The sequence below is a fragment of the Bacteroides ndongoniae genome, from assembly GCF_900108345.1.
GTDB lineage: Bacteria > Bacteroidota > Bacteroidia > Bacteroidales > Bacteroidaceae > Bacteroides > Bacteroides ndongoniae.
In genome coordinates this window covers 519,044-576,714 of sequence record NZ_FNVV01000012.1, presented here as the reverse complement: position 1 = coordinate 576,714, position 57,671 = coordinate 519,044, and the positions used below count along the sequence as shown (strand labels likewise).

Here is a 57,671-nt window from a genome sequence, read left to right as displayed (position 1 = left end):
GTGGCGAAATGCGTAATCTCGCCATTGAGAAACGTTATGCAGAAGTACTCGAAGCACATCGCCAACTATTAAAAGAATGGATGGAGATACATCAACTGAAACAGCCATACAACGGACACTATGTCCCAGAAAGAAACAAGTAAAACAGGAAACTCTAAAAATCAATATGATGAAAACGTTAATTTTACTATGTAGTCTGATACTGTCGGTAGGGCAGACGATAGCACAAAACCCTACTCCGACAGAACTGAACGACCTGAACAAACTGCGTGCGGCCTATCCGCTGGCACAACCCAAAGCCACTGCGGCCGAAGTAGAAGCCGCCCTAAGCGAAGACCTGTTTACTCCGCTGCCAACCATCAGCAAGGAACAAACCCCTCATATAGCTGCCACCGTGCGCGCACTGGCATACGCCAAACTGAGTGGTAAATCCGGAGCTGCGGAGCGTCTGGACGCTTATCTGGACTATTTAAGCAAAGATTCCGTCATCGAACAGATGCCGAAACTTGTCTACAGCGCTTATGGCAGCGTACGCCAACTACCCGCCGATCTGCTCAGCGCCCTACCCGCATGCGACTCACTGCGCCGCACACGCCTCATTGCGGGAGTCAAGGAACTGATAGAGTTTGACCGTACCTACCTGACAGACAGCGAGCTGAGACGACAGATAAACTCGGACTACCTGTACAACGTATTGCAACATCTCTTCGTATGCGCCATCCACAATCCCGACAATCAGCAAGCAGTAGCCGACCTCAAAGCCTTCTCGCATTTCCTATCAGGCTGCGCACAATACGTTCCGGGCGGAGGCGATGTTCTGAAACCTGACGGAACAGGCTTCCACCACAATACCCACTACAACGGCTACATGTACTCCTACCGCACATGGGTGCAATACATGGGCCGCCTGAAAGGTACCACATACCGCATTACGGAAACAGCATACAACCATGTGGCTCAGGCCGTAGTCGCTACCTACCTCATGGCAACCCGCTCTACATCGGATGACAACCGCCACTTTGCCGCGTCTTTGGGCGGACGCCATCCTTATACAGGCACACAAGTCAGCTTCACCCAAGCTTTGTTCGACGAACTCATCGCCATCGGAGGCGACATTCTGGGGACAGGCATCGACCACGAACTTGCCGCCTGCTACAACTACTTCTTCAAGACCGACAAGTACAAAGAGGCCGGAGTCTGCAATCTCGACGGCTTCTACTCGTTCAACTACAGCCCCGCTGGAGTCTATCGCTACGGCGACTGGGTGGCAACCATGCGTTGCCCTACTACCCGCTTCTGGGGCGGTGAGCTTTACTCCCGTCAGAATCGTTTCGGACGCTATCAGTCGCATGGTACCCTGGAAATCGTCTACGAAGGCAACCTAGCCCGATCGGGTTACCCCTCCGACCCGTCACAACTGGCAGCCGGATGGGACTGGAACATGCCTTGCGGCAGTACCACCGTCCACTATCCTACATGGAAAGACCTTCTTCCCAATGGGAATGACACCGACCGCTTCGACCAGTATACCCTGACAACCAACTTCTCGGGCGCCCTTTCGTGGGGCGACTGCGGCATGTTCGCCGCCGCCTTCGACCAGGGAGATTCGTGGGGAAACCGTCGTTACACCCCCACCAACCTGACTTTCTGTAAATCTGTATTCGCATTCGACGGTATATTGGTAAGCCTCGGTACAGGTATTTCCGCCGTAGGCGATTACCCCGACACCTGGCAGACTGCCACCAACCTGTTCCAACACATCGGCAAAGGCGATCTGCCGTTTATGGTAGACGGCACAGAACCTGCCCAGGGAGACACCCTGCGCCTGGCCGCCAACCGCAAGCACTATCTGCTTACTCCTGCCGGAACCGGCTACTATCTGCCTGCCGCAAACGAAGCTGTAGAAGTGATCTATAACATGCAGTCTACTCCCTCGTTGAAAGGTCTGGAAGCAAACATATTCCGCAACGTATTAGCCGCAAAGGCTTTCATCGACCATGGCGTGAAACCTCAAAACAAACGGTATGCCTTTTATGTAATACCGGGCACAACAGCCGAAGGGCTGAAACAGACTGCACGCCGCATCGATAAAGACCTGTTCCGCATACTGGCACAGGAAGACTCGTTGCATGTGCTCCAACATCGCCCGACGGGTACTGTAGCCTATGCCTTGTTTGCCCCATCCGACAACCTAACTTACGGCAAACTTCGTTCGGCCGACACTGCCCTGTTGGCGATGGAACGTTGCGACGCTTCCGGACAAGAACTCGACCTTGTTTTGTGCTGTCCCGACCTTCGTCCCGTTCCCGACAAAACATACCGTTGGCGGTCCAGTGCCACCTGCGCAACCTTAGTGCTCGACGGACAATGGAAGCAGAAAACAGGTACACATCAAACGGCCATTTTGGAACCTACCGATGGTAAAACCCGCGTCACTGTATGGCTTTCCGAAGGAACTTCCGTACACCTGAAACTGGATGTTCGATAGGATCTAACAGGTAGAATACATGCGTCAGAAGGCCTGTACAGACGTTTTATAGCAGCTTTGGACGAAATGGGTTCTTGTTTTGTACGTTTTTACACATTTTTATGAGATTGAAGATATACTTTCGCATCGTAAAACAATTTTTCAACCATCTAATCTTAATTTTAACAACATGAATGAACTAAAACAAAACAGCAAACGCCTTTGGGCGTTGATGTTTATGATGTGTTCTTTCCTGATTTCGTTCGCACAGCAAGCTGTGGTAACGGGTGAAGTGAAAGACGCATCAAACGAGCCTGTAATCGGGGCAACGGTTCAAGTGAAGAACGCGGGTGGAGGAGCCATCACGGATATAGATGGAAACTTCCGCCTCTCTGTGCCCGACGTGAAAAACGCAATTCTGGTAGTTTCGTTTATCGGTTACGAAACCCAGGAGATTCCCCTGAATGGGAAAAAACAAGTAAAAGTTGTATTGCAAGAACAATTCAACGAGTTGGCCGAAGTAACAGTCGTAGCCTACGGCGTGCAGAAGAAAGAGACACTGACCGGTGCCATTTCTTCAGTAAAGACTGACGAACTGTTGGTTTCGCCTAATGCCAGTGTTGCTAACTCACTTGCCGGTAAAATCACCGGTTTGTCTTCTGTACAAGGTTCCGGACAGCCAGGTGCTGAAGATCCGAAGATCTTCGTTCGTGGTGTCGGTTCATTGACTGAAAGTGGTGCGTCTCCGCTGATCCTGGTGGACGGTGTAGAACGTTCCTTCTTCCAGATGGACCCGAACGAAATCGAAAGTATCTCTGTATTGAAGGATGCTTCTGCTACTGCTGTATTCGGTGTACGTGGTGCTAACGGTGTTATCTTGGTAACAACCCGCCGTGGCGTTGAAGGTAAAACTAAGATTTCTCTCAGTTCTTCTGTAGGTGTTCAACAAATATCCAATTGGGTAGATTATGCTGACTCTTACACCTACGCGACTATGTATAACGAATTTGAACGTAATGCCGGTGCTACAAAAGACGTCTTTGATGCTTATGCTTTGGAACGTTTCCGTCTTGGAGATCAACCCCTCCTTTATCCGGACATGGACTGGTACGACTACATGGTAAAAGATGCAGCTGTACAAACGCAGCACAACTTAAACATCTCCGGAGGGACAGAACGCATGCGTTACTTTATCTCTGTAGGTTACCTCTATCAGGACGGTTTGATGAAAGACTTTGGCCAAGGTTACGGTTATAAATACAGCCGTTACAACTACCGTACTAACCTGGATTACGAAATCAGTAAATCCACTACTCTGAAATTAGGTATCGGTGGTGTAGTAGGCGACCGTCAACAGCCTGCAGATTCCCGCTTCTGGGAAAACTTAGGACTTGCACAGCCCTTTGCTAGCCCAGGATTGGTAGATGGCAAACCGATGGTTACAGCGCCACGTTTTGAAAAAATAATAATGGTAGATCCATTTACAAATATTTATGGTAAGGGGGGCAGCACAGTTCTTAATAATACCATGAATCTAGACATGCACCTAGTACAAAAATTAGATATGTTAACTAAAGGTCTGTCAGTGGAAGTGAAAGCAGCCTACAATACAGGATATACCTTCACAAAGAATCGAACAAGAAGTTCCAGTCAGATCGAAATCTGGACCCCCTATTACGAAGGAGAAGTGAACGGTTCTGGTTTGCTTCCTGGTGACCCAAACTTCAACGACAACGTAGTATATCGCATCAGCGGAGCTAACTCCAAGCCTGGTTATAGCGAAAGTACCGGCCGTAGTCGTGACTGGTATATGGAAGCCAGCATCCGTTATGCACGCAAATTCGGTTCACACAATGTCAGTGCCCTGTTGCTGTACAACCAAAGTAAGAAATACTATCCGTCACAATTACCTTACCTGCCTACAGCCTATGTCGGTTTGGTAGGTCGTGTTACATACGATTACAAATCACGCTATTTGGCCGAGTTCAACATTGGTTACAATGGTTCTGAGAACTTTGCTCCGGACAAACGATTCGGTACTTTCCCCGCTATATCTTTGGGATGGGTTGTCACAGAAGAGCCTTTTATGAAGAACCAACAAGTATTCGACTTCTTGAAAGTACGTGGTAGTATGGGTCTGGTAGGTAACGACAACATGAGCAGTAACCGTTACCTGTACTTACCCGACAGCTATAAAGTGAATTTGCAATACAACGAAGGCGGTAGCTGGAAAGAAGAGCAATGGGGATACAACTTCGGTTACGAAAACAACTCTTGGTGGAAAGGTTCCGTTGAGCAACGTCTGGGCAATAAGGACGTAACATGGGAAACTGCTTTGAAACAGAACTATGGTGTGGACATGAACTTCTTGGATAACCGTCTGAAAGTAACAGCCGAATATTTCCGTGAAGATCGTAAAGACATCTTGATCTCTCGTAAGACCATTCCTTCACTGACAGCCCTTAGCTCCAGTCTGTTGCCTGTAGTCAACATGGGTAAAGTAAAGAACCAAGGTTATGAATTGGAAGTAACATGGGATGACCGTATCGGCAATGACTTCCACTACAACATCAATGCCAACATGTCGTATGCCAAGAATAAGATTGTCTTCCAGGATGAAGTAGAACCGAACGAACCTTATTTGTGGCGTACCGGCCGTGAAGTAGGTGCACAATTTGGCTACGTAGTAGAACGCTTTTATGGATTCGATGACTTCGTAAACGGAAAGGACGGTGAACTGAAAGAAGGACTAGCAAAACCACAAGTTCCAGTCTATCCGGGCGACATCATGTACAAAGATTTAAATGGAGATGGTGTCATTGACCCCGATGACCAATGTCAGGTAGGTTACCCGACACGCCCAAACTACACATTCGGTTTAAATCTGAGCGCCGACTATAAAGGCTTCTTCTTTGCTATGAACTGGACAGGAACTGCTGAACGCTCTATTTCATTAATAGATGCTTTCCGCAGACCCTTCTCTGGCGAAAGCCGCGGTTTGATGCAATTCCAAGTAGACGGGCGTTGGACACCGGAAACAGCCGCTACTGCAAAATATCCACGTTTCTCAAGAACAAGCTCTAATTACAATTCATACAACTCAGATATGTGGATTGTTGACGGCTCATACATCAAGCTGAAAGACGTTTCTATAGGTTACAACTTTAATGATCGCCCCGCACTAAAGAAGCTGGGTATTTCTCAGTTAGGTGTGAAACTAACAGGTTACAACCTCCTTTGCTTCAGTCCGTTCGACCTGATGGACCCGGAATTTGTGATTGGTTGGCAAAACACCAAGTATCCGGTAACCCGTATTTATAACTTAGGTGTAAACATCACTTTCTAAACCTTGTAGAATATGAAACATATAATAAAAGGTCTCGCTTTGGCTTCACTGCTGTGCGTGGGAGCGGGATGCGACGATATCAAGTTCGGAAACGCTTTTCTGGAAAAACCGTTGAGTGACGAGATGAATATAGATTCCGTATTCGGAAATAAAATCTATGCCGAACAGCAATTAGCACAGGTATATCACTCTCTACCCGACCATACCCCTATCAATGGACGTCTTTCATGGGGATCCTTGGAAAGTATCACAGATTTGGGTACATGTCGAAAAAGTGGAGGTACTGAATATCATAAAGGACAAGTGACCGCGTCAAATTATAGCGGTGCCGCTTACCGAATGGATTATGGCCGGGCCGATGGTAAATTTTCGGCTATATATGGAATCCGCCAAGCCCATATTTTCTTGGAGAATGTAGACCGCGTTCCAGACATGACTGAAGAAGAAAAGACCCGTCGCAAAGGAGAAGCAGAAATGATTATAGCTTACCACAACGTGGACATTTTCCGTAACTATGGTGGTATGCCATGGATTGACCATGCCTATAAGCCTTCGGATGATATGAAAATGACCCGTATGACCATTGCTGAAGCGGTAGAAAAAATCAGCACCCTGATTGACGACGCTGCCAAGAAATTACCTTGGGACGTAGAAGCCAACGACGACGGCCGTATGACAAAAGCCGGTGCTTTGGCTCTAAAATCGCGTTTCTTAACTTTTGCTGCAAGTCCGCTTTTTAACAGTGACCAACCTTTCAAAGATGGCGAAGCATCACAGAATCACTACACATGGTGGGGTGATTATCAACAAAGCCGTTGGCAAGATGCTTTGGAAGCTGGACTGGCTTTCTTACGTGAGAATGCTAAAAACAACAATGTATATAAACTGGTAGACAACGGTGATCCGCGTAAAAGCTTCTGCTCCGGTTATTTTGACCGTTACAATCACGAAACCTTAATCAGTAGTCACCGTTATATTAAATGGGATTTGAACTCCTATAACGTAACTCAGACCCGTTATGGAACAGGTGACCCAACCATGTGGTATTGTGACATGTTCCCCATGAAAGATGGTAGCGATTTCAGCTGGGATAACCCCGAACACCGCGCTCATCCGTTCTTTACAGAAGATTTTGAGATGACCCGCGACCCTCGTTTGTATGAGACTCTCATCGTAACAGGTGACAAGTTTTGGGGACGCAAGGCAGAAATCTACAAGGGAGGTCGTGAACAACCCCAAGACATGGGTGGTGGCCAGAACTGGCGTTGGGCAGGTTTAGGATATTTTGGTATAGGTATACGCAAATACTATCAGGATCACCTGAACGAATTGCAGAACAAGTTCTACAATTGCTGTCTGCTCCGCTTGCCGGAAATCTATCTGAACATTGCTGAAGCCATGAACGAACTGGGAAAAGCAGAACAGAAAGACGAATTCGGACGCGATGCTTACGATTATATAAATCTGCTCCGCGACCGTGTACAGATGCCTCACGTTACCAAAGAGACTGCTGCTCCGGGTGTAGCCTTGCGCGAGGCTATCCTTCGCGAACGTGCTTTGGAATTCGGTTGGGAAGAGGTTCGCTATTATGACATCAACCGCTGGAAACACAGCGATTACCTGAAAGCTCGTAAGATTGTCCGTTTGCGTACTTATCCGGAAGGAGAAAAGGTAAATGGCAACTACGTAAACTTCAGATATGAATTTAAAGAGGAATCACCCAATCAACATTTATGGATTGACAATTGGGATGATAAATACTATCTGTGCCCTATTCCTTTGGATGAAATTAACAAGAAATACGGCTTGGTACAAAACCCCGGCTGGGAATAAGGAAAGGATTTAACTAAAGAATTTAGCAAGCATGAAAAAGAAATATATTTCCGTATTAGCGCTCGCCTGCCTATTCTCGGTTTCGGCAATGGCGCAACAAAAAATTACGGGTGTAGTGAAGGATGCCCAAGGCGAACCTGTACTGGGTGCTTTGGTTACTACAGTAGGACATCCTACTGAAAAATCCATCACCGACCAGAAAGGCGTATTTACCCTAAACGCTAACCAAGGTGAATACATTGAAATAGTATATGCCGACAGTCAAAAGAAACGGGTATGGGTTAAAGGCGAATCATTAGAAATTTGCCTGGAAGATCTGGATACTTATACAGAAAACCGCAGCAAATTGCAAAGCGGCCGTGAACAGACACAAGCTGTGTCAACTTTGTCTGGTGAAAAGATTGCCAACAACTCTACCTTCAACGTAGGAAACTCACTGTACGGTATGTTGCCGGGCTTGATTGTAAAGCAAAACACTGGCTGGACTGATGGTGCTACCCTGATGGTACGTGGCGGTGGTTCACAATCATCACAATCTCCACTCATCGTTGTAGATGGTATTCCCCGTACCTTGGACTACCTCAACATGCTCGAAGTAGAAAGCATCTCTGTATTGAAAGACGGTGCTGCTACAGCACTGTGGGGAACACGTGGTGCCAATGGTGTAGTAGTAGTAACCACTAAACGCGGACAGTACAACCGTCGCGATATTGATGTAAACTATACCTATGGTATGGGATTGCCCATCAATCAGCCGGAATTTGTAGATGGTGTTACGTATGCACAAATGCGCAATGAAGCGCTCTACTATGATGGCTTGTCATTAGAATACGACGCTACCGCATTTGATGCTTTCCGCAACGGATCCAACCCTGACGCATTCCCTAATGTAGACTGGATGGGAACCGCCTTGCGTGACTATACCACCAACCATCAGCTGAACTTGACTTTCCGTGGAGGTGGTAAACGAGTACGCTATTATACTGCTATCAACTATAAGAACGACCAAGGTATTTTGGACACAGATCTGGTGAACTCAACCGGTCGTTACGATGCACAATTTAAAAAGTATCGTCTTGATGCCCGTATGAACTTGGATATTGACGTAACCGATTATACACGAGTTGCATTGAATATGTTTGGTCTGTTGCACGAGAACAATCGCCCACGCGAATCAGAAGCCAATATCTTTGGTAATCTGTTCCATGTTCCTTCAGGTGCATTCCCTATCCGTACAACCAACGGCTATTGGGGTAGTAACAATATTTTCAAAATCAATCCTATTGCTGAGATTGCTGAAAATGGTTACTTCCGTACCGATGAACGTATGTTGCAGTCCGATCTTCGTATCTATCAAGACTTGTCACCGGTAACTAAAGGCCTTAAAGCAGAAGTTGGTATTTCGTATGACAACAGTGCCGTTTATCAGGAAACTGGTTCACAGGAATATGAATACGAAGCACTGACTGTTATCCCGGGTGCTGTATTGGGTGAATACGAAATTCTGCGTAATGTAGGTGGTGAAGAAAAAGCCCTTTCTATCTCCAACGGTGGTCTGAACAGCCAGTTCATGCGTTTGGTTATCGACGGACGAGTAGGCTACGACCGTGCTTTCGGTCTCCACGCCGTAAATGGAAACTTGATGTATCGTCAGGAATCTTATACTCCGCTGGGACGTAACAACAGCCGCAAACGCCAGTCGGTCATCTTCACCGGTGGTTACAACTACGACAACCGTTATCTGGTAGACGTAGTAGTAAACTATAGTGGTACAAGTGTGTTAAGCGATGGCGATAAGTTCCGTACTTATCCTGCCATATCAGCTGCATGGGTACTTTCGAACGAATCTTTCTGGAAAAACGCAAGTAACGTAATCGACTATTTCAAGATTCGTGCATCATGGGGACGTTCGGGTAACGATAACATCGCTTACGACCTTGATGAACGTTACTGGGTAAGCTGCGGTGGTGGTCTCTTCAAAGATACTCCAGCCGGTTTCGGTGGTCTTCATGCCGGCAACTTGGCTGTATCCAACTTGGACATCGAATTGGCAGACAAGTATAACTTTGGTATCGACATGCGTTTGTTCAACCGTTTGTCACTGACAGCTGACGCTTTCTATGATAAACGTACGAACACACTGATCTCAGCTTCCAACTTGTATTCAAGCGTTATCGGTACAGGCATTCCTCAGCTGAACATGGGTGAAACCAATTCTAAAGGTCTCGATTTAGGCTTGAATTGGGAAGATAAAGTAGGCGAAAACTTCAAATATTATGTAGGTGGAACCTTCTCGTACCTGCGTACTTGCATTGATGAAAATGGTGAAGGCTACAAACCTTATGACTATCTGTACAAGAAAGGTGACCGTATCGGACAACTTTATGGACTGGAAGCCATCGGTTACTTCCGTGATGAAACAGATATCGCCAACAGCCCCAAACAGATGTTCTCAGCCGTACGTCCGGGAGACATCAAGTACAAGGACCAAAATGGTGATGGTAAGATTGACTCATATGACGAAGTTGCCATTGGTCATTCTTCTTCAATACCGGGCATCTACTACGGTATCAACTTAGGCTTTGAATACAAAGGATTCGGTATAGACGCTGTGTTCCAAGGAGCCGGACAATACAGCCGTATGTTAAATACTCAGTCTGTATACTGGCCGTTGCGTAACAACAACAGTAACTTGAGCAAATGGTATCTGGAAGACCGAGTACGTTGGACTGAGGACACCAAGGGTGTAGCAACTGCACCGCGTCTGACAACGCTGGACAACGCCAACAACTTCCGTAACAGTACAGAATGGCTGGAGAACGGTGCCTTCTTCAAACTGCGTAATCTCAACATCTATTACAACCTGCCGAAAAAGTGGATTAGCAGCATGAAGATGGATCAGTGCCAAGTATATCTCCGTGGCAACAACCTGTTCTCGCTTGACCATGTGAAGTACCTGAACTGTGAAGACCTCTCGATCAACTATCCAGACTTGATGTCGGTGTTTGTAGGTGTGAACATTAACTTCTAAAAACAAGACTAAACGCAATATGAAAAAATTAGCTTTAATTATAGCCGCATCCCTCACTTTGGGGGGATGCGATTTCCTGGACTTCGACGAATCACAGGGTAAGACTCAGGAGGAAGCCTACGGCTATTTCGACAACGTATTGGCTTTGGGTAATGCCGCTTACCGTTCACTTCCCGATGATTTTGGAGATCACATTGGTGGTGCTCTGCGCGAAGCCGCTACTGACAATGCTGTATATACGTGGGAAAGCAACGCCGTATATGACATCTACAACGATGTATGGAGCCCGCTGAACCAGATCGATAATAAGTGGAGCGAATACTATCAGGTAATTTATGACATCAATATGTTCCTGCGTGATTACTCTGAAGAAAATCTGGAACGTCATAAGTGGGATTCTAACTATCCGGATAACATCGAGAAAGCACGGATGTCATTGCGTGAAGTAAGAGTGCTTCGTGCCCTTTATTACTTCGAACTGGTAAAACGTTACGGCGATGTACCCTTGCTTACCGAACCGATGGAGTTGGACGAAATCAACAGCGTAACTAAGACCAAAGCTACAGAAATACTGAATTTCGTAGCAACCGAATGCGCTTCGGTAGCAGACGAACTTCCGTTAAGCCACAATGATTTCTTTGGTGAAACCGGTCGTGTAACCAAAGGAGCAGCTCTTGCTATCCGTGCTCGTGCTTTGCTTTATGCAGCTAGCCCGTTGCTCTGTGACGGCGATGCTTCTGCAGCTTGGAAAGCCGCAGCTGAAGCTGCCCACGATGTCATTGCAATGAATTACTACAGTCTTCCTGCTATAGATGAAGATCCGTTGTACGATCCGAATCTGGGTGACGCTGTATTGAAATCGCCACAATTGATTTTTGAGACTCGTAACAATGCCAGCCTGACATTCGAAACTCGTAACCTGCCCATTGGTTTTGCTAACGGTACAAACAGTGGAAATACTCCGACTCAGAACCTTGTGGATGAATTTGAGATGAAAGACGGAACACCTTTCAGTTGGAACAATGCCACACATGTACAGAATATGTATTATGATAAGGCAGGTAACCCAACTCGTGACCCGCGTTTCTATCGTACAGTGCTTGCCAATGGCATGAAATTTATGAAAACGCAGATTGATACTTACGAAGGTGGTCGTTTCGGAGCCCCTGTAACAGGTGCTACTTTGACAGGCTATTACCTGAAGAAGTTAGTAAATGAAACGGTAGTTTTAACACCACCGAACACTGTAAGTAAGAATCACCACTTCCCAACCTACCGTTATGCAGAAGTATTGCTGAACTACGCTGAAGCATTGAACGAATGGCAAGGTCCTGACTACACAGATGCCAACTGCACAATCTCTGCCCGACAGGCTTTGAACCAAGTACGCCAGGCTGCAGGTATGCCCGACGTTAAAGGTGCCGGTGACCAGAATTCGTTCCGTACAGCTGTACGTCACGAACGTCGCGTCGAACTGGCATTCGAAGACCACCGCTTCTGGGATATCCGCCGTTGGAAGATTGGTAACGTGGTAGAGCAGATCTACGGTGTACACATCCGTAAGAACGGACCTACTTTCGAGTACACTCGCCAACTGGTGCAAAACCGTATCTGGAAAGACAAGATGTACCTGTACCCGATTCCACAGAACGAGACATTTGTTAATCCCAACTTGACTCAGAACCCGGGATGGGAATAACCAATATCTTCAAAATAAAGAAGTTTAACGAATGAATACTACGAAAATGACAAATAAATTAATATTAAATCTGTTGATAGGAGGAGGTTTGCTAGCAGGCCTCGCCTCCTGCGCGGACGAATCAATCTCTCTGAAGGATGTCAACTATCCTTTATACGAGCGCTTGGATACCGCCGGTTACCAAGGTTACGAACTGGTTTGGTCGGAAGAATTCGATCAAGACGGACGTCCAAATTCAGCTTATTGGAATTACGATGAAGGTTACATGCGCAACGAAGAGGCACAAGATTATCTGAAGGATGATCCTCGTACTTCACGCATCGAAGGTGGTGATTTAGTGATAGAAGCATTCAAGGATCCGCACGAAGGTATTAACAAATGGACAGGTGAACCCTATCATTTCGATTATTCATCTGCCGAATTGACTACCAAAGGCAAAGTAGACTTCCAGTATGGTCGTCTGGATATTGCAGCCAAAATACCTACAGGTCGTGGTGTATGGCCGGCTTTCTGGATGAGACCGACAGATGCTCTGGAAGGCAAATATGCTGAGATAGACATTATGGAATACGTATGGGGTAACACCGAAGACCATAACACGTATTATGTAACCCTGCATACGCAAGCTACCAACGACGGATTGGCTGAACGTTGGTCGGGTAATACTAGTTCGCCTACACTTGAATCGAACTATCACCTCTACTCTTTGGTATGGGACGAAGAAATGATTCAGGTATTGTTTGATAACGAAGTAGTTTGTACAGCCGAGAAAGAAGAAGGCATGACACTCGATTACTGGCCGTTCGACCAGCCCTTCTACCTCATCATGAACATTGCCGTTGGCGGTGGATGGGGCGGTCAGTGGGGTATCGATGAAACCATCTTCCCGAAACAAATGAATGTCAAGTACATCCGCTACTATAAACCTATTGAAGTAAGCGTACCTGGTGGTGGTGATGGCAACGTAGACGACGGTGCCGAATATGTAGTTAACGGTGGCTTCGAAACCGATCTTGATGCTTCGATGCAGCCCAAGGTAGGTCCGCGTTCGGATATTGAATACGAAAATGCACTGAACTTTGTAAACCGTTGGTGGGTGCTCAACCACAACACAGCTGCTTTAACTATAGATAAGACTACCGGTGCTGATGAAAGTAATCGTTCGATGAAGTATAGTAACAGTAAATTGGGTAACTGGTATAGCACCGATATGTCAATGTGTATCCAGAATGTACCGGCTGGTAAATATACACTCAGTTTCTGGGCTAAAAGTAATCAGGCTAGTGCCCCCTTGGCTGTAAATCTTGCTTTGTGTGAGACACAAGCCGACATGAAGCTGCTCTATAAAGAATGGAAATCATTAGTAAAGGAAAATGGGAAAACGGTTATCAAGCAAAAAGAAAGTGGTGCCAGTGGTGACTTGTACTGCCTGACTTCAGAAACTGTTGGTACCGAATGGAAACAATATTCCATCACATTGGACATCCCGGAAAACATTTTGCTGAAGCTGGTTCTGAAACCTCATACTTCAGGCACTCCCGGACTGAACTCATACAAGCTCCAGACACCGGCCGACAACTTGGAATTCTGGTTTGATGAATTCTCCTTGAAAGAGAAAAAATAAAAGTTCCTTTTTAGGATAATGAATAGTTCGGGGCTTCTGTCCGATGAGAATTCTGACAGAAGCCCCTTTTTATTCAAACTACAACATCTATAAACGTTAGTGAAACTCTCACAAAGCTTTGTGAGCAGATATTTTTCCCCAGTTAGGAAAAAATATTTTCCCAGTTAGAAAAAAATTATTCCCTAACTAGAGAAAAAAACAGCCTAAACTATAAACTTCTAACCTTTCAAAATACAGATATCATGAACTTAAAGCAATTAATCGGATTATCCGGAATAGCCCTCTCTCTGACAGTATTTCCCGTATTAGCCTCGGCATGCAGTGATAACAGCGTTATCGAAGAACCAACCACACCTCCGGATAGCGGAGATGGAGATGAAGAAACCGATGATGCTTTGCATCAGACATGCCAAACCATTCTTGAAAGAATAAAATCCGGCAATCTGTCTACAAATGCATCTGCCGTAGATAAAAATGCAGCAAAATGGATCGCACAGATCCAAGAAAACGGTTCATTCCCCGATATTGACTATTCAGACCGTTCTTTCAGCTGGACACCAGGCGCCCATTTGACACGAGTGAATCAAATGGCTCAGGCATATATATTGAAAGAAAGCAGTTATTATGGAAACGAAGACTTATACAAACAAATCATACAAGCCCTAACCTATTGGAATACGGTTCATCCGGTTTGCGACAATTGGTATGAGAATCAAATTTCTGCACCACAGGATATGGGCGTTATCCTAATTCTGATGCGCTATGGTAAGACGCTGGTTCCGGAAGAACTGGAAAACAGTATCCTTCTATATATGAAACAAACCGGAGGAGATCCGGAAGATCAGGCAGGTGCCAACAAGACCGACATAGCCTTACACTGGTTGTACCGAGGATGTCTGCAAGAAGATAAAAGCGTAATAGACAAGGCTGTGCTCCATTCATTTATGCCACTGGCATATGTAGCTTCCAACCAAGAAGGCATCCAATACGACTTATCGTATTTCCAACATGGTTCACAATTATATGTCGGCGGCTATGCTCCGGTTATGCTCAGCGGAGTAACCAGAGTTGCAGAATATACTGCAGATACCGAATACAAACTATCGGCCAACCAATTGAATGTACTGTACAGGTTCATCAACGAAACTTATATGAAAAGTATCAGAGGACATGTGCAATTCTATAATGTTGTCGGACGTAGTGTCAGCCGTCCGGGGGCTTTAAATTGCAGTGGTTTTACAGGTACTCTTGACAAAATGAAAAGAATAGACCCAGCCCATAGTGCCGAATACGATAAGCAAATTGCTATCTTAAAAGGCAATGGATACGGATCCATCACAGACAACTTTACTCACTATTATATAGGTGACTGGAGTCTGTTCCAAGGCAAAAACTATTCTGTTGGTGTACGTATGGCTTCCAACCGTACCCGAAAATGCGAAAACGGAAATAAAGAGAATCTGAAAGGCTTCTTCATGAGTGATGGCTCCATGAATCTGGCTTTGGACGGAGAAGAATATTTCGATATATTCCCAACATGGGACTGGAACAGAGTTCCAGGAGTAACCAATCCCCAAATGGCAGAAATTCCGTTGGCTAGCTCATGGGGAGAAGCAGGTGAATCAGAGTTCTGCGGTGGACTTTCAGCTGAAGCAAACGGACTTTCCGGATTCAGATTTACGGCTAATACTCATGGCATCAGCATGTCGGCAAACAAGGCATGGTTCTTCTTAGACGGTAGAATTGTATGTCTGGGTAGTGGTATTACTTCAAGCATGGCAGAGCCTATCAATACGACTGTCAACCAATGCATGTTCAAAGACAATCTTGCATACGCCATAAACGGACAGGAAAATACTGCCTCAATAGGTGCCGAAGTATCAGATCAGTCATTAGACTGGATATGGCATGGCAATGTAGGTTATTTCTTCCCTGAAGAGCAGAAAGTTTCTCTTAAAGCCGAGAACCGTAACGGAAGCTGGTATGAGATTAACAATACCAAAAGTAAAGACCAGGTTGAAAAAGAAGTATGTACCATATGGTTAAATCATGGAACAGCTCCGTCAAATGCGACCTACAGCTATATCATTGTTCCGGGTATAGACAACGTAGGAGCTATGAAGAACTACAATATAAAAGATACTGAAATCATAGCCAATTCCGCAGATGTACAAGCTGTACAAGACGTTGCAAACAATATGATTCAAGCCATGTTCTACCAAAAAGGAAGCATCTCTGCCAATGGAATCAAAGTTTCGGTTGATAAACCATGCGCACTCATGTTGCAAAAGAGTGGCAGCAATTTCGAACTTTATTTCTCAGATCCTTCCCATAAGTTGAGCAGCCTGACTGTTACAGTTGAGTACAACAACAGTCAGAAGTCATATACTTATGACGCATTTGGAGAAGACAGTGCCTACAAAGGAAAGACACACCATACGCAATTGGCATTCTAAGTAATATTATAACGGGGATGTATCAGAATCGATTTACATATCATTTTGATACATCCCCTATCTGTATCAAGTAAAAACCACCATCTTTTCAACCAAACATTCTAATGAATATGAAAAAAATACTCTTCTGCTGCTTATTAGGTATTATATCACTCACTGCAAATGCCGGCAATCCCAAACGAGTAATATTAATAGCCTTGGATGGAATCTCCATAAATGGCTTTACCAAAGCCAATACTCCCCATCTGGATGCTTTGTTAAGCGAAGGAGCCTTATCGCTAAACACACGGGTGGTCATGCCGTCTGTGACACTGCCCAACTGGACAAGTCATCTTACCGGTAGTGGTCCGGAGCAGCACGGAGTTTTCAATAACGACTGGACATTGGCCGATAGCCACTACCCGTTACAGGACAAGGATGCCGACGGTTACTACCCTTCGGTATTTACAGTAATCAAGGAACAAAAACCGGAAATAAAAACAGCATTCTATTATAACTGGATCAACCTGTTCTATCCGTATAACAAGAAATATCTTGATGAAGTCAGCTATCTGGAAAATGACGGATATAAAGAGAACTACGCAAAAGCTCTTGACTTCATGCTGCAACATAAACAAGAACCCGTTTTAGTATTCTTATATTCAGTTCATACAGACCATGCCGGACACAAGCACCAATGGATGTCAGACGAATATATACAGTCAATAGAAGAAGCCGATGCAGAAATAGGTGCACTGATCGAAAAAATGAAAGCCAATGATTTATACAAAGATACCTACTTCCTGTTTGTAAGCGACCATGGAGGTATCAAATACGGTCATGGAGGAACAAGTTCCGATGAGATGATTGTTCCCTGGGGCATAAAAGGTCCTAAAATAAAAAAGGGGTTCATTATGGAGGAACCTAACAATACTGTAAACACCGCTTCGGTCATATTGCATTTGTTTAAAATCAAACAACCGGATGCCTGGATCGGAAAAGTTCCACACAGTATCTTCAAATAACAACTGATTATATAAAAAAACATCTGTTGAATTAGTATTCGCATATGAGAAACATCATTTATTACATAACCTTGTTCTCGGTTGTACTTGCATGTCCCCATTTATCTGCTCAAAATACAAAAGAGAAAAATGACTCAATCCTGCAGGCACTGCTGCCCGAGCCACAATCGGTTACCGTATACCATGAAGAAAAAGGTATTGCTCCTGATGAGATCAAAGGATTTCATCTGGTAAAAAAAGCCCAGATTCCTTTTGGAATAAAGCAGTTCCCCCTAAAAACAGTGGACGAACAACAGCATTGCATCGTTCTCGAACTCAACAAAAGCATTAAGGCGGAAGAAGGTTATGAACTGGCCATAAAGGACAATGTTATCAGGCTCAGTGCCCGTACCTCAAAAGGATTACTGTACGGTATGATAACGTTAGAGCAAATCGCCCGAAATGCCAAAGAGATCAATGCAGAAATGCCGGCGCTCAAAATAGAAGATTATCCTCACAGCAGCTACAGAGCCATTCATCTGGACTTGAAGCACCACATCGATAAAAAAGAATACATGTACAGCATTTTAGATAAAATGGCTTTGTACAAGCTTAATGCGATCATCGTAGAATTTGAGGATAAGATAAAATACGAGACATATCCAGTGATAGGTGCCCCAAACGCCTGGAGCATAGACGAATGGAAAGAGTGGTGCGAATATGCCCATAAGCTGAATATCGAGGTTAGTCCGCTTATTCAGGGCATTGGTCATGCCGATTTCATCCTGAAACACGAAGAAATGAAGCCGCTCCGCGAGGATCCTTCTTCCGACTGGGTATGCTGCCCTTCGAACGAAGAATATTACAAAGTACAGTTCAAGCTATACGAAGACGCCATAAAAGCTACTCCGTATGGAAAATATCTGCACGTAGGAGGAGATGAAGTAGGTACATTGGGAACCTGCCCACGATGCAAAAAGCTGCATAAGAATGCCCTCGCACTACAGATGCAATGGCTAAAACGGGTCAGCGATTACGCCGTAAAGCATGGAAGAACTCCCATCTTCTGGGACGATATGGTGTTTAAGCATGTCGGACTATACGCAGCCATTCTGGATCAGATCCCTCCTCAACAAGTGGACTCGGTTTGGCAAAAACAGCTTCCCGAACTGAACAAGCACATCAAGTCCTTCCCCAAAGAAGTGATTTACATGCGCTGGCAATACGGAAATGCCGACCAACCTGGAAACAAGAAAGCCTTGCAATGGTATCATGACAACAAACTGAAAACAATGGGTGCCACGGCCGTTCAGACCACCTATGCCATGTTGCCGTTGGGAGGATTCATCAATAACATCAAGAGCTTTCAGACGGCCAGACAGGATATTCCCATCGAAGGCGTTTTGTGTACTGCATGGGACGATGCCTCTCCGTTGACTGATACTTTCTGGCAAGGTTTCATTGCTCATGCTCAATACAGCTGGAACATTCAGGACGACATGGATAAGGAAGAGTTCGACCGTCGCTATCGCATTAACGAATTCGGATATCAGGCATCAGGCCTGCCCAACTTCCGACCGCTTCTGGAAAGCACATTTCCACTATGGGAAACAGGACTGCTGGACGAAGGTGTACGCCGTTCATTATACCGTACAAGTGGTAAGTTCAAACTGATGAGTCTGCCAACTGAAACAAAAGGAGAATGGAGCATAAAGTACCAGAAAAGGATAGAAGAAGCTCAGAAGAACATCGCCAAATGCCAGCAACTTAAAGAACTGCTATTGAAATACCGGAAGGAATCGGTGCGTAACGAATATTCGCTGCAAGTATTCGAATGTATCAACGAACTGACCGGATATACCGCAGAATTGCTGTTCGCACTGTCCGAATACGATATAAAAAGAGACTTTGCCAGCTTCAACAATCTGAAGTTATGCGTGAAGAAGTTTGATACAGTCCGTCAGAACATGGAACATGTCTATTCGCAAATACGCGCATTAGGGCAACCCGAAGGGTATTTATTGCCCATGAACCACCATTCGCATCTGGCAATCCAGACAAAGAATTCCGACTGGATGTTCTGGTACGAAACAGCATTCCTCAAGAAACTGACAGAAAACATACCAGACCTCAAGTAATAAAAAACAAACTCTATAGACCATAAATCACAGATCATGAAATCGTTCTATATTATTGCATTATTTTTAGTCTGTGCATTCTCTTCTTTGTTTGCCACCGACTATCCCGCCTTCTCAACCGGCGGTTTTTACGAACTTCCCGGCACCGGACGAAAAGCCTATTCCATGAACATGGCATGGCGGTTTCTCAAAGGAGACTCCGAAGCCCAGGTATGGAACAAAGACTTCGACGATTCAGCCTGGGAAGTCGTTTCCTTGCCTCATGGCATCGAATACCTGCCTATCGAAGCCAGCGGCTGTGCCAACTATCAGGGAGTAGTGTGGTACCGGAAACACTTCACACCCTCGGACGAGTTGAAAGGCAAACGCCTGTTCCTGCACTTCGAAGCCATCATGGGCAAAAGTGAAGTTTATTTAAATGGAAAACTGATTAAGAAGCATTACGGAGGATTCCTGCCCGTCATTGCCGACATCACCGACGGAATAGAATGGGACAGCGAAAATGTGATTGCCGTAAAAGCTGACAATAGTGATGATCCCACTTATCCGGTAGGAAAACCTCAAAGCCTGCTGGACTATACCTATTTCGGAGGTATTTATCGCGACTGCTGGCTGATAGCGCACAACGATGTCTTCATAACCAATGCCAACTACGAAAACGAGGTTGCCGGAGGAGGATTGTTCATTTCCTACGACCGGGTTTCGGAAGAAAGCGCGATTATCAACCTGAAAGCACACATCCGCAACCAGTCGTCCAAACGGCAAAAAATCACCATCGAATTTCAGTTGAAAGAGAAAGAAGGCAATACTGTTCTGACAACTGCAAAATCGCTCACCGTACAACGGGGAAAGGCAAACTATGCGGTAAGCTCCATGAAAGTCGATGCCCCCAAGCTGTGGTCGCCCGAAACACCTTATCTTTATTACCTCGACATCCTGGTGAAAGATGCTTCCGGCCAGACAATCGACGGCTACCGGCAAAGACTGGGCATACGAAGCATCGAATTCAAACAGACCGAAGGTTTGTGGCTGAACGGAAAACCTTACGAAGGAAAAATCATGGGAACAAACCGGCATCAGGATTTTGCCGTACTGGGCAACGCACTCCCCAACTCTCTGCAATGGCGCGATGCCAAAAAGCTGCGCGATGCCGGCCTGAAGGTGATCCGTACACACTACGTCATCGACCCGGCCTTTATGGACGCATGCGACGGACTGGGCCTGTTCGCACTGGTAGAAGTGCCGGGATGGCAATTCTGGAACGACGAACCTATATTTGCCGAACGCATCTATTCGGATATACGCAACATGATACGTATTCATCGCAACCATGCTTCGCTGTTCTTCTGGGAACCTATTCTGAACGAAACAAGATACCCCGAATATTTTGCCAAAAACGCATTGGACATCTGTAACGAAGAGTATCCTTACCCTTACAGCACCGCTGCATGCGACCATGGAGCTGCCGGAGACTCTTATTACAGCCTGTTACTGCGCCCCATCGATTCCAAGCTAAGTCCGGACAAGACTTACTTCATCCGTGAGTGGGGCGACAATGTCGACGACTGGAATGCCCAGAACTCGGACAGTCGCGTAGCCCGCAACTGGGGCGAAGTGCCCATGCTGCTTCAGGCCGCTCACTATGCCAACCCCGATTACCCGGCACTGTGCTACGAAACCATCTGCCAGAAACCACGGCAGATCGTGGGTGCCTGCTTCTGGCACTCGTTCGACCATCAGCGCGGCTACCATGCCGATCCTTTCTACGGAGGCATTATGGACGCATTCCGCCAGCCCAAGTTCTCGTATTACATGTTCATGTCGCAACGCTCACCGAAGAAGAGCGACCTGATAGCCGACAACGGCCCCATGATTTACATTGCCCACGAACTGACCCCCTTCTCACCGAAGGATGTCACCGTATACTCCAACTGCGACGAAGTGCGCCTCACCGTCTTCAAAAACGGAAAGACCTATACTTACAAGAAAGCCACCGACCGGAAAGGAATGCCCTCGCCTGTCATCACATTTGCCGATGTCTACCACTTTATGGAATGGAAAGCCAAAGCACGTGCCGGCAAACAGGACGAAGCCTACCTGCTGGCCGAAGGACTGATAGACGGAAAAGTAGTAGCCACACACAAGCGCTATCCGGCCGGACAACCCGACCACATCGTGCTGCGTCTGGACAACGAAAACGTACCATTAGTGGCCGACGGCTCGGACGTAGCAGTAGTTGTAGCTGAGGTTGTTGATAAGCGAGGAACCGTAAAGCGTCTGAACAATTCCATCATCCGCTTCCAGATCGAAGGTGAAGGCAGATTGCTGGGCGATGCTTCCGTAGGTGTCAACCCAATACCTGTCAGCTGGGGATCGGCTCCTGCACTCGTACAAGCCACCAACCGCGCTGGAAAAATCAACATTACCGCCTCTCTGCTGGTTCCCGGACAGGCACGTCCGCTGGAAGGTACCTTGGAAATAGAATCCGTACCCGACAAACAACGCCAGATATTCTCGGCCAACGAACTGGAACAGATCGGCCGGAACAGACAGGAAGCACAGGAAAGCCCGTCGGATCTGAAAGAACTGATGCGTGAAAACGCAATACTGAAAAAGGAACTGAACCAACTGAAAGTGAAAGAAGTGGAACAACAGCAGACACAATTCGGAAAAGGTATCAACGATTGACCTATTTACTTATAACTTTACAATCTATATTTATATTTAAAAAAATCAAACAAAGTCATGATGTATCGATCTACATTTTTAGGATTTCTGCTGTTTCTGACTACTCTTCTGCAGGCAGCCGACAGCAAAGAAAAAGTCTACAAACTGTGGTACGACCACCCCGCGCCCAACAACGGAGCCGTCTTCGAAGAGAACTGGAGCGACCGCCCGACCGATACCGACTGGGAGCGTTATTCACTACCCATCGGGAACGGCTATATGGGTGCTTCCATCTTCGGGCGGACCGATACCGAACGGATTCTGCTGTCCGACAAGACACTGCACATCAAAGGCCTGTGGGGAACGGAAACCAATACCGCCTTTGCCAACATCTATATGGACTTTTTCCATAATAGCTACGAAAACTACGAACGAAACCTGACGTTGAACAACGGGCTGCACCAGGTACGATACAAGCACCAGGGCACAACCTACCAGCGTACCTGCTTTGCCAGCTATCCGGATAAAGTAACCGTCATCAAACTGACGGCCGACCGTGCTGGAAGCGTCAGCTTCCATCTGCGTGCCCAAATACCCTATCTGGCACCTTTCGGTCCTCTGCAACGTACCGACTCCATCACCAAGGGCTACCTTAGCGGAGCCACGCAAACACGCTTCAGCGGAAACGGACGTACCGGAAAGGTCTCGGCCGAAAGCGACGACATTCTTTCCCTGCGCGGAAACACCGAACACCTGAACATGATCTACGAAGGACGAATCAAAGTTATCCCCTACGGAGGTAACGTCCGCGCCCATCATGCTGCCGACGGAAACGACTGGCTGAGCATTGAGAAGGCCGACTCGGCTATCGTACTGCTGGCCATCGGAACGAACTATGAGCTGAAGAGCAGTGTCTTCGAAGGTGCATCCGAAGACAGACTGAAGGGCAATGCTGACCCGCACGATGCACTGGTCGGTATCATCGAAGACGCTTCGGCAAAAGGATATGACTGTCTGCTGGACAGACACCTGGCCGACTACCGGCACTTCTTCGACCGTGTACACATCGACTTGGGCGAAGAAATACCTTCGATACCCACAGACAAGTTATTGGAAGCGTACAAACAGGGCCAATACAGCAATTATCTGGAAGAACTGATGTTCCAGTACGGACGCTATCTGCTCATCTCCAGTTCGCGGAAAGGAACCCTGCCTCCGCTGCTGCAAGGCGTATGGAACCAATACGAACTGGCTCCGTGGAACAACAACTATACCCACAACATCAACATTCAGATGAATTACTGGCCAGCCTTCAGTACCAACCTGGCCGAGCTGTTCGAGTGTTATGTCGATTATTACAAAGCCTATCTGAACAGAGCCGAACAAGTTGCCTCCAACTACATACGCAAACATCATCCCCAAGCCTACTCGGCACAGAAAGGTGGAAACGGATGGATTGTAGGCGCCGGAGCAGGTCCCTTCTTCATCGGAGAGCCCGGCGGACATTCCGGTCCCGGTACCGGAGGCATGACTGCCAAACTGTTTGCCGACTACTATTACTTCACAGCCGACCCGCAGATTCTGAAAGAAGTTACCTATCCGGCCATTTCCGGAGTGGCACGCTTCTTCAGCAAGGCACTGACAGATACCCTGGGGCACATGCTTGCCTATCCTTCATCTTCGCCCGAACAGTTCAGCAAACTGACTGGCAAACCCTATCCGAGCGTAGGCTGCGCCTTCGACCAGCAGATGATATACGAGACTTTCGGCGATGTGCTGAAGACTGCGGACATCCTGGGCAAAAAAGATCCGCTCGTCCGGGACATCAAAAAGCTGATGCCCCGCCTCGATCCGGTTCTCATCGGAAAGTCTGGGCAGGTGAAAGAATACCGTGAAGAAGAGTACTACGACGACATCGTGCTGGAGAAACACCACCGTCACATCTCTAACCTGATTGGGTTGTACCCCGGCACCGTCATCAACAGCCATACACCGCAGTGGCTTCAGGCCGCCCAAACGACATTAAACTTGCGGGGTGACGCATCTACCGGATGGTCTATGGCCCACAAACTGAACCTGTGGGCACGAACAGCCAACGGCGAACGTGCACACACCGTGCTGCAGACCCTCATCCAGACTGCCGTACTGGACAACCTGTGGACAAACTGCATTGCTGTGTTGCGCTCGCCCTACCAGATTGATGCCAACTTCGGCACAACAGCCGGCATTGCCGAAATGCTTCTGCAAAGCCACGAAGGCTACATCGACCCGCTTCCTGCCCTCCCCCAATGCTGGCATACGGGCAGTTACGAAGGACTTGTGGCAAGGGGCAACTTCGAAGTTTCGGCCCGCTGGGCAAACAAACAACTGCAGCAGCTACACATTCATTCCCGAAGAGGACTGCCTTGCAAAGTCAAAGTGCCTTTTGCACAGGCACTGCGGATAACGGACTCTCACCAAAAGACAGTATCCTACAAGGTTCTGCCGGACGGAACAGTTCAGTTCAAGACAAAACCCGACGAAGTCTATCTGCTGGAAAAGACAGACGAGTAGACAAGTTAACGAGTTAACGAGTTAACAAGTTGACGAGTTGACAAGTAAACAAGTAGACAAACTGACAAGCCTAATAGACTTGTAAACTTGTCAACTCGTCTACTAAAACAATAAACCTACTGATATGAAAAGACAATTTTTAATGCTCCTCCTCATAGGAGTTCTGTTGGCACTGCCTTTGCAGGCACGCCATACCGAGCCTTTCCATGGGCTTAAGTTCGACGCCCTCCCCACCCTGTGGGACGAAGCCATTCCGTTAGGAAACGGCATCATCGGCAACCTTATCTGGGAAAAGGAAGGACGTCTGCGCATAGCACTCGACCGCGCTGACCTTTGGGATCTGCGCCCGGTCAAAGAGTTCGAATCACCCGACTATTCCTACCAGTTCGTCTGCGACCAGGTCATCAACAAGAAAGATGTCAGCAAGGTTCAGGCACTCATTGACGACCGCAGCCGCAAGGACTGCGCTCCCACCAAAATTCCTGTAGGTGCCATTGAGTTCCCCATCAGCCAACTCGGAAAAGTAAAGGCTGTACAGCTTGACGTGCAGACTGCCGTATGCACCATCACATGGGAGTGCGGAGCCACTGCCAGCTTCTTTACCGATGCTGTAAGCGGAATGGGCTATTTCCGCTTTACCAACCTGCCGGAAGCGCTCAGCGTCGAACTGGAGACTCCCCGCTACGAAGACAACGGAAGCGAAGTACAGAAGGTAGTTGCACCACGCACCCATCTGCTGACACGGCTGGGCTACAAAAACGGTAAAATCACCCGCCGAGACAACCAGATTGTCTACCGGCAGAAAGCATACGGCAAAGTAGCTTACGAAGTGGCATTACAATGGGACACCCCTCAGCCTGACGTACTGGAAGGCAAATACTGCATCACCACTCAAGGTACCTGGTACAGCGAAAAGGAGCAGGCCAGCGAACTGCTGAAGACATCGGCAAAAGATTTCGACACGGCACTGGCCGGACACCTGGACTGGTGGAAGGCTTATTGGGAGAAGAGCCGGATTGACCTGCCCGACAAAACACTGGAACACCAGTGGTATATGGAAATGTACAAGTTCGGAGCCGCCTCGCGCAAGAATGCCCCACCCATCTGCCTGCAAGCCGTATGGACTGCCGATAACGGCCAGACCCCGCCCTGGCGTGGCGACTTCCACAGCGACCTGAACACTCAGCTAAGCTACTGGCCCGGATACGTCGCCAACCACCTGGAAGAATCGGAAGTATTCACCGACTGGCTTTGGAAGATCAAAGAAAACGGAGAAGCGTTCACCCGCCGCTTCTTTGGGGTAGAAGGCCTCAACATCCCCTGCATTGCCACCCTAGAAGGAAAAGCCATAGGCGGATGGAGCCCCTACTCGCACCAGCCCACCACCAGCGGATGGCTGGCACAGTCGTTCTACCTGCAATGGAAATACTCGGCCGACCGTACGTTCCTCGAAGAACGCGCCTATCCGTGGGTCAAGGAAGTGGCACGCTACTTCGAAAACGTCTCCGTGAAAGATAAGAACGGAAAACGGAAACTCCCGCTTTCGACCTCGCCGGAAATCAACGACAATACACTGCAAGCCTGGTTCACACAGACAACCAACTACGACCTGGCCAACATCCGCTTCACCTACACAGCTGCTGCAGAAATGGCCGCTGCGTTGGGACTCGCCGAAGAAGCCGACCACTGGAAGCAGCAACTGGAAGAATGGCCTGCCTTCGCCACCGATACTACGGGTCTGACCATCGCTCCGAACTATCCGTTGTCCGAGTCGCACCGTCACTTCTCGCACATGCTTGCCTTCCATCCCTTCGGACTGCTCGACGTGTCGCAGGGAACCGAAACCGAACGACTCATCAAACGTTCCATCCATCATGCCGAAGAGATGGGTACCAGTTTGTGGGTAGGCTACAGCTATGCCTGGCTGGCCAACATGAAAGCCCGTGTGGCTGACGGTGACGGAGCTGCCCGTGCCCTGCACATCTTCATCAAGGCATTCTGTGCGCCCAACAGCTTCCACCTCAACGGCGACCAGCTGAAGAAAGGTTATTCGTCGTTCGACTACCGCCCCTTCACACTCGAAGGCAACTTTGCCTGCGCCTCGGCCATACAGGAAATGTTGCTTCAGAGCCACACCGGTGTGATACGTATTTTCCCCGCTCTGCCCGAAAGTTGGGAGCAGGCATCCTTCCACGGATTGCGCGCACGGGGAGCCTTTATCATCGATGCTGACTACGACGGAGGACGGGTGCAAAAAGTCGTCATCCGCTCGGAAAAAGGCGGAACACTGAAAGTTCTGAACCCATTTACCGGAAAAGTGGAAGAAAGAAGCACCCAGCCGGGCGACATCATCGAACTGAACGGATAATGTGTACAAATTCGCACCTATTACGGACTATTCAAGGCTATGATTCTATCGGCCTTCACGTACTTTTGCAGGTGTAAAGACTAACGATTGGAAAAAACGAGACTGACATACTGCAGAGTTGACAGAAGTCACCGGAACAATAGACGAAACTGCCTCTGCAGATATATGCATGGAGAAAACGCAAATAAACGAAACACAAACTTCTAACCTTAATCATTTTCTATCAGGGAGGAGCCGGGAGGTTCCTCCCTGTTTGTAAGACGGAAACCGAACTTTTGCCAAGATTGTCGGACAAACAGGCTCCGCCCGTACTGCACATAAGCGTGCAGTGCAACTGCAACAGGCTTGCAGCACGACTGCAACAAGCGTGCAGCGCGTCTGCAGCAAGTATGCAACGCATCTGCAGCAAGCCAACAAAAACAACAAGACTAAAAATACTCCTACAGACAGCCCGATGTCCGCGGAGAAAAGACCATTAACCCTATAAAATCATACCTGACATGAAACTCAAAACATTCAGCCTACTTCTGCTTGTCGTCCTGTTGGGCACAACCGGCTTCAACGCCGTAGCGCAGGACACAGACTTCGAGATCATCTATCAACGCATGTACGAGCGATACCTCGACAAAAGCCCTTCGCAGACAGCCGTAGACAAACTGCTGCAGATCATGACGCCCGAAGGAGCGTTCAAAGGCATCAACTACCATGCCACCGACGGCTCGCCACGCAAGCACGTACAGAGCCTCATCACCCTGGCACGCGCCTATCAGCATCCCGAAAGTCCCTACTACCACCAGCCGAAGCTGAGGGACAGCTATCTGAAGTCGCTCAACTTTTGGGTCGACACCAATCATCAGGCCAAAAACTGGTGGTACCGTTACATTCCTTATCCTAAAGAACTCTCTACCGGCATCATCCTCATGAGCCGCGAAATCGAGCAGGACAAAGCACTGTTCAACAAGTGCATCGCCTACCTGCGCTGGAGCTACGAGACCGCCCGTCCGGGACTCATGACCGGGGCCAACGGTGCCGACATCATCATGGGTTCGTTTGCCGCCAGCATACTGACGCGCAACGACGCACAGATGCGCGACTTCCAGCAACGCATGACCCGACTGCTTACCATACAGCCCGTCGAAGGTGTTCAGCCCGACTACCTCTTTGCCCAGCACTGCGGCAGCGGACGCCAGCTCTACTTCACCAACTACGGAAAAGAATTCGTCAACTCCATGCTCAATTATCTGGAGCTCTGCCAGGGCACACGCTACCAGAGTGCCGGCCTCGAACTGCTGGAGAAACTCTTCGTCGAAGGCGTGCAATGGATCTTCTACAACAAGCAATACGATCCCAACAACGCCGGACGCTACATCCACTGCAACCAGTACGCCACCCCCATCAAGCTGTTGGCCGAACGCGTCTGCCGTCTGAGTACCCCCGACATGAAGCCACAGACCGAACAGGCCCTGCGCCGCATCGCAGGCGAAAACTCGCTGGAAGGCAACCGCATGTTCTGGCGGTTCGATTACATGATTCACCGCCGCGCCGGATACATGACCAGTTCGCGCATGACGTCGACCCGCACCGTGGGCAACGAAGCCGGCAACGGTGACGGCAACTTCAACTACTACGCCTCGAACGGTGTCAACTACCTCTTCGTCACCGGACGCGAATACGACCGCAACTTCTTCCGCAAGTTCAACAATCGTCAGTATCCCGGCATCACTGCCGAGCAGGACGATGCTCCCCTTCCCATCCCCGACTGGGGCGAAGGCGGCAACAACGGCAACAGCTATGCCGGTGGTGTGAGCGACAGCATCTACGGTGCCTGCGGCATGCTGCTCGACCGTCGTGGCCTCCAGGCCCATAAAGCCTGGTTCTACTTCGACAAGGAATACATCTGTCTGGGTGCGGGCATCCGCAATCCCGAAGGCAAAGCCGACGTATTCACCACCCTGAACCAGTGTAACAGAGACAGCGAAGTGCTCTATGCCCGCAAAGGCAAGGTATCGACCCTGACCGGAGAAACCGCCCGCGTGCAAGCCGACTGGGTGATTCACGGACAGACAGGCTACTTCAACCTGCAACGCGGCGCCCAATACGTGATAGCCTGCGACACTGCCCTGTTCAGCCTGAACGTCAACCACGGCACACGCCCCCGCAACGGTCAATATGCCTATGCCGTAGTGCCCGGACTGTCCGACGCATCGGCTGCCGCCCGCTATGCCAAGCAACTGCCCGTGAAGATACTGGCCAACAGTGAAACCGTACAAGCCGTCTTCCACCAAACATTAGGCATCACCGAAGCCCTGTTCTACCAACCCGGCGAACTGAAGCTGGACAACGGCGACCTGATACGTACCGACACGCCCTGCACCCTGCTGTGGAACGAAGGAAAGCAGAAACTCAGCGTAGCCAATCCGCATTGTGAATCGGCCAATCCGGCAAGCATACGCATCACCCTGGTCCGCAACGGCCGCCCCGTCGAAGTAAGTTTCGACATGCCCCAACAGGAATCAGCCGGACGGAGTGTCGCAAAATTTGTATCTTTGCCGCAGAATTAAAAAGAACCGAACGACATGCCAGACCTTCTGCCCATCCACTTCGCCCCGTTGCAGGGCTATACCGACGCTGTATACCGCCAGGCGCACGCACGCATCTTTGGCGGTATCGACACATACTACACCCCATTTGTCCGTGTAGAACACGGTGAAATACGCCGTAAGGACATCCGCGAACTCGAAGCCGAGAACAACCGTAATGTCCCCCTTGTGCCGCAGCTCATAGCCCCCGATACGGAGAAGTTGGAGCAGATTATGTCCCTTTTCATCGCAAAAGGCTTCACGTGTGCCGACATCAATCTGGGCTGCCCGTTCCCTCTGCTGGCCAAACGCCACAACGGTTCGGGCATGCTTCCCTATCCCGACGAAGTACGTCAGCTACTAGAGTTTGCCGTAAGCCGTTATCCGCAGGTACGCTTCTCTGTCAAGATGCGCCTGGGCTGGGAGAACCCTGAGGAATCCCTGGCACTGCTCCCCCTGCTGAACGAACTTCCCCTGTCGCACATCATCCTGCACCCACGCTTGGGCAAGCAGCAGTACAAGGGCAGTGTCGACTTGGCGGCATTCGAAGCCTTCTACAACGGCTGCCGTCATCCGCTGTTCTACAACGGCGACCTGCTGACCGTAGCCGACATCCAGTCCGTCGCCCTGCGCTTCCCCCGACTGGCGGGTATCGTCATCGGCCGCGGCCTGCTGGCCAATCCGGCCCTGGCAGCCGAATACAGACAAGGCGAGCCCCTTTCTGCCGATGAAAAGGGCGAAAAACTGCGCCGCTTCCATGCCGAGCTCTTCAGCCAATACGGCAATCTGCTGCAAGGCGGCGATCTGCAACTGCTCAACAAGATGAAGACCGTCTGGGAATACCTCCTGCCCGACGCCGACCGCAAAGTCCGGAAAGCCATTCACAAGGCCACACGCCTTGATACTTATCAGACAGCCGTCAATCAGTTGTTGCGCGGCTAAAAACAGAAAAGGTGTATCAAAACTAAGTAACACTATCCAACTCCCCTCCTTCTGGAAGGAGGGGTGCCCAAGGGGCGGGGTGGTAGGTTAACTCAATGTATCATAAATCAATGCTTTATGTTTTACCTACCACCTCCCCCTATCGGGGACTCCTCCTTCCAGAAGGAGGAGAGTTTCAGATACCTTTATTTTGATGCACCTTCCTTTTCTTTGTACTTTTCTGCGTCATCCGTGCCTAAAAGCGAGTTGGCGGCCGCTCTTCATTCAGGCACTCTTCAACACAAGTCAACATCATTTTTCTCCCGAATTCACCACATTCAGTTCGTAGATAGAAGGCGGCAGAGAAGCATCCAATACTTTCAATCTGATTTTACTGCTCCGGTAAGCCTGAGGGAAACGGATCACTTTGCAATCGCCCATTGGCTCGTCCGATACGTAGATGGTTTCCCAAGTACCGTTCAACCAGGCATCAATGCAGTACGAACGGATGCGGTTGGTACGTTTGTTCGAGAATCCGTCTTCCATTGTTTCCGAATCACAGTATTCAAAGATGACAATCTTGTCGAAAGCCTTTGTTTCATCCAGTGGTACGGTCAGTTCGGCCTTCGTGTCGGCAGCCGCCCAGCGTGTCTGCATGCCGCCGTCTACTGCATAACGGGCTCCGTACAGCGCCTCATTGTCCTCATATACCGAAGAGGCTTCGGCTTTTGCCTCCAGCGACAGCAGTTTTCCGCCTGTAGGAAGCGGTTTGCCCGGCTCAATGTGCAGACGGTCTTTGTTCAGTGCGATAATTGTATTGGCTTCGTTCTCGCGTATCCGCCCCGACTGGTCGGGAGCAATGTTCACTACCAGTGTATTGTCGTTTGCCGTACACCAATAGAAAAGTTCTTCCAGTTCGTCAAGGTCACGTGCAGGTTTCGGACGTTGTTTCTGGAACCAGTTCCATTCCTTGCTGATGCAAACCGTATGCTCGAAAGGCAGGTAATAGTATGCTCCGTTGTACAGATACTGCTTCTTGTCTGCAAGATGGGCTATCTTCGGATCCCACAGACGGAAATCAGTCGGGAAATACTGCAAGTAGTATTTGTTGTCCACCAGCATTGAGTCGGGTAGAATATGTTTCCGGCTTCCTTCACGGTCCACTACTGTATGATTCACTCCGATGGCGCAGTCGGGCTGCATCTTCTTTACTTCAGCATATACACGAGGCAAGTTCCAGTCCTTCACGGGTCTGTCCCAACCGCCGTCGAACCAAAGTTCACAGATGGGGCCATAGTTGGTAAACAATTCCTGAAGCTGGGCTATCATATAGTCTACATACTTCTCCGGATCTTTATCGCGATACGAAGGTGCATGTCTGTCCCACAACGAATAGTAAACACCAAACTGAAGGCCATATTTGCGGCAGGCCTCTGAAACGGCTTTCACCACATCAGTCTTCACAGGCGACGAAGCCACGTCATAGTCCGTATATTGGCTGTCCCAAAGGCAGAAACCGTCGTGATGTTTCGTCACAAGCAGCACATAACGAAAACCGGCATCGCGTGCCACCCGTACCCATTGGTCGCAATCCAACCGCGTCGGATTGTATTTCTCTACGGGGATGGTTCCGTCCGACCATTCTATTTCGCCGAAAGTATTCACTCCGAAGTGCACAAACATGCCGTAACCGCGTTCTATCAGCTTCTGCTGTGTTTCGTTCGGCTTGTTTCCCGGCACAATAGCCTGGCCATATACGGGCAGCACACAGGCTGCAGCCAACAGGTCCGCCCACATTCGCAACGCATGTCCCCACTTCGTTGCCATACGACTGCACATTCTGAATTGTCTGTTCATGGCGTTTTTATTATTTTTTCAGTTCAACTTCAAAGCTGGCGGCATCCTTGCAGGCAAAACGGAGTACAGTCTGCTTCCGGTCTGCCGAAATAACTTTGCAATAGGGTGTCTCCTCTACCTGCCAACGTCCTTTCAGTGTAATGGTCAACGGCATTTCCTGACTCTTGTTACCAATCCACGGACGGGAATAAATGCTGCGTTCTATCCGTTTGCCCTGTTCGTCGAAGGCCTCATCGCTGGGACCGCTATATAGTGCCAAGTCGGGTTGAACAACGGTGAGTAACACTTTATCACCTTCCTGGCGCACCATGGCCAGACAGGCTGTATCGGCTGCCTGCACCAGTCCTTCCTTGGGCAATGCTTGCGGTGTCTCGAAGAGCACGTAAGAAGTCAGTCGACCGTCGGCTGTACGCACAATGTGCGCATTACGATCCTGTTGCAATACTTTATAGTCCGGCTTGCGGGCAAAACGCTTCAGTGCGACTTCATCGGTGCGGGGCAGAACAGCATATTCGTAAGACGCGCCTTTCGGAGCCTTGCCGTGTTGCAAGGTAAGTGATACCCAGTCGCCCGTCGTTGGCTTCACGTTACGTTCGCCCACAGTGGTCTGCGGGAAGTTCTTTTCAAATTTAGCCGCTTTCATCGTTGCTTTCGGCAGGTAATAACCTACACCGTTGGGATCAAGATATGTACTTCCATTGTCCTGGAAAGCATCCCAATAGCTACGGAATTCGGGCGTAGTGGCTGCCAGCTGGAAGACGGTAGTTTCCGTCGGATAATCCGTATTCACATTCTCTATGTCCGTACCCAGACAAACAATGGTGCCGTCCAGGAAGTGATAGGACTTGCGGGCACGCAAAGAGCCGTTGTACTTATCGTGCTCGTGCAACTTCATTCCAAAATTACCGTTTTCACCGCTTTGCGAAAGTCCGCCTGCGAAAGTCTCATCGGAATAAAGCATCTCTTCCATACCCGAGTAGGAATCTACGTTCAGAACATTGGCCCGCAACTGGTCGAAAGGCAAATGAATGCTGGTGACACCCGGTATGCGGTTCCAGTCGAAACCGGCTTCCTGCCAGCCGCTGGTGGTGAAAGTAACCATTTCATCGGGCTTTCCTGTCAGTATCTGCATACTTCCGTGAGCCAGGTAACGACCGTAGAAGTTGGCATCCAGGTAGTGCTCGGCTGCCCAGAGGTAACGCGAGTTACCGCGTACGACTGCCGCCCAGTTGTCACGGCGCTGCACACTGACACAACCGTAACCCAAAGCCAGATTGCCTTGCGGATCGGTTTCGGCACGGAATCCCTGCGCTTCCAGTTCCTGCTTCAGCTGCAATTCCTTATTATTCGACGTACGGGGCAAGTAGTCAGGATCGTTATCGTTCACCCGACCGCTGTACTCCATCAGACGCAGATATGCAGCAGCCATGTCGGCATCGTACTTCTGCTTGCCGTCCGGTGTGCCGGACAAGGCCATCATGGCATACTGCACGGGGATAAGCTGTCCTTTTCCGTTGGGATGACGTCCCGACATGGAAAGTGCCCACTGGCGGGTGTTGCAATAGAAACGCATGGTAAGCAACACTTTCTTCACTGTCTGGTGCGCCAGTTCAGACACCCGGAACTGCGTACCGCTCAGCAGATAAATCATATTGGTAGCTCCGTCCAGACCGCCCACGGCGTAGGCCGGATAGTTGTTGCAATGATGGAAGCAGGCACCGTCGCTCTTGAAGGAGCCCATCAGTCCGTCGGCCGGACGGCAACCGTAGTCGAGCCAGCGGGAGAAAGAACGCAAGTACTGCACCTTCTCGGGCGAGTCTTCCATAATAAGAATGCTGGCAATACGGCCTTGCGTCTGGGTGTTGAAGGTATCAATGTCGATGCCGTTCACTGTAGGCATCGGATATACTTCGTTAGTGATGGCATACCAGCGCAACGTACGTTCGGCATCGGCCAGCTTGCCAGCCTCGCGCAGCACGTCTTTCATCAGGAAGTAAGCCACGTAAAGACCACGCATGCTGTAACCGTAATGGTGGATATTTCCCCAACAGCTACCGTAAGCCACACCCTGGTCGGTAATATGGTCGTACATGGCCAGGAACTTCTGCCGCAGCTCATCGCGCAAAGCATTGTCTTTGGCATTCAGGTAAGCAGTGGCTATGCGCTTCATCAGGTTGAAATAGTTGTTCATCTCCATGCCCAGCTTGGTGAACATATCCTTGTCCCAGCCGGGGATCATACGCTCGTAAGCCTCGGCCTGGCGCACCATGAAGATGGGCAGACCGCTTACCTTGCCGTTCTTATAAGTGATCTGATAGAAATCGTATGCCTTGCGGATGGCCTGCATTTCCTTATCGGTCAGTTTGCCGGGCGTATAGAGCATGTCGCGGAAGCGGCTTTCCATCAGTCGCATATCTGCCTTCTGTTGCTCGTTGAGAGGTGTCAGGGCTATTTCCGGCTTCCAAAGAGAATGCTCGTAGATGACAAGCCAGTGGTTTGTCGTACCTTTGTTGACGAAAGGCACCTGCACATCGGCCGTCTGCTGGCGGGCATCTACCTTGCTGGCTGTGACAATGTGGTCGAAGTAAAGCTTACCTTTCACGTCGGGAGCCAGGATGCGAATCTCGTTCATGCCTTCCTCGGGCGTACCCTGCATGTCGCGTTCGTAGCACACCCATGCGGCACGCCAGCCGGTGAAGTTAATGCCAAAGGGGAAAGATGTACAGAGTTTGCCATCTTTCAGAAATTCGAAACGTATCTGCTTGTCCTGTGCCTGCTCGTTGTATACCCACACGATGAAAGCCGACAGATAAGTGTCCTTGCCCGTAGGGTCTTTCTTTTCGAACATCAGGTCTTTCTTCACGCTGAGTACGGCTCCCGGCTCAAACTCCCAGCCCAGACAGTGCTGACCGTCTTTGTAATGCTCGCTGTTGATGTCCAGCCGCGAACCTTCACCGGTTGTCAGGAAGGCGGGCACTGCTCCGTCTTCGAAAGAAAGCAGCCGCTCGTTCTTCACCACTTGTGCCTCCACTTGCTGTGCAGACAGGAAAAGCCCCAGAAGCGCAGCAGCGCCACGAGACCATTTGCTAAGATTCATCATTGTTCTATCTAAATTTATTTAAGGTTATTCTATCATGGTTACATCAAAGTCCGTAAACCGTACATGGTTCTTCCAAAGGCGCAGGGCAAAATAACCGTCGCCCTTGTCTGCCTCAACAGGCAAACGGAAGAGTTCCTCGCCGTTCATCGCAAAGACAGTCACTCCATCGACTACCTGTATACGTACCTGATACCAGCAGTTGGGCTTCAACAGATGAGTCGCGTCGGTATATTCTTTGATAAGCGGCTTAATCTTTGCTTCGTCCTTTCCATAATATTCACTATGGTACTCGCGGAAACGGGTTGTCTTGTTCTCGTTGCCTCCGTAACCCACGTAATACAGGTCCAGCGTATTGTAACGCTTGAATTCACCGTTCCACCAGGCACTCCGCTCGAAGAAACGGTCCGGATGCAACGGATCATCTGCTCCCCAGAAACAGTTCAGGTCGCTAAGACGGTCATACGTGCCGCCTTCCATCACCACCTGCACCTGATAGGTAATCTCATAGTCGCCCGTCAGGCGGTGTTTGTACCACAGCGTCAGACCGTCGGGAGAAACAATATCTATCGTATCCTTCCGGCAGGTGATTTCCACTTTTGCAGAAGAGTCTTCCACAACCCAGTCAGTAAGCGAACCGGTTTCTCCAGCCGCTGCCCATAAAGGGAAAGCGAGCAATGCTCCGATAAATGATAGGAATTTCAAGTACATGTTTCGTAAAAGTATTAGTCACCATACAAAGAAACCCCTCTTTCGTGAGAAAGGGGGGCATAAATCGTACGGAAGAGGTGCAAAATGCTTCCACTTCCGGTAAAAGTGCGATGAAAAGGACGGTTTTGGCTACGGATGCTGTTCCTCGAAGGCCTTATTCTCCTCCTGAATGGTACGGATAGTCTCGGCCAACTCGCTGACAGGAAGATCGGGATTGTACCAGTCGTTGTAGCAATCGGTCACGTACCATTTGCCATCTTGCAACTCGAATACCAGTCGCAGCGAAGGTTCCGACTCCTCGTAACCGGCCTCGAACTCCTTATGTGCCGGTTCGTTGACCGAATAACGCGAAATGTAGACACCGCCTTCTTCCTCTTCCACCCGTACTTCCTTCAGCGACTCGGCATCGAGCAACGGCCATTTTTCACGGGTGAAGGGGAAAGTCTGTTCCGTCTCGCCATCATCTTTCAGTAAAGAAATGGGCGATTTCAACGGAAACTTGACACGTGAATACTGGAAAGAAGCACTGGACGTGAACTTCTGGAGAAATGTCTTGAAATCCTCATCGGCGGCCACACCTTCGAATACGGAAAACACCAGGGCCGCACACAGACAAAATACGTAACGGATAGCTTTCATAAATCTACTCCTTTCAACTCTCTTCGATTCTTTATTCGCGTTAATAAGTTAATGGTTCAAGATGGTCTTGATTTTGTTTTCACGGGCAAATATACAAAATGGAACGAAATGTCACAGAGACGGGCATAAGAAATATTGCACAGTCGTATTTCCGCCCTCTCCGCCGGTCATTGAACGCCCAGCATCGGACCCACAATCTCCCACAGTCCCATGTAGCGCAACATGAACTCCATACCGCCCATCACATGATCGGGCATACTAAGGTCGGTCAGCGTAGAGTTCGTCCAAAGGGCGTGGGCACTGACTACGTTACTGTAAGGCACAAAGTCGTCCTGAGGCGAATGATAAAGGCTGACCGTGGCCTGTGGCGCAGTGGAAGCGTTGACCAGCGAGTTCTTACGAAGTGCCGACACGATGGCCAGCACATCGGCATTGCCGTTGAAATCGGGAGCGGCAAAGAAGTCGGGATGCAGCACCCGGGTGATGTCCGTGCCCAAAGCCGCGTGCCACCCGGAAAGCGGACGGGTAGAAAACAGTTTGTTCAATCCCTCTTCGATGACTGCCGGAGCATACAGATTCTCATCGCTCACGGTCAGTCCTTCGCCGTAAGCCATGCCCCGAATCAGGTAAGGCAGATAGCCACTGCGCGGATAGGTATCGGGTATGCCATCGTCGTTGAGGAAAGCCTGCAACAGGGTTTCCAGGTCGTAAGGACCGCCTCCGGCCCAGACTTTACGGATGCGGCCGGTCCATCCACGGCTCTCCAGTTCCAGTTGGGTAGCCACAGTGGCCTGTCCGCCTTGCGAGTAGCCCAACAGTTCGAGGGCATCATTTTCCTCGGCAATGGACTTGGAGCGCAGATATTCGCGGGCAGCCTCAATCATGTCGGCACAAGCGGTTCCCGTCAGCCGTGCATGCAGGTAAGGATGCTGCCGGTCGGCTGTCTGGCTGGCTCCATATCCCAGGTAATCGGCCATAACGACTACGTGCCCGCTCACTACAGGCATCATCTCGTAATAAAAGAGTTGCAGCGAAGGAGCTTCTTCCATGTCGAGCGTGCCGTGCTGGATGCTCAGCAAATGGTCGTACGAAGTAGTGCCCGCAGGCATGGCTACTACGCCCGATGCCGTGACGGAAGCTCCGTCGGGTCCTGTAGTGGTATAAGTAATAGCGGCCACATCGACGTCGCACAGCAGTCCGCTTATCAGGATTTCGGGCAGGTTAATGCCTTGCGAAGCGGCATAGTCCATCACCATATCGGTAATTTCGCTTTTCGAGATATGCTTTTCAGCAGTCACCCCGGTCAGATACTGATTGGTGACGGCAGGGTCCTCGCCCGGCGTGTCGTCGTCGCTACAGGCGGTCAGAAAAGCCAGCATCAACAACAGCGCCAGAAGTTTGTCGGTAATGTTACGGTTCATCTTTCAGTGTATTTAAGTGGTTAATATGGATGCCATCTCCTCCCCGCTTCCTATACAGTTCTGCTGTCTGAAAAGGAAGAAATGTGATAAATGTTCTGTACGAAGAACGGGGACAAAGTTATTGAAAAGAGATTGAATAGAAAGAGTCTGTCGTTAACTTTTTTCAGAAAAAGCGGTTATGCACCGCTCCGCTTCCACTCAGATGAAGAGAGTATCCTTTCGATATACCCTTTTCAGACGGTACTAGTATGGCTCGTGAGAGACACTTGTACGGCTCATGAGAGACACTTGTGTGGCTCGCGAAAAACACTTGCACGGCTCGCGAGCCACACTTGCACGGCTCAAACGGGGAAAAGCCGTCAACGTATCTCTCTGTATTTCAGCCGATAGCATCGGACGAAGAACGAACGGTTTTCTTCCCTTTCAGAAACTCGTAGCCGAAACGGCAGCGCAGGCAGTCTTTCCGGTCGCAATACTCTTTCTGAAGCTGGATGAGGGCTTGCGAATCGGCTGCTGTCGAAACGGGCAAGCCAGCTCCCTCCCACATGCGGGTGATGTAGTTGTTTTCGGCACGAAGCGACTCCAGGAAACGGGTGGCACGGTCGCACAATACTTCGTCGGCCTTGTGCAGACCGTAGGCATAAAGGAAAGGAATGACCGTATTGATGAGCATCAGGTTGAGGGCATTCCCGCCTACCCGCTTCTCCTTCTTGGGAGACGTCCGGCGGAAGGTGAAATGCTGCTCCCAATAGGCAGAAGTCGCGGTGGAAAGAAGCTTTTTGGCAGCTTCGGGCGTCTCGGCTTCCATCACTTGCGAGAAGAGAGACCGGTGTGTATGGTACAGGCATGCCAGTTGGGCCAGCCGCACATGGGGGAAGTTGCCCGGTCGGAGCCGGAGGAAACGCCACTGACCAACGGGCAACGACGGCGGCAGTTCAAACTTGCGCTGCAAGTAGCGGAACTCCTTCTGAAGCCGCAGGTAATAGTCGTCGGCGTCTGCCGGTTCTTCATCCAGCAGACCGGCTTGCCCGAAGAAGAAGGCTTCTACCTGAAAAAGGTCGTCGCGATGCTTGTCCACGGCACGGAAGGGCAGACGCTTGGCCCACGCTTCGAAAGCGTCGCTATTCAGACCAAAGCCGTAGTTGCGTGCCAGGGTGATGAAGAAAACGTCCTCCCAATGGTTCTGACAGGCATCGAGGCGGGCACGGATGTCGCGCGCCTTCCGTTCGAAACGCTCTACCTGCAAGGCCGAAAGCCAGGAGTGCACCGTCAGGCGGGGCAACGAGGAAAGGATGGTGTAGCAGGGCGGATAGACATCGGCACGGCGCAACTCGTCGTAGCGACGGGCCACGTCGTCGGGACAAGTCAGTACGAGCTGGGGAATAGGACTTCCGTCGCGCCGGCATACGGTGCAGTCGGCTTGGGACACCACGTGCAGAATGACGTTGTCGTAAGCCTCATCCGTCTGATGCCCATGCTTCATCCATTGCGAAGCCTGATCGTGAATCTCCACATTGCCCACCCACAACACGCCGTCCAGCTTCAGCTTGGCGTTGAAGAAGTCGGGACCCGCATCGGCATTGGGCAAGCCCGTATCGATGACTTCCACCCGTTGTCCGTCGGTGGTGCGCAGTTCCTGCAAGGGGAAGATTTTGTGTTTCCAAAGGTAGTGTAAAAGGTGTTCCATAATAAGTAGAAGCCTCACCCCCGGCCCCTCTCCCAAGGAGAGGGGAGGAAGGGGGTGGTGATTTAAGTTAGTATTCAGTCTTATTTATCTTTATATCTTTTATATCATTCTCTATTCCGACTCCATTCCTTCCCCCCTCTCCTTGGGAGAGGGGCTGGGGGTGAGGCTTGAGAGGCTTTCGGGCAACGAAATCGTAAACTCGCTGAACCTTCCCTGCACGCTCTCCACACTGACATATCCGTCGTGCTCGCGAGCCACGTTCATCACATAGTTCAGGCCCAGGCCGAAGCCGGAAACTTTCTGCTGACTGCCGTCGCGGGGCAACACCCGCTCGAACTTGTCGAAAATAGTGCGCTGGGCCGAAAGAGGGATGCCAATGCCGTTGTCGCGGACACTGATACGAATGTAACCAGCCTCCTGACGAGAGGCGATGCGTACTTCTACCGTGTCTTTGGAGTATTTCAGGGCGTTGTCTATCAGGTTGGAAAGGGCTTCCTTCAGAAACTCCATGTCGGCATAGACCGCCTCGGCCTGAAGGTCGGTGCTGAAGGTGACGGGCTTCGCCGCCTTGGCCTCGAACACCTGTATCAATTCGTCCACCATGGGGCGCAGGGGATGCCAGTCCTTGTCGAGCAACAGCTGGTGATGCTCCATCTTCGAGAGGGTCAGTACGCGGTTGGTCAGGTCGAGCAAGTGCAGTCCTTCTTTCTCCAGCAGTTCGAAGTGCTCGCGCTTGCGTTCGGGCTTAGCGTCCAGGCGACCGCTACGCAGATTCCTCGCCGCCATCAGAATGGTGCTGATAGGCGTCTTCATGTCGTGCACCATGGCGTAGGAGAAGTCCTCGCGCATCTGCGACAACTTGTCCTGACGACGGATGGTGTCTACCTGTTTGGCAATGCCATAAGCCAACAGCAAGAAGCCCACCACCGTACCCAACAGATAATAGAGCTGTGCCCCGACGGTCTCGGCACGAAGGTTAAGAAGCTGCGCACGCACCCCGTGCAGGCTGTCTATCGGAATGACGAACGTGCGCCGGTATTCCAACTCCCGTTCGTAGTCGTCGAAATAATGCAAGGCAGAGCGAAACACCACGGTCGAGTCGCCCGCCAGCGCCACCGTGTCCAGTCGGAAACGGAGGCGACGCAATCCGTCTTCACGCAGTTGCTGATGGAAAAGAGAGTCCAGTCCGGCCTCGGGGCAAAGGGCGTGACGGTCGTCGGCACGGCACCAGGCTTCGTGAACAGTACGCATCACACGCTGGCTGTTGAGTCCCAGGCTCATACCCGTCCAGCGGCCGAGAAAGAAGACGGCTACGGCAGCGGCAACAAGGGTGAGGAGGATGTAGAAGGACTTGGACATCTTTTTTAATGGTTAATGATGAATGGTTAATGATAAATGGTTAGCGGTAAACAACAGGCCATACTTGCTACAGCCTCGCTTATTGAGCATTTACCATTAATCATTAACCATTGACAAAAGTAGTTTCTTTTTCCTTTCCTTCCAACTGTTAACGTAAAGATAACGTAACGTTAACCTTCCGTTTACCAAGGAGGACTTATCTTTGCAACGTCAACCAGAAACGTATATCACAATGAAAACAACTTTCAAGAACCACATGACCGGCTTCCTCGCGAAAGAAGCGGAGTCGCTGACGGGTAACGACCCAGTCAAAAAAATCCTCGTCCTGGCAGCCGTCGGGCTGGCGAGCTTCATCACCTGCTTCGCGGCGGGCTACTATATCGGAAAATATATGGCCATCTTTTATTGAATCATATCATTCACGCTTTATGGAAACAACAGTACAACCCAATCCGAACCCCGCCTCGCAACCGAACGGCATAGAAGTGAAAATCAACCCGGGACGCATCAGCATTTACGTCGTCGTGTTCTACCTGCTGGTCATGTTCGCCAGCTCAGTTCTCTACATCTTCATCTGGGAAGAGTTCTCCGTTTACAACCTGGGCCACTACATCGGGCAGCACTGGGGAAGAGGTATCTTCGGACTGCTGTTCATCATATTTGCCCTTTATATCCTGGCCGGCAGTCTGGTGACGTACTTCATCAGCGGACGCAGTTTGAAAGGTATCCGCTGGCATTGCGACTGGAAATCGGCAGGATTCTATCCCTCCCGAGCTGTTCCCCTGAAGCATTACCGCCTGTTGCTGCTCCTGCCGGGCATCCTGCTGGGCGTACTGCCCATGCTACACGGCTTCTGCACCGGCAATGCCACAGCCTACGTCTTCGGCATCATCACACTGGTGTGCAGCACTGCCGACTTCACAATGTGGTACAAGCTGCGTCCCTTCGACGATGAGGATTTGTTCCAAACGGGGAAAAACACATACGAGGGCACCGTCATCCGACGCAACTACGCGAAGTAAGGACAAAGCACAAACTCCCAAAAGCCGCTGCACGGTTTCCCCATAGGGCAGCAATATTCTCATCTGTATGAGAAAACAATTCTCATGATTATGAGAAGACCGTTCTCACAGTCATGAGAAGATTATTCTCATGACTGTGAGAAAACTATTCTCCCCTTATGAGACGAAAGGAGAATACTGGGAAAACTCCTGCAAACCTTCCTTGGCTGTGCAACCGGCAGCATACCTGCCGGCGAACAGCTCCTTACAACGGCTTCCGCACCGGCATTGTTAACAAGAAGTTAATTGTAACGGTTTGTGTAAGAAAAATCCTATCTTTGCGACATTTAATAATAATGTTTGTCGGGAATTAGAGAGACATACACTAAACAAAAGAGCAAAAACAATGAAAATAGCACTTATCGGTTATGGAAAAATGGGCAAGGAGATTGAGAAGATTGCCCTCGGCCGCGGACACGAAATCGTCTGCATCATCGACATCGACAACCAGGAGGACTTCCGGTCCGAAGCCTTCCGCTCGGCCGACGTGGCCATCGAGTTCACCAACCCCAAAGCAGCCTACGGCAACTACATGAAGGCTTTTGAGGCAGGTGTAAAACTGGTGTCGGGCAGTACCGGCTGGCTCGAAGAGCACGGTGAAGAAGTACGCCGCCTCTGCACCGAAGGAGGCAAGACACTGTTCTGGTCGAGCAATTTCAGTCTGGGCGTAGCCATCTTCTCGGCCGTCAACAAGTATCTGGCCCGAATCATGAACCAGTTCCCCGGCTATGACGTCAGCATGAGCGAAACGCACCACGTCCACAAGCTCGATGCCCCCAGCGGCACCGCCATTACCTTGGCCGAAGGCATTCTGGAGAACCTTGACCGCAAGACGCGCTGGGTGAAAGGAACGCTTCAGGCCCCCGACGGCACCGTGACAGGCACTACCGCCTGCGCCAACGACGAACTGCCCGTCAGCTCCATCCGCGAAGGCGAAGTACCGGGCATCCACAGCATCCGCTACGACTCCGAAGCAGACAGTATCACCATCACCCACGATGCCAAAAACCGCAGCGGCTTCGCCCTGGGCGCCGTGCTGGCAGCCGAATACACCGCCACACACGAAGGCTTCCTGGGGATGAGCGACTTATTTCCGTTTCTGAAATAAACAAGAACTATCGTCATGAGAAAAGCTACACGTTCACAATGGATTAAATTCAGTATTGTCACCCTGCTCTATCTGGCCTTCCTGATATGGGTAAGCTGCTGGTGGGGACTGATAGTCGTACCCTTCATCTTCGACGTCTACATCAGCAAGAAGATTCCCTGGGGATGGTGGAAGAAGTCGAAGAACGCCACCGTACGCACCGTCATGAGCTGGGTGGACGCCATCGTCTTCGCCTTGGTGGCCGTCTACTTCGTCAACCTCTACATCTTCCAGAACTATCAGATACCGTCTTCCTCACTGGAGAAATCGTTGCTCGTGGGCGACTTCCTCTACGTCAGCAAAATGAGCTACGGCCCCCGTGTGCCCAATACGCCGCTCTCCATGCCGCTGGCACAACACACGCTGCCCATCTTCAACTGCAAGTCGTACATCGAGTGGCCGCAATGGAAGTACAAACGTGTACCGGGATTCGGCAAGGTGAAACTGAATGACATCGTCGTCTTCAACTTCCCCGCCGGCGATACCGTCGCACTCAACCACCAGATGGAAGACTTCTACGCCCTGGCCTACCGCGAAGGCAAGAGCCTGTATCCCAAACACGTGGACATGGACAGCCTGACACGCCAACAACAGCGAGCCGTCTACGACCTGTACTATAGCGCCGGACGCAACAAGATACTCTCCAACCCGCAGATGTACGGCAAAGTGGTAGTGCGCCCCGTCGACCGCCGCGAGAACTACGTGAAGCGCTGTGTAGGCTTGCCCGGCAACACCCTGCAAATCGTGGACGGACAAGTATGCATCGACGGCCAAGCCATCAAGAACCCCAAGGACATGCAGTTCAACTACTTCGTACAGACCACCGGCCCGTACATCCCCGATGAAATGTTCCGCGACTTGGGCATCAGCAAGGACGACCAGATGCTGATGACCGACGACCTGAACTGGGAAATGGGACTGATGGAAATGGGACTGGACCGCCGCGACGCACAAGGCCGACTGACACCGGTCTATCACCTGCCGCTCACCCAAGCCATGTACGACGCACTGGCTGGAAACACGAAGCTGATCAGCCGCATCGTCAAGGAGCCTGCCATCTACTCGGGCGACATGTTCCCGCAGAATCTCTATACGAAGTGGGACCGCGACAACTACGGCCCCATCTGGATTCCTGCCAAAGGTGCTACCATCACCCTGACCGACGACAATCTGCCCCTGTACGAACGATGTATCGAAGCTTACGAAGGCAACAAGCTGGAGCGCCGGGCCGACGGCATCTACATCAACGGACAGAAGACGGATACATACACCTTCCAGATGGATTACTACTGGATGATGGGCGACAACCGTCACAACTCGCTTGACTCCCGCTACTGGGGCTTCGTACCCGAAGACCACGTAGTAGGCCGCCCCATCGTCGTCTGGCTGTCGCTGGACAAAGACCGTGGCTGGTTCGACGGTAAAATCCGCTGGAACAGACTGTTCAAGATCGTAAAAGATGAATGATACAGAAAGGGATGAAAGGGCGGCAAAGACTGTTCTGTCCTTTCATCCTTTCCAACCCTAACGCAAAGCATCCGCAGCATGAAAGTATGGAAAACCATCGGCCTGATAGCAGGAACAATACTCGTCGTAGTGTTGCTCCGGGGCTGTGTGGCCATTCCTTACTTAATTCCCTCGTCGGGCATGGAAAATTCACTGTACCGGGGCGAACGCATACTGGTGAACAAATGGAGCTATGGCCTCCGCCTGCCCTTCATGGCCTGGCTGGGCTATCACCGCTGGGGCGACAAGCCCGTACGGAAAGACGACATCATCGTCTTCAACAATCCAGCCAATCTGAAGGAACCCGTAGCCGACCGCCGCGAAGTATTCATCAACCGCTGCATCGGCACGCCGGGTGACACGCTGCTGATAGACTCCCTCTTTTCCGTCGTATCGTCCGAGCAGGATGCCCCCGACCAGAAGTTTCTCTATGCCTATCCGCGCAACCGCGAAAAACAGCTCGACTCACTACTGCCGCTGCTCAACATCAAGCCCGGTCCGATACTGGGTCAGGACTCTGTGCGCAACATACGCAGCTTCAGCCGCTACGAAGCCTATCTGCTGGAACAGTCGCTCAACATCTGCCCTTGGATAGAACCGCTGGACCAGACCGACTCTGCCCGTGCCCTGAAACCGCTGATTGTACCCGGCAAAGGCAAAGTGCTGCGCGTATACCCCTGGAACCGTACCCTGCTGTGCAACACGCTCGTGATGCACGAACACCGGCAGGCTGAAGTCCGGAATGATACCCTTTTCGTCGACGGTAAGCCCACACAGCACTGCTACTTCACCAAAGACTATTACTGGGTGGTGTCCAACAATCCCGTCAACCTGTCCGACTCGCGCCTCTTCGGGTTCGTGCCCAAAGACCACATCATAGGCAAAGCCTCGCTGATATGGTTCTCCAAACGCGACGATAGCGGTCCTTTTAGCGGTTACCGCTGGGAACGTATCGGGCAGCAGATTCACTAACTTCGTACATACGCTCCATACGATTTAAAAGTATTCTCTACGAAAATGAAAACAATCTTTCTGTCCTCCGCCTATCTGGCTCCTGTAGAATATTACGTCAAACTGCTGACGTATGACAAAATCTTCATCGAGCAGTACGACCATTACCTGAAGCAAACCTACCGCAACCGCTGCACCATCGCTGCTCCCGACGGTCCGCTGGCACTTACGGTACCCATTGTGAAGCCCGATACGCCCAAATGCTTTATGCGCGACATCCGCATCTCCGACCACGGCAACTGGCGCCACCTGCACTGGAATGCCTTGGAATCGGCCTACAATCATACTCCCTTCTTCGAGTACTACAAGGATGATTTCCGCCCCTTCTACGAAAAGAAATACGAGTTCCTGATGGATTTCAACGAAGCCTTGTGTCGCCTCATCTGTTCGCTCATCGACCTGCAACCCGACCTGACACGTACTTCCGAATACCGCACTTCGTTCGATCCCAACGAAGACGACTTCCGCGAACGCATCCATCCCAAAAAAGATTTCCGTACGGAAGACGATGCCTTCTCTCCCTGCTCCTACTATCAGGTATTTCAGGAAAAACTGGGATTCCTGCCCAACCTCAGCATAGTCGACCTGTTGTTCAACATGGGTCCTGAAAGCCTGCTGGTACTTCAAAAAAGCTGTTTACAGGAATAAAAACGGACGGAAATTTGCACGAATGAAACCAGGAAGAAAGAATTTGAGACAAACGTGCAACACTTGTAATGAAATTAATGTGTAACTTTGTTGTTGAAGTAGGACATCCGAACAAAAGAAACAGATTCTAACTAATTATTAAAACATAATTCATCATGAAAAACTTATTCGACATCAAAGACAGAGTAGTAGTCATCACCGGTGGAACTGGTATTCTGGGCAGAGCCATCGCCGCTCATTTGGCAGAAGAAGGCGCTAAAGTTGTTATCCTCGGACGTAAAGCCGAAGTAGGAAACGCCATTGTAGAAGGTATCAAAGCCAACGGAGGCGAAGCCATGTTCCTGACCACCGACGTGATGAACCGTGAAATATTAGAGCAAAACCTGGCCGACATCCTGAAAGCCTACGGACGGGTAGACGCTTTGCTGAACGCTGCCGGAGGCAACATGCCGGGAGCTACCATCGCACCCGACGGTACTTTCTTCGACCTGAAGATTGAAGAATTCCAACGCGTACTCGAACTGAACCTGACCGGTACTGTACTGCCCACACAGGTATTCCTGAAACCAATGGTAGAACAGAAGAAGGGAGCTATCGTCAACTTCTCCAGTATGGCCGCCTTCCGCCCCATGACCCGCGTGGCAGGCTACGCCGCCGCCAAAGCCGGTATCTCCAATTACACCGCCTTCATGGCTACCGAAGTGGCCAAGAAGTTCGGCGAAGGCATCCGCGTGAATGCCATTGCTCCGGGCTTCTTCCTGACCGAACAGAACCGCACCCTGCTGACCAACCCCGATGGCTCATGGACGCAACGCGGACAAGACGTCATCCGCCAGACTCCTTTCGGCCGTATGGGACGCCCCGAAGAACTGTGCGGTACCATCCAGTACCTCATCAGTGACGCTTCCAGCTTCGTAACAGGTACCGTAGCCGTAGTAGACGGTGGATTCAATGTGTTTGCTATGTAAAATTTGAGTTTTTAAGTTTATGAGTTTTTAAGTTTATATTGCTGCGAAATAACAGAAGCTGAACCAAACTGTAAAACTCATAAACTTAAGAACTTATAAACTTAAGAACTTAAAAACTCAAAAACTCATCTTATGATACTTTGCGAACAAACCTGGCGCTGGTACGGTCCCAACGACCCTGTCAGCCTATGGGATATCAAGCAAGCCGGAGCTACCGGCATTGTCAATGCCCTGCACCACATCCCCAACGGTGAGGTGTGGACTGTAGAAGAAATCATGAAGCGCAAGCAGATGATCGAAGAAGTAGGCCTCACGTGGTCTGTTGTCGAAAGTGTACCCGTTCATGAGCACATCAAGACGCAGACAGGCGACTATCAGAAGTACATCGACAATTACAAGGAAAGCCTGCGCAACCTGGCAAAATGCGGTGTAAACATCGTCACTTACAATTTCATGCCCGTGCTGGACTGGACACGCACCGACCTGGCTTATGAATTGCCCGACGGCAGCCGCGCCCTGCGCTTCGAACGTGCCGCTTTCATAGCTTTCGATCTCTTCTTGCTGCACCGCCCCGGTGCCGAAGCCGAATACACCGACGAAGAGAAGGCCAAAGCCCGTGCCCGCTTCGAGCAGATGACCGAAGAAGATAAGCAGAAACTCGTCCGCAACATGATAGCCGGTCTGCCCGGCTCGGAAGAAAGTTTCACGCTGGAGCAATTCCAGCACGAACTGGATCGCTACAAAGACATTACCCCCGAACGTCTCCGCCAGAACCTTATCTACTTCCTGAGCGAGATCTGCCCCGTAGCCGACGAAGTGGGGGTGAAGCTCGTCATTCATCCCGATGACCCGCCCATGTCCATCCTGGGCCTGCCGCGCATCATGAGTTGCGCTGAAGACTTCCAAGCACTCATCGACGCCGTGCCCAATCCCAGCAACGGACTCTGCCTGTGTACCGGTTCTTTAGGCGTGAGCAGTGCCAACGACTGCGCCGCCATGATGACCCGCTTCGGCGACCGCATCAACTTCGTACACCTGCGCTCCACCAAGCGCGATGCCGAAGGCAACTTCTACGAAGCCAATCACCTGGAAGGCGACGTCGACATGTACGGCGTAATGAAAGCCTTCCTCGAACTGCAACAGCGTCGCGGTGTCTCCATCGCCATGCGCCCTGACCACGGGCATCAAATGGTGGACGACCTGCGCAAGAAAACCAACCCCGGCTACTCATGTATCGGCCGCCTGCGCGGACTGGCTGAACTTCGCGGACTGGAAATGGGGATTGCGAAGACACTGTATAAATAAAAAAGCCCGAAGCTGAATACATTTTCAGACGCAGACGATACAGATAACATAGAGCTACTTTATCCTCCCGAATATGCGTAACATTTATACGGGAAAAGCTCTCTAAAAAACATGTTATCCGTATCATTTGCGTCTGAACAGTTCTATTCTGCTACACTAATACTTGTATATTCAAACCCTAATTGCAATCATCACACACGTATGCTCAAACTCCTACCACCCAACGGCGAAAACCACGTACTGCTGCACTCCTGCTGCGCTCCTTGCTCGTCGGCTATTATCGAATGTATGCTGGCCAACAATATACGACCTACAGTATTCTACTGCAACCCCAACATCTATCCTCGGGAAGAATACGAAGTACGTAAGAACGAAGCCATACGTTTTGTTACGTCTCAGGGCCTCGATTTTGTCGATGCGGACTACGATTACGAGCATTGGAAAAGTCTGATGCAAGGACTGGAGGATGAACCCGAACGCGGAGCACGCTGCCTGCGTTGCTTCACCCTGCGCCTCACCGAAACGGCACGCTATGCCGCCACGCACGGCTTTACCCTGTTCACGACTACCCTTGCCTCGTCGCGCTGGAAGAGCCTGGAGCAAATCAATGAGGCCGGACGACGTGCCGCCGCACGTTATCCCGACACCCTCTTCTGGGAACAGAACTGGCGCAAAGGCGGCCTGCAGGAACGCCGCAACCAGCTATTACACGAGTACGACTTCTACAACCAACAATACTGCGGTTGCGAATTCAGTATGAGACGACTGACAGAAAAAAACATATAAGACTGTCTTTTGAGGGAACCAATCATATCAAACTAAAAAAACGAACCGTCTGTTATACAGAAAAAGTGCGCCAAGATGAAGTAACTGCTTTCTTCATCCTGGCACACCCACTATTGAGTGAAAGCCACTCCCTATCAGAATGTATAATGGAAACCTATCGACCCTCAAATCCGCAACCGCCCTCATAAGATGACACAGAGGTCAAAAAGGTAGCGACACTGTGGCAAAAGAGGGTGCAACGCAGCAAAAATCGCCACAAAGACGCATTAAATCCCCTTACCCCACCATGCGACTTGAGGCAATACGCAAAATCACGACCATAAGTTGTCGGTGTCATCCAAAGTCATTCTGGAACACATCAGCATAAGCGTTGTTGCATGAATAGATATTCAGCACATACTGCCTTGATGTCCTGACCCATTTGGCTGGCACAGAGATGAACTTGAAGACAAACGCCTTGATGCGGCTTGTTGCTTTGAGTCCGAACCTCTTCACGTCAAGCCTCGCCATGATGAATTTATAGAAGTTGCGTATGAGTGCCGTAAGCAGAAGAAACACCGTGTTTTCTCCCATGAAGGATTTTGGAAGCCTGTTCCAGCCGAATCCGTTATTCATGTCATCGAAGATGCGTTCCTTCCCTCCACGGAGGTTATAGAATTCGACAATCTCTTTCTCGGAAGACTCGTAGTCATTTGTAAGGATGCAGCGGTAGGTGTATTCTCCTTCCCACAGGTCGAGTTCGCCGTCTATCCGCTTCTGTCTTTGAATCACAAGACGGTATGCCTTCCCTTTCCATTTCTCGATGAGAATGGAGGCCAGCTCAAACTCAATGCCGCCCAATTCCACTTTCTTCCAACCTCTGAGGGCAAAGATGTCATTGTAGAGCGAACTGCATCGGTTGGCACGGATATAGAAGGTCTTGCAGTGTTTAGCAATCTCTTCCACTATCTCTTCAGAACACGAGCCGCAATCAGCTCTGAAACGGTTGATCATAAGCTTGTTCTTTTCAAACCTTTCAAAGAACCTCTTCAGCGTGTCCTTCTGGTGGAAACGGACATTTGTGTTGCCGTCGCTGTTCTCAATGCCGACAATCAAGTCGCCAATAACCGCCACGCCAGGACGGTATCCGAGAAACTTCTTGTATGTGGGTTTCGCATCAAACTTCTCAGCCTCTATGAACTGGTGGTCGAAGTCAACGTCATACCCCTCGCCATCTTTCAGCTGCCCTGTGGACAATAGGCAATTGAGGAGCAGTGTATTCAGCATGTCTGCCGTGTTTAAGTCGTAGGTCTTGCCAGTGTCGGATGTGTAGGAAATGTTATCCTGGGTCAGTTCCTTTATGGCTCTGAGAATCGTGTCGGCACTGCATGTGCGAAGTGTCGGATGAAGCGAGAGGTGATACATCAGATGAGTGGTGACATCCTCTATGCATGAGCCGCCACAGAAATAAACGCTCATAAGCGAACGGATGATTTCGCTGTATTGATAACCATACAGCCTACATCTCATACCGAGGGTTGAGTCGATTACAGATGAGAGATTGGAGTCAAATTGCTCCATTATTGAAAAAATTCCTCCAAAAGGAGAGAGTTTCTCAGATTTTATTGCTACCTTTGCCATGTCTGTCGGGTTTGATACATATTTTGATTTGCAACACTAAGATAGGTGAAAAATCTGACATGGCAAAATCCTGAGCAACTTTTTGTTGCTCAGGTACTTATAAAATAAGTTAAACTAAAATGCTGCGGAATTTAGGTCGACAGGTCTTCACTGCTGAAATTGAAACCGTAGCCATCAGAAGTATCCAGCATATAATCATCCCGATAACCCAGGAAACCATATTTGGCAATCAGACTAAAATGATTTGTCACCTTAAGGGCTAAACCAGGTTTCAGTCCCAGTTCAAAACCTGCCTCAGAATCGGCACCCTTATACTTCTGTGATGATACACCAATACAACCGTCAACGAAGAAGCGAACCGCTTTATTCTCGAAAAAAGAATAGCGAGCATACGGCGCAAAGGCAAAACCCGTCCATTTAGCTTTTACGTGGTCGTCCACTTTATGCTTGGAATGCGACAGAATAAGCTGGGCACCCACCGACCACTGATCGGAAAACTCATACCCGACTTCGGGAGCTAACGTAAAACTTGTAGCATCGGCATCATCGTTATGCCAAAGGCTGATATTTCCACCTACATAGACTTGCGATTTCGCAGCCAAAGTTGCCATTACTACAAACAGAAATACTACAATTCTTTTCATACTCTTACTAATTTATTAGACATATTAATAATTTCTAAACACACAATACGGACTTTTAGTTTAGCAAAACAAATATTTGTTCACTTGGTACTTACACCCGAGTAATATTCAAGATCTGTAGAAGGAAGCCTTATACTATCACAAGCTCCTTATAATCAGACTAATGATATCAAGCTCTTACTTACCAGAATAAGAATAGTAGTTACGCACATCTTTCAACCCTCATAAATTTCTTTACGAATCAAAAGTTTAATTTCAATTTACCCCAAATAAACCAACTCCGACAGATAATCCTCGCCCAGCATTTCATTGGCTACTTCGAGCAACTGGTCGGAAGTAAGCTGACTGATGCGGCGACAAATGGCTTCCTGCGACTCGTAACGGTTATAGTGGAGGAAAGTCTTGGCCATACCTAGGGCATTGTTTTCGTTGTTGTCCGACGCCACGCCTATCTGGCCTATCAACTGCTTCTGCGCTGCTGCCAGTTGCGAAGTAGTCAAACGGGTGTCGCGCAAACGCCTCAGCTCCTTATACACCAGGCGTGTACAAAGATCCACGTCATCGGGGTCGCAACCAAAGTAGATGCAGAAGGTGCCGGTATCGGTATAAGCAGTCAGATTGGACTCTACGTTATATACCAACCCACGGCGCTCGCGCAACGCTACGTTCAGGCGGCTGTTCATGCCGGGACCGCCCAGCAGGTTGTTCAGCAGATACAGGGCCGTACGTTTCTCGTCGTAGGCATTGTAGCCACGGGCACCTATCATCACGTGTGTCTGGTTCGTACCTTTTTTCATCACCAGTCGGTCGGGCACATAAGGCAAAGGGGGCATCCGTCGGTTATCCGAAGAATTGCCGGTAGCTGTTCCTCCTGCTACGTTGCCCACCAGCTTCTCGGCCAAGCGGACAACCCGGCGGAAATCAACATCACCCAATACAAAGAATATTGCATTCTCCGGCCGATAGTAACGACGAGTAAAAGCTACGGCATCCTCGGTACGGAACGTGCGGAGTTGTTCGGGATTGCCCAGAATGTTACGCCCTAGCGGATGACCGCGGAAAATAAGGTCTTCGAAATCGTCGAAGATCAGTTCAGCAGGGTTGTCCTCGTACGACTGTATCTCGTCGATAATCACCTCTGTCTCCTTTTCAATCTCGTGTTGCGGAAAAGTGGAATGAAATACAATATCAGCCAACAGCTCAAAAGCCCGGCTGAAGTGCTCGACAAGGAAAGCAGAGTAGATCACCGTCTCTTCCTTGTTGGTGTAGGCATTGAGGTCACCTCCTACGTTCTCCATACGATTCAGGATGTGCCAGGCCCGTCGTTTGTGAGTTCCCTTAAAAATGAGATGTTCCACAAAGTGAGCCATACCTTGCTCATCGGGCATCTCATCGCGTGTGCCTGCATCGACAGCAAATCCACAATAAGCCACCCGTGAAGCCAACGGCTCGTGAATGATGCGCAGACCGTTGGCCAGTATATATGTGCTATATTTCCCGTTGGTTTCGTTCAAATGCTCCATTCAGACGTTTCAAACTGATTGCAGGTACAAAAATACAATAAAACTTATTGCCGTTTATGGAAAATTATAGATATTTGCAAAACCAGATAACCAAAACCGAAAGAAATGATAGCATCTATTCAAGAGCTTTTGCAGAAAGAGGCACAAGCAGTACTGAACATCCCTGTGACGGACGCCTACGAAAAAGCCGTGTCGCTCATCGTGGAACACGTACACCGCCGTAAGGGTAAACTCGTGACCTCAGGTATGGGAAAGGCAGGGCAGATTGCCATGAACATTGCTACTACCTTTTGCTCGACAGGCATCCCAGCCGTCTTCCTGCATCCCAGCGAAGCCCAACACGGTGACTTGGGCATCCTGCAGGAAAACGACCTGTTGCTGCTCATCTCCAATTCCGGAAAAACGCGTGAAATTGTAGAGCTTACCCAACTGGCCCACAACCTGGACCCCAGTCTGAAATTCATTGTCATCACCGGCAACCCCGACAGTCCGCTAGCTCGCGAAGCCACCGTCTGCCTCAGTACCGGCAGTCCCAAGGAAGTATGCGCACTGGGCATGACGCCCACAACTTCGACCACCGTCATGACCGTCATCGGTGATATCCTGGTGGTACAGACCATGAAACAGACCGGATTCACCATTGAAGACTATTCAAAACGCCACCACGGCGGCTATCTCGGAGAAAAATCACGTTCATTATGCGTAAAGTAATAGGTATCGGCGAGACTATTCTCGACATCATCTTCCGCAACGGACAGCCCACAGCAGCTGTACCCGGCGGTTCTGTATTCAACGGCATCGTCTCTTTGGGACGTGCGGGTGTTCCCATCTGTTTCATCAGCGAGACAGGGAACGACCACGTAGGAGAGATCATCCTCCGCTTCATGCGCGAAAACAACATTCCTACCGACCACGTCAACGTCTTCCCCGACGGGAAATCACCCGTATCGCTTGCTTTCCTCAACGAACACAGTGATGCAGAATATATCTTCTACAAAGACTACCCCAAGCAGCGACTCGACGTAGAATATCCGCAAATTCAGGAAGACGACATCGTGATGGTAGGCTCGTACTATGCCCTGAATCCCGTCTTGCGCGACAAGGTAGTAGAACTGCTGGAACGCGCGCACGACATGCATGCCATCGTCTACTACGACCCCAACTTCCGCTCCTCGCACAAGGAAGAAGCCATCAAACTGGCTCCCACCATCATCGAGAATCTGGAGTATGCCGACATCGTACGCGGCTCGCAAGAAGACTTCTTCTACATGTGGGGCCTGAAGGAAGCCGACAAAATCTACCGCGATAAGGTGAAGTTTTACTGTCGTAACTTCCTCTGCACGGCAGGAGCCCAGCAGGTATCACTACGCACGGCTACCCTTTCCAAAGACTATCCCATTCCTTCGCTTGAGGCAGTCAGCACCATCGGCGCGGGCGACAATTTCAACGCAGGTATCATCTTCGGCCTACTGAAGTATAACGTACGCTACGATGACCTCGCCACGATGGACGAAGCCACATGGGACAAAGTCATCCGTTGCGGCATCGAGTTTGCCGCTGACGTGTGCTGCAGTTTCAACAATTCGGTTTCGAGGGAGTTTGCCGAAGCACATACGCTTTAACAAGACGATTTATATAGGTAAAGAGAAGAGAGAGAAGCCGATATCCCGCATGGCAGTCCCACTGCAACAGCAGAATATCGGTTTATTCTTTTTCTTTACACTCTCCCGTCATTTGCTTAAAGTTCAAAAAAGAAACCTAAATCAATTAACCGGCGAGCATCGTCTGTAACTAAATTACATATATTTGTGAAGTATAGGATACGCTATATTTGTAGAAACGCTTAGAGACAATTACAAATTATGTACAGGAAGCTTTTGATTGGTTTTACTTTGTCTGTGCTGCTGCCTGCATGCAGCGGTCTGACCCCTCACATCGCCGTCGTGTGCGAAGAGAACAATGTAGGCAATTGCATTGTGAAATGGGAAACAGCTCCCCTTATCGAGGGGGACGTCAAAGTCTATGCCTCGACCCAGCCAGAATCTGCTCCCGAAAGCAATCCCGTGGCTATAGCCAACATTTCCGACCAGACAACCACCGTCATCAACAGCGATCCCTCTCAGCGTTATTACTATACATTGGTATTCAACGACAAATACCGGATAAAGACTGCCGCCCGAAATGTCAACATCCCCGGCGTACAAAATTTCCGTGACTTGGGAGGATATGCCTCGTACGGCACCAAGAAACGGGTTCGCTGGGGCATGATCTACCGTTCGGCACAGATAGACAGTCTAAACTGTTTTGCCATCAGGAAACTGAAGAACATCGGCATCAAAACCATCGTCGACCTGCGAAGCCAACGGGAAACAGGTTCACAAGTCGGTTTACGCAAGAACTTCGACGTAGTGAACATCGCTATTCCCATAAACGACATCGAGCTGGTACTGGACAAAGTGGAAAAGCACAAACTCAGAAAAGATTCGGTTCTGCAAATCGTAGAGCAAGCCAACCGTGAGATTGTGAACAAATACACAAGTCAGCTCCGCCAGCTTTTCGACGTGCTGCTGGATGAAACCAAATACCCACTGGTCATCGATTGCTCTTCGGGCAAGGGACGTACGGGCATTGCAGTCGCCCTTGTTCTCGCTACCCTCGGCGTCAATGCCGACATCATCATGGACGATTACCGCCTCAGCAACTATTTCTTCAACATACCTTCTGCCACGCAATACGCCTACGACCTGCCTGTACGTTCGCAGGAAGCCATCACTGCCATCTACTCGGCCCGCGAGAATTTTCTGAACGCCGCCAAAGACGAGATAGAGAAACGATACGGCGACGTAGATACCTACCTGAAGAAAGGCATCGGACTGACCAAGGAAGAAATAAAGAAACTGCAAAGCATTCTTTTGGTAAAAAAATAAGCTGTCACATTCGATTTACCGCGCATCTGGCTACAAATCAGCCTCATCATACCGCATTCTTCGCCTAAAAGCCTTATCTTTGCACCGAATTATTATACAGGATATTGAATGAAGACATTTGAAGAGCTCGGTGTGTCGCCGGAGATACGCCGCGCCATCGAAGAGATGGGATATGAGAATCCCATGCCGGTACAAGAAGAAGTGATTCCTTACCTTTTAGGAGAAAACAACGACGTCGTGGCCCTGGCACAGACCGGAACGGGCAAAACGGCCGCTTTCGGCCTGCCGCTGATACAGAAGGTCGATGTGACACGGCGCATTCCACAGTCGCTAATCCTATGCCCCACACGCGAATTGTGTCTGCAGATTGCAGGCGACCTGACTGATTACAGCAAATACATCGAAGGCTTGCGCGTGCTGCCCGTCTATGGCGGCTCGTCCATCGAAAGCCAGATACGCGCCCTGAAGCAGGGAGTGCACATCATTGTGGCCACACCCGGACGACTGATTGACCTGATGGAGCGCAAAACCGTATCGCTGGCCACCATACAGAACGTCGTCATGGACGAAGCCGACGAAATGCTCAACATGGGCTTCACCGACAGCATCAACGCCATCTTGGCCGACGTGCCGCAGGAACGCAACACACTGCTCTTCTCGGCCACCATGAGCCCCGAGATAGCCCGCATCGCCAAGAACTACCTGCACGACGCCAAAGAAATCACCATCGGACGCAAAAACGAAGGTACCGCCAACGTAAAACATATCGTTTACGTGGTGCATGCCAAGGACAAATACGAGACTCTGAAACGCATTGTCGATTACTATCCGCAGATATACGGCATCATCTTCTGCCGCACCCGCAAGGAGACGCAGGAAATAGCCGACAAGCTGATGCAGGAAGGCTACAACGCCGACTCGCTGCACGGCGAACTGTCGCAGGCACAGCGCGACGCCGTGATGCAGAAGTTCCGCATCCGCAACCTGCAGCTGCTGGTAGCTACCGACGTGGCTGCACGCGGACTGGACGTGGACGACCTGACACACGTCATCAACTACGGCCTGCCCGACGACACCGAAAGCTACACC

The 57,671-nt window shown here is 49.8% G+C and carries 38 protein-coding genes (2 of these 38 running past the window's edge); 28 read left to right on the top strand and 10 right to left on the bottom strand.

Going from position 1 to position 57,671, the window contains the following annotated elements; all coding sequences use genetic code 11:
• The 15 genes from BQ5591_RS02545 to BQ5591_RS02475 form a co-directional block, all read left to right on the top strand.
• On the top strand, positions 1-143 hold the 3' end of the coding sequence (locus BQ5591_RS02545) for a sulfatase family protein (RefSeq protein WP_083380855.1). Its footprint begins 1,237 nt before the window's first position; 143 of the gene's 1,380 nt are visible here — the last part of the coding sequence; its start codon lies off the left edge, out of view; its stop codon occupies positions 141-143.
• A 23-nt stretch (positions 144-166) separates the two neighbouring features.
• Positions 167-2,488 carry a chondroitinase family polysaccharide lyase gene (locus tag BQ5591_RS02540; RefSeq protein WP_071148313.1) on the top strand — a complete coding sequence of 774 codons (2,322 nt, stop codon included), beginning with the start codon at positions 167-169 and terminating at the stop codon, positions 2,486-2,488.
• Positions 2,489-2,657: 169 nt separating this feature from the next.
• Positions 2,658-5,813 (top strand): SusC/RagA family TonB-linked outer membrane protein, encoded by a 3,156-nt coding sequence (locus tag BQ5591_RS02535; RefSeq protein WP_235817027.1) that lies wholly within the window; start codon positions 2,658-2,660, stop codon positions 5,811-5,813.
• 12 nt (positions 5,814-5,825) lie between these two features.
• Positions 5,826-7,646 carry a RagB/SusD family nutrient uptake outer membrane protein gene (locus BQ5591_RS02530; protein WP_071148312.1) on the top strand — a complete coding sequence of 607 codons (1,821 nt, stop codon included), beginning with the start codon at positions 5,826-5,828 and terminating at the stop codon, positions 7,644-7,646.
• 31 nt (positions 7,647-7,677) lie between these two features.
• Positions 7,678-10,677, top strand: a complete 3,000-nt coding sequence (locus tag BQ5591_RS02525; protein WP_071148311.1) for a SusC/RagA family TonB-linked outer membrane protein — start codon at positions 7,678-7,680, stop codon at positions 10,675-10,677.
• Between the two features lie 19 nt (positions 10,678-10,696).
• On the top strand, positions 10,697-12,376 hold the full coding sequence (locus BQ5591_RS02520) for a RagB/SusD family nutrient uptake outer membrane protein (protein ID WP_071148310.1): 1,680 nt from the start codon (positions 10,697-10,699) through the stop codon (positions 12,374-12,376).
• A gap of 46 nt (positions 12,377-12,422) precedes the next feature.
• Entirely contained in the window at positions 12,423-14,000 is a 1,578-nt protein-coding gene (locus tag BQ5591_RS02515) for a family 16 glycosylhydrolase (RefSeq protein ID WP_159434418.1), read from the top strand.
• A 242-nt stretch (positions 14,001-14,242) separates the two neighbouring features.
• The gene (locus BQ5591_RS02510; protein ID WP_071148308.1) at positions 14,243-16,456 is read left to right on the top strand and encodes a polysaccharide lyase 8 family protein; all 2,214 of its coding nucleotides are present in this window, start codon (positions 14,243-14,245) and stop codon (positions 16,454-16,456) included.
• Positions 16,457-16,566: 110 nt separating this feature from the next.
• Positions 16,567-17,460 carry an alkaline phosphatase family protein gene (locus BQ5591_RS02505; RefSeq protein WP_022164196.1) on the top strand — a complete coding sequence of 298 codons (894 nt, stop codon included), beginning with the start codon at positions 16,567-16,569 and terminating at the stop codon, positions 17,458-17,460.
• A 44-nt stretch (positions 17,461-17,504) separates the two neighbouring features.
• A complete protein-coding gene (locus BQ5591_RS02500) occupies positions 17,505-19,577 on the top strand; it encodes a family 20 glycosylhydrolase (RefSeq protein ID WP_071148307.1) in 2,073 nt (690 codons plus the stop codon).
• 36 nt (positions 19,578-19,613) lie between these two features.
• Entirely contained in the window at positions 19,614-22,265 is a 2,652-nt protein-coding gene (locus BQ5591_RS02495; protein WP_071148306.1) for a glycoside hydrolase family 2 TIM barrel-domain containing protein, read from the top strand.
• Between the two features lie 57 nt (positions 22,266-22,322).
• Complete coding sequence (locus BQ5591_RS02490) at positions 22,323-24,797, top strand: glycosyl hydrolase family 95 catalytic domain-containing protein (RefSeq protein ID WP_083380853.1); 2,475 nt, start codon at positions 22,323-22,325, stop codon at positions 24,795-24,797.
• A 124-nt stretch (positions 24,798-24,921) separates the two neighbouring features.
• Positions 24,922-27,165 carry a glycosyl hydrolase family 95 catalytic domain-containing protein gene (locus BQ5591_RS02485; RefSeq protein ID WP_071148305.1) on the top strand — a complete coding sequence of 748 codons (2,244 nt, stop codon included), beginning with the start codon at positions 24,922-24,924 and terminating at the stop codon, positions 27,163-27,165.
• Positions 27,166-27,665: 500 nt separating this feature from the next.
• Positions 27,666-29,726: a polysaccharide lyase family 8 super-sandwich domain-containing protein gene (locus BQ5591_RS02480; protein WP_071148304.1), complete on the top strand. Its 2,061-nt coding sequence runs from the start codon at positions 27,666-27,668 to the stop codon at positions 29,724-29,726.
• 15 nt (positions 29,727-29,741) lie between these two features.
• A complete protein-coding gene (locus BQ5591_RS02475) occupies positions 29,742-30,686 on the top strand; it encodes a tRNA-dihydrouridine synthase family protein (RefSeq protein ID WP_071148303.1) in 945 nt (314 codons plus the stop codon).
• 291 nt (positions 30,687-30,977) lie between these two features.
• Here the strand turns inward: BQ5591_RS02475 and BQ5591_RS02470 are convergent, their stop codons facing one another.
• The 7 genes from BQ5591_RS02470 to BQ5591_RS02440 form a co-directional block, all read right to left on the bottom strand.
• Positions 30,978-32,522, bottom strand: coding sequence for an alpha-L-fucosidase (locus tag BQ5591_RS02470; RefSeq protein ID WP_235817026.1), 1,545 nt, complete (start codon positions 32,520-32,522; stop codon positions 30,978-30,980).
• A 10-nt stretch (positions 32,523-32,532) separates the two neighbouring features.
• Positions 32,533-35,622 carry a chondroitinase family polysaccharide lyase gene (locus BQ5591_RS02465; protein WP_071148302.1) on the bottom strand — a complete coding sequence of 1,030 codons (3,090 nt, stop codon included), beginning with the start codon at positions 35,620-35,622 and terminating at the stop codon, positions 32,533-32,535.
• A 24-nt stretch (positions 35,623-35,646) separates the two neighbouring features.
• Positions 35,647-36,330, bottom strand: a complete 684-nt coding sequence (locus tag BQ5591_RS02460) for a DUF6250 domain-containing protein (RefSeq protein ID WP_235817025.1) — start codon at positions 36,328-36,330, stop codon at positions 35,647-35,649.
• A gap of 129 nt (positions 36,331-36,459) precedes the next feature.
• Complete coding sequence (locus BQ5591_RS02455) at positions 36,460-36,969, bottom strand: DUF4348 domain-containing protein (protein WP_071148300.1); 510 nt, start codon at positions 36,967-36,969, stop codon at positions 36,460-36,462.
• Positions 36,970-37,136: 167 nt separating this feature from the next.
• Positions 37,137-38,390, bottom strand: coding sequence for a lipase family protein (locus BQ5591_RS02450; RefSeq protein ID WP_071148299.1), 1,254 nt, complete (start codon positions 38,388-38,390; stop codon positions 37,137-37,139).
• A 379-nt stretch (positions 38,391-38,769) separates the two neighbouring features.
• Positions 38,770-40,077: a DUF2851 family protein gene (locus BQ5591_RS02445; RefSeq protein WP_071148298.1), complete on the bottom strand. Its 1,308-nt coding sequence runs from the start codon at positions 40,075-40,077 to the stop codon at positions 38,770-38,772.
• A 111-nt stretch (positions 40,078-40,188) separates the two neighbouring features.
• Positions 40,189-41,436, bottom strand: coding sequence for a sensor histidine kinase (locus BQ5591_RS02440; RefSeq protein ID WP_071148297.1), 1,248 nt, complete (start codon positions 41,434-41,436; stop codon positions 40,189-40,191).
• A gap of 232 nt (positions 41,437-41,668) precedes the next feature.
• On the opposite strand from BQ5591_RS02440, the gene BQ5591_RS21320 reads away from it, so the two are divergent.
• The 9 genes from BQ5591_RS21320 to BQ5591_RS02400 all read left to right on the top strand — a co-directional run bounded on the left by BQ5591_RS21320 (position 41,669) and on the right by BQ5591_RS02400 (position 49,868).
• Positions 41,669-41,845, top strand: coding sequence for a hypothetical protein (locus tag BQ5591_RS21320; protein ID WP_159434417.1), 177 nt, complete (start codon positions 41,669-41,671; stop codon positions 41,843-41,845).
• Positions 41,846-41,864: 19 nt separating this feature from the next.
• Entirely contained in the window at positions 41,865-42,458 is a 594-nt protein-coding gene (locus BQ5591_RS02435; RefSeq protein WP_071148296.1) for a hypothetical protein, read from the top strand.
• Positions 42,459-42,843: 385 nt separating this feature from the next.
• Positions 42,844-43,605 (top strand): 4-hydroxy-tetrahydrodipicolinate reductase, encoded by a 762-nt coding sequence (gene dapB / locus BQ5591_RS02430; protein WP_071148295.1) that lies wholly within the window; start codon positions 42,844-42,846, stop codon positions 43,603-43,605.
• Positions 43,606-43,620: 15 nt separating this feature from the next.
• Complete coding sequence (locus BQ5591_RS02425) at positions 43,621-45,111, top strand: S26 family signal peptidase (RefSeq protein WP_071148294.1); 1,491 nt, start codon at positions 43,621-43,623, stop codon at positions 45,109-45,111.
• A gap of 78 nt (positions 45,112-45,189) precedes the next feature.
• Positions 45,190-46,122, top strand: a complete 933-nt coding sequence (gene lepB, locus BQ5591_RS02420; RefSeq protein ID WP_071148293.1) for a signal peptidase I — start codon at positions 45,190-45,192, stop codon at positions 46,120-46,122.
• Between the two features lie 45 nt (positions 46,123-46,167).
• Positions 46,168-46,809: a WbqC family protein gene (locus tag BQ5591_RS02415; RefSeq protein WP_071148292.1), complete on the top strand. Its 642-nt coding sequence runs from the start codon at positions 46,168-46,170 to the stop codon at positions 46,807-46,809.
• Between the two features lie 155 nt (positions 46,810-46,964).
• Positions 46,965-47,777, top strand: coding sequence for an SDR family oxidoreductase (locus BQ5591_RS02410; RefSeq protein WP_022162339.1), 813 nt, complete (start codon positions 46,965-46,967; stop codon positions 47,775-47,777).
• A 132-nt stretch (positions 47,778-47,909) separates the two neighbouring features.
• A complete protein-coding gene (uxuA, locus tag BQ5591_RS02405) occupies positions 47,910-49,082 on the top strand; it encodes a mannonate dehydratase (RefSeq protein ID WP_071148291.1) in 1,173 nt (390 codons plus the stop codon).
• 201 nt (positions 49,083-49,283) lie between these two features.
• Positions 49,284-49,868, top strand: a complete 585-nt coding sequence (locus tag BQ5591_RS02400) for an epoxyqueuosine reductase QueH (RefSeq protein WP_071148290.1) — start codon at positions 49,284-49,286, stop codon at positions 49,866-49,868.
• 333 nt (positions 49,869-50,201) lie between these two features.
• Here BQ5591_RS02400 and BQ5591_RS02395 read toward each other — a convergent pair whose 3' ends face one another.
• From BQ5591_RS02395 to BQ5591_RS02385, 3 genes are all read right to left on the bottom strand, one after another.
• Entirely contained in the window at positions 50,202-51,488 is a 1,287-nt protein-coding gene (locus BQ5591_RS02395; RefSeq protein ID WP_071147970.1) for an IS1380 family transposase, read from the bottom strand.
• A 131-nt stretch (positions 51,489-51,619) separates the two neighbouring features.
• The gene (locus BQ5591_RS02390; protein WP_071148289.1) at positions 51,620-52,132 is read right to left on the bottom strand and encodes an outer membrane beta-barrel protein; all 513 of its coding nucleotides are present in this window, start codon (positions 52,130-52,132) and stop codon (positions 51,620-51,622) included.
• A gap of 260 nt (positions 52,133-52,392) precedes the next feature.
• A complete protein-coding gene (locus BQ5591_RS02385; protein ID WP_071148288.1) occupies positions 52,393-53,655 on the bottom strand; it encodes a M16 family metallopeptidase in 1,263 nt (420 codons plus the stop codon).
• A 105-nt stretch (positions 53,656-53,760) separates the two neighbouring features.
• Between BQ5591_RS02385 and BQ5591_RS02380 the strand changes: the two genes are divergently transcribed.
• The 4 genes from BQ5591_RS02380 to BQ5591_RS02365 form a co-directional block, all read left to right on the top strand.
• Positions 53,761-54,366: a KpsF/GutQ family sugar-phosphate isomerase gene (locus BQ5591_RS02380; protein ID WP_022162334.1), complete on the top strand. Its 606-nt coding sequence runs from the start codon at positions 53,761-53,763 to the stop codon at positions 54,364-54,366.
• Complete coding sequence (locus BQ5591_RS02375; RefSeq protein WP_071148287.1) at positions 54,354-55,277, top strand: carbohydrate kinase family protein; 924 nt, start codon at positions 54,354-54,356, stop codon at positions 55,275-55,277. Before BQ5591_RS02380 ends, BQ5591_RS02375 begins: the two co-directional genes overlap by 13 nt.
• A 240-nt stretch (positions 55,278-55,517) precedes the next feature.
• Positions 55,518-56,582 carry a tyrosine-protein phosphatase gene (locus tag BQ5591_RS02370; protein WP_071148286.1) on the top strand — a complete coding sequence of 355 codons (1,065 nt, stop codon included), beginning with the start codon at positions 55,518-55,520 and terminating at the stop codon, positions 56,580-56,582.
• A 108-nt stretch (positions 56,583-56,690) separates the two neighbouring features.
• A protein-coding gene (locus tag BQ5591_RS02365; RefSeq protein ID WP_071148285.1) for a DEAD/DEAH box helicase crosses the window boundary here: on the top strand, positions 56,691-57,671 show its 5' portion. Its footprint extends 927 nt past the window's final position; the window shows 981 of its 1,908 coding nt (coding positions 1-981); the start codon lies at positions 56,691-56,693; its stop codon lies off the right edge, out of view.

Excerpts from the sequence above, each read along its gene's own strand:
- BQ5591_RS02540 (WP_071148313.1), top strand. The coding sequence starts at position 167 with ATGATGAAAACGTTAATTTTACTATGTAGTCTGATACTGTCGGTAGGG.
- BQ5591_RS02535 (WP_235817027.1), top strand. The coding sequence starts at position 2,658 with ATGAATGAACTAAAACAAAACAGCAAACGCCTTTGGGCGTTGATGTTT.
- BQ5591_RS02530 (WP_071148312.1), top strand. The coding sequence starts at position 5,826 with ATGAAACATATAATAAAAGGTCTCGCTTTGGCTTCACTGCTGTGCGTG.
- BQ5591_RS02525 (WP_071148311.1), top strand. The coding sequence starts at position 7,678 with ATGAAAAAGAAATATATTTCCGTATTAGCGCTCGCCTGCCTATTCTCG.
- BQ5591_RS02520 (WP_071148310.1), top strand. The coding sequence starts at position 10,697 with ATGAAAAAATTAGCTTTAATTATAGCCGCATCCCTCACTTTGGGGGGA.
- BQ5591_RS02515 (WP_159434418.1), top strand. The coding sequence starts at position 12,423 with ATGACAAATAAATTAATATTAAATCTGTTGATAGGAGGAGGTTTGCTA.
- BQ5591_RS02510 (WP_071148308.1), top strand. The coding sequence starts at position 14,243 with ATGAACTTAAAGCAATTAATCGGATTATCCGGAATAGCCCTCTCTCTG.
- BQ5591_RS02505 (WP_022164196.1), top strand. The coding sequence starts at position 16,567 with ATGAAAAAAATACTCTTCTGCTGCTTATTAGGTATTATATCACTCACT.
- BQ5591_RS02500 (WP_071148307.1), top strand. The coding sequence starts at position 17,505 with ATGAGAAACATCATTTATTACATAACCTTGTTCTCGGTTGTACTTGCA.
- BQ5591_RS02495 (WP_071148306.1), top strand. The coding sequence starts at position 19,614 with ATGAAATCGTTCTATATTATTGCATTATTTTTAGTCTGTGCATTCTCT.
- BQ5591_RS02490 (WP_083380853.1), top strand. The coding sequence starts at position 22,323 with ATGATGTATCGATCTACATTTTTAGGATTTCTGCTGTTTCTGACTACT.
- BQ5591_RS02485 (WP_071148305.1), top strand. The coding sequence starts at position 24,922 with ATGAAAAGACAATTTTTAATGCTCCTCCTCATAGGAGTTCTGTTGGCA.
- BQ5591_RS02480 (WP_071148304.1), top strand. The coding sequence starts at position 27,666 with ATGAAACTCAAAACATTCAGCCTACTTCTGCTTGTCGTCCTGTTGGGC.
- BQ5591_RS02475 (WP_071148303.1), top strand. The coding sequence starts at position 29,742 with ATGCCAGACCTTCTGCCCATCCACTTCGCCCCGTTGCAGGGCTATACC.
- BQ5591_RS02470 (WP_235817026.1), bottom strand. The coding sequence starts at position 32,522 with ATGAACAGACAATTCAGAATGTGCAGTCGTATGGCAACGAAGTGGGGA.
- BQ5591_RS02465 (WP_071148302.1), bottom strand. The coding sequence starts at position 35,622 with ATGATGAATCTTAGCAAATGGTCTCGTGGCGCTGCTGCGCTTCTGGGG.
- BQ5591_RS02460 (WP_235817025.1), bottom strand. The coding sequence starts at position 36,330 with ATGTACTTGAAATTCCTATCATTTATCGGAGCATTGCTCGCTTTCCCT.
- BQ5591_RS02455 (WP_071148300.1), bottom strand. The coding sequence starts at position 36,969 with ATGAAAGCTATCCGTTACGTATTTTGTCTGTGTGCGGCCCTGGTGTTT.
- BQ5591_RS02450 (WP_071148299.1), bottom strand. The coding sequence starts at position 38,390 with ATGAACCGTAACATTACCGACAAACTTCTGGCGCTGTTGTTGATGCTG.
- BQ5591_RS02445 (WP_071148298.1), bottom strand. The coding sequence starts at position 40,077 with ATGGAACACCTTTTACACTACCTTTGGAAACACAAAATCTTCCCCTTG.
- BQ5591_RS02440 (WP_071148297.1), bottom strand. The coding sequence starts at position 41,436 with ATGTCCAAGTCCTTCTACATCCTCCTCACCCTTGTTGCCGCTGCCGTA.
- BQ5591_RS21320 (WP_159434417.1), top strand. The coding sequence starts at position 41,669 with ATGAAAACAACTTTCAAGAACCACATGACCGGCTTCCTCGCGAAAGAA.
- BQ5591_RS02435 (WP_071148296.1), top strand. The coding sequence starts at position 41,865 with ATGGAAACAACAGTACAACCCAATCCGAACCCCGCCTCGCAACCGAAC.
- dapB (WP_071148295.1), top strand. The coding sequence starts at position 42,844 with ATGAAAATAGCACTTATCGGTTATGGAAAAATGGGCAAGGAGATTGAG.
- BQ5591_RS02425 (WP_071148294.1), top strand. The coding sequence starts at position 43,621 with ATGAGAAAAGCTACACGTTCACAATGGATTAAATTCAGTATTGTCACC.
- lepB (WP_071148293.1), top strand. The coding sequence starts at position 45,190 with ATGAAAGTATGGAAAACCATCGGCCTGATAGCAGGAACAATACTCGTC.
- BQ5591_RS02415 (WP_071148292.1), top strand. The coding sequence starts at position 46,168 with ATGAAAACAATCTTTCTGTCCTCCGCCTATCTGGCTCCTGTAGAATAT.
- BQ5591_RS02410 (WP_022162339.1), top strand. The coding sequence starts at position 46,965 with ATGAAAAACTTATTCGACATCAAAGACAGAGTAGTAGTCATCACCGGT.
- uxuA (WP_071148291.1), top strand. The coding sequence starts at position 47,910 with ATGATACTTTGCGAACAAACCTGGCGCTGGTACGGTCCCAACGACCCT.
- BQ5591_RS02400 (WP_071148290.1), top strand. The coding sequence starts at position 49,284 with ATGCTCAAACTCCTACCACCCAACGGCGAAAACCACGTACTGCTGCAC.
- BQ5591_RS02395 (WP_071147970.1), bottom strand. The coding sequence starts at position 51,488 with ATGGCAAAGGTAGCAATAAAATCTGAGAAACTCTCTCCTTTTGGAGGA.
- BQ5591_RS02390 (WP_071148289.1), bottom strand. The coding sequence starts at position 52,132 with ATGAAAAGAATTGTAGTATTTCTGTTTGTAGTAATGGCAACTTTGGCT.
- BQ5591_RS02385 (WP_071148288.1), bottom strand. The coding sequence starts at position 53,655 with ATGGAGCATTTGAACGAAACCAACGGGAAATATAGCACATATATACTG.
- BQ5591_RS02380 (WP_022162334.1), top strand. The coding sequence starts at position 53,761 with ATGATAGCATCTATTCAAGAGCTTTTGCAGAAAGAGGCACAAGCAGTA.
- BQ5591_RS02375 (WP_071148287.1), top strand. The coding sequence starts at position 54,354 with ATGCGTAAAGTAATAGGTATCGGCGAGACTATTCTCGACATCATCTTC.
- BQ5591_RS02370 (WP_071148286.1), top strand. The coding sequence starts at position 55,518 with ATGTACAGGAAGCTTTTGATTGGTTTTACTTTGTCTGTGCTGCTGCCT.